The sequence below is a fragment of the Pseudomonas sp. UBA2684 genome (genome assembly GCA_002354655.1).
Classification (GTDB): domain Bacteria; phylum Pseudomonadota; class Gammaproteobacteria; order Pseudomonadales; family Pseudomonadaceae; genus Aquipseudomonas.
Window position 1 is genome coordinate 1 of record DELY01000023.1, and the last position, 53,709, is coordinate 53,709.

48 protein-coding genes are annotated in these 53,709 nt (G+C 61.4%); 14 read left to right on the forward strand and 34 right to left on the reverse strand.

Annotated features, from left to right (window positions below; genetic code table 11):
* Window positions 1–242 precede the first annotated feature (242 nt).
* From rpoS to B3M58_RS08865, 9 genes are all read right to left on the reverse strand, one after another.
* Window positions 243–1,250: an RNA polymerase sigma factor RpoS gene (gene rpoS, locus B3M58_RS08825; protein WP_296218406.1), complete on the reverse strand. Its 1,008-nt coding sequence runs from the start codon at window positions 1,248–1,250 to the stop codon at window positions 243–245.
* Window positions 1,251–1,355: 105 nt separating this feature from the next.
* Entirely contained in the window at window positions 1,356–2,204 is an 849-nt protein-coding gene (locus tag B3M58_RS08830) for a peptidoglycan DD-metalloendopeptidase family protein (RefSeq protein ID WP_296218408.1), read from the reverse strand.
* A 49-nt stretch (window positions 2,205–2,253) separates the two neighbouring features.
* The gene (locus B3M58_RS08835) at window positions 2,254–3,192 is read right to left on the reverse strand and encodes a DUF368 domain-containing protein (protein ID WP_296218409.1); all 939 of its coding nucleotides are present in this window, start codon (window positions 3,190–3,192) and stop codon (window positions 2,254–2,256) included.
* 19 nt (window positions 3,193–3,211) lie between these two features.
* Window positions 3,212–3,847, reverse strand: coding sequence for a protein-L-isoaspartate(D-aspartate) O-methyltransferase (locus tag B3M58_RS08840; protein ID WP_296218488.1), 636 nt, complete (start codon window positions 3,845–3,847; stop codon window positions 3,212–3,214).
* Window positions 3,848–3,888: 41 nt separating this feature from the next.
* Window positions 3,889–4,638, reverse strand: coding sequence for a 5'/3'-nucleotidase SurE (surE, locus tag B3M58_RS08845; protein WP_296218410.1), 750 nt, complete (start codon window positions 4,636–4,638; stop codon window positions 3,889–3,891).
* A complete protein-coding gene (gene truD, locus B3M58_RS08850; RefSeq protein WP_296218412.1) occupies window positions 4,626–5,684 on the reverse strand; it encodes a tRNA pseudouridine(13) synthase TruD in 1,059 nt (352 codons plus the stop codon). The genes surE and truD overlap by 13 nt, the downstream gene beginning before the upstream one ends.
* Window positions 5,681–6,154 (reverse strand): 2-C-methyl-D-erythritol 2,4-cyclodiphosphate synthase, encoded by a 474-nt coding sequence (gene ispF, locus B3M58_RS08855; protein ID WP_296218413.1) that lies wholly within the window; start codon window positions 6,152–6,154, stop codon window positions 5,681–5,683. The genes truD and ispF overlap by 4 nt, the downstream gene beginning before the upstream one ends.
* 99 nt (window positions 6,155–6,253) lie before the next feature.
* On the reverse strand, window positions 6,254–7,099 hold the full coding sequence (fghA, locus tag B3M58_RS08860) for an S-formylglutathione hydrolase (RefSeq protein WP_296218415.1): 846 nt from the start codon (window positions 7,097–7,099) through the stop codon (window positions 6,254–6,256).
* Window positions 7,100–7,107: 8 nt separating this feature from the next.
* Window positions 7,108–8,220, reverse strand: a complete 1,113-nt coding sequence (locus B3M58_RS08865) for an S-(hydroxymethyl)glutathione dehydrogenase/class III alcohol dehydrogenase (protein WP_296218418.1) — start codon at window positions 8,218–8,220, stop codon at window positions 7,108–7,110.
* A gap of 135 nt (window positions 8,221–8,355) precedes the next feature.
* Between B3M58_RS08865 and B3M58_RS08870 the strand changes: the two genes are divergently transcribed.
* Window positions 8,356–9,243, forward strand: coding sequence for a LysR substrate-binding domain-containing protein (locus tag B3M58_RS08870; RefSeq protein WP_296218420.1), 888 nt, complete (start codon window positions 8,356–8,358; stop codon window positions 9,241–9,243).
* Between the two features lie 180 nt (window positions 9,244–9,423).
* A complete protein-coding gene (locus B3M58_RS08875; RefSeq protein ID WP_296218421.1) occupies window positions 9,424–9,738 on the forward strand; it encodes an HPF/RaiA family ribosome-associated protein in 315 nt (104 codons plus the stop codon).
* Between the two features lie 24 nt (window positions 9,739–9,762).
* Here the strand turns inward: B3M58_RS08875 and ispD are convergent, their stop codons facing one another.
* The 24 genes from ispD to rpsB all read right to left on the reverse strand — a co-directional run bounded on the left by ispD (window position 9,763) and on the right by rpsB (window position 37,249).
* Entirely contained in the window at window positions 9,763–10,488 is a 726-nt protein-coding gene (gene ispD / locus B3M58_RS08880) for a 2-C-methyl-D-erythritol 4-phosphate cytidylyltransferase (RefSeq protein WP_296218422.1), read from the reverse strand.
* On the reverse strand, window positions 10,485–10,763 hold the full coding sequence (ftsB, locus tag B3M58_RS08885; protein ID WP_296218423.1) for a cell division protein FtsB: 279 nt from the start codon (window positions 10,761–10,763) through the stop codon (window positions 10,485–10,487). The genes ispD and ftsB overlap by 4 nt, the downstream gene beginning before the upstream one ends.
* Window positions 10,764–10,945: 182 nt before the next feature.
* Window positions 10,946–12,235 carry a phosphopyruvate hydratase gene (eno, locus tag B3M58_RS08890; RefSeq protein WP_296218425.1) on the reverse strand — a complete coding sequence of 430 codons (1,290 nt, stop codon included), beginning with the start codon at window positions 12,233–12,235 and terminating at the stop codon, window positions 10,946–10,948.
* A gap of 145 nt (window positions 12,236–12,380) precedes the next feature.
* On the reverse strand, window positions 12,381–13,226 hold the full coding sequence (gene kdsA, locus B3M58_RS08895) for a 3-deoxy-8-phosphooctulonate synthase (protein WP_296218427.1): 846 nt from the start codon (window positions 13,224–13,226) through the stop codon (window positions 12,381–12,383).
* Window positions 13,227–13,230: 4 nt separating this feature from the next.
* Complete coding sequence (locus tag B3M58_RS08900) at window positions 13,231–14,862, reverse strand: CTP synthase (RefSeq protein WP_296218429.1); 1,632 nt, start codon at window positions 14,860–14,862, stop codon at window positions 13,231–13,233.
* Window positions 14,863–15,031: 169 nt separating this feature from the next.
* Window positions 15,032–16,345 (reverse strand): tRNA lysidine(34) synthetase TilS, encoded by a 1,314-nt coding sequence (tilS, locus tag B3M58_RS08905; RefSeq protein ID WP_296218431.1) that lies wholly within the window; start codon window positions 16,343–16,345, stop codon window positions 15,032–15,034.
* The gene (accA, locus tag B3M58_RS08910) at window positions 16,346–17,296 is read right to left on the reverse strand and encodes an acetyl-CoA carboxylase carboxyl transferase subunit alpha (RefSeq protein ID WP_296218432.1); all 951 of its coding nucleotides are present in this window, start codon (window positions 17,294–17,296) and stop codon (window positions 16,346–16,348) included.
* Window positions 17,297–17,431: 135 nt separating this feature from the next.
* Window positions 17,432–20,953: a DNA polymerase III subunit alpha gene (gene dnaE, locus B3M58_RS08915; protein WP_296218434.1), complete on the reverse strand. Its 3,522-nt coding sequence runs from the start codon at window positions 20,951–20,953 to the stop codon at window positions 17,432–17,434.
* Between the two features lie 149 nt (window positions 20,954–21,102).
* Window positions 21,103–22,512, reverse strand: coding sequence for an alanine/glycine:cation symporter family protein (locus B3M58_RS08920; protein WP_296218436.1), 1,410 nt, complete (start codon window positions 22,510–22,512; stop codon window positions 21,103–21,105).
* A 209-nt stretch (window positions 22,513–22,721) separates the two neighbouring features.
* Window positions 22,722–23,318 carry a ribonuclease HII gene (gene rnhB, locus B3M58_RS08925; RefSeq protein ID WP_296218437.1) on the reverse strand — a complete coding sequence of 199 codons (597 nt, stop codon included), beginning with the start codon at window positions 23,316–23,318 and terminating at the stop codon, window positions 22,722–22,724.
* Window positions 23,318–24,451: a lipid-A-disaccharide synthase gene (gene lpxB, locus B3M58_RS08930; RefSeq protein ID WP_296218438.1), complete on the reverse strand. Its 1,134-nt coding sequence runs from the start codon at window positions 24,449–24,451 to the stop codon at window positions 23,318–23,320. Before lpxB ends, rnhB begins: the two co-directional genes overlap by 1 nt.
* Before the next feature lie 2 nt (window positions 24,452–24,453).
* A complete protein-coding gene (lpxA, locus tag B3M58_RS08935) occupies window positions 24,454–25,230 on the reverse strand; it encodes an acyl-ACP--UDP-N-acetylglucosamine O-acyltransferase (RefSeq protein WP_296218439.1) in 777 nt (258 codons plus the stop codon).
* Entirely contained in the window at window positions 25,227–25,667 is a 441-nt protein-coding gene (fabZ, locus tag B3M58_RS08940) for a 3-hydroxyacyl-ACP dehydratase FabZ (RefSeq protein WP_296218441.1), read from the reverse strand. The genes lpxA and fabZ overlap by 4 nt, the downstream gene beginning before the upstream one ends.
* A gap of 48 nt (window positions 25,668–25,715) precedes the next feature.
* Complete coding sequence (gene lpxD, locus B3M58_RS08945) at window positions 25,716–26,774, reverse strand: UDP-3-O-(3-hydroxymyristoyl)glucosamine N-acyltransferase (RefSeq protein WP_414704067.1); 1,059 nt, start codon at window positions 26,772–26,774, stop codon at window positions 25,716–25,718.
* Between the two features lie 2 nt (window positions 26,775–26,776).
* Window positions 26,777–27,280, reverse strand: a complete 504-nt coding sequence (locus B3M58_RS08950; RefSeq protein ID WP_296218442.1) for an OmpH family outer membrane protein — start codon at window positions 27,278–27,280, stop codon at window positions 26,777–26,779.
* Window positions 27,281–27,327: 47 nt separating this feature from the next.
* Window positions 27,328–29,721, reverse strand: coding sequence for an outer membrane protein assembly factor BamA (gene bamA / locus B3M58_RS08955; protein WP_296218443.1), 2,394 nt, complete (start codon window positions 29,719–29,721; stop codon window positions 27,328–27,330).
* Between the two features lie 90 nt (window positions 29,722–29,811).
* Window positions 29,812–31,164 carry a sigma E protease regulator RseP gene (rseP, locus tag B3M58_RS08960; protein WP_296218444.1) on the reverse strand — a complete coding sequence of 451 codons (1,353 nt, stop codon included), beginning with the start codon at window positions 31,162–31,164 and terminating at the stop codon, window positions 29,812–29,814.
* A gap of 18 nt (window positions 31,165–31,182) precedes the next feature.
* Window positions 31,183–32,370, reverse strand: a complete 1,188-nt coding sequence (ispC, locus tag B3M58_RS08965) for a 1-deoxy-D-xylulose-5-phosphate reductoisomerase (RefSeq protein ID WP_296218445.1) — start codon at window positions 32,368–32,370, stop codon at window positions 31,183–31,185.
* Window positions 32,367–33,182: a phosphatidate cytidylyltransferase gene (locus tag B3M58_RS08970; protein ID WP_296218446.1), complete on the reverse strand. Its 816-nt coding sequence runs from the start codon at window positions 33,180–33,182 to the stop codon at window positions 32,367–32,369. The genes ispC and B3M58_RS08970 overlap by 4 nt, the downstream gene beginning before the upstream one ends.
* Window positions 33,182–33,937 (reverse strand): polyprenyl diphosphate synthase, encoded by a 756-nt coding sequence (gene uppS, locus B3M58_RS08975; protein WP_296218448.1) that lies wholly within the window; start codon window positions 33,935–33,937, stop codon window positions 33,182–33,184. The genes B3M58_RS08970 and uppS overlap by 1 nt, the downstream gene beginning before the upstream one ends.
* Before the next feature lie 16 nt (window positions 33,938–33,953).
* Window positions 33,954–34,511, reverse strand: a complete 558-nt coding sequence (gene frr, locus B3M58_RS08980) for a ribosome recycling factor (RefSeq protein ID WP_296218450.1) — start codon at window positions 34,509–34,511, stop codon at window positions 33,954–33,956.
* Window positions 34,501–35,250 (reverse strand): UMP kinase, encoded by a 750-nt coding sequence (gene pyrH, locus B3M58_RS08985; RefSeq protein WP_296218451.1) that lies wholly within the window; start codon window positions 35,248–35,250, stop codon window positions 34,501–34,503. The genes frr and pyrH overlap by 11 nt, the downstream gene beginning before the upstream one ends.
* 198 nt (window positions 35,251–35,448) lie before the next feature.
* Window positions 35,449–36,318, reverse strand: coding sequence for a translation elongation factor Ts (gene tsf / locus B3M58_RS08990; protein WP_296218452.1), 870 nt, complete (start codon window positions 36,316–36,318; stop codon window positions 35,449–35,451).
* A 187-nt stretch (window positions 36,319–36,505) separates the two neighbouring features.
* Window positions 36,506–37,249, reverse strand: a complete 744-nt coding sequence (gene rpsB / locus B3M58_RS08995) for a 30S ribosomal protein S2 (RefSeq protein ID WP_296218454.1) — start codon at window positions 37,247–37,249, stop codon at window positions 36,506–36,508.
* Between the two features lie 305 nt (window positions 37,250–37,554).
* Between rpsB and map the strand changes: the two genes are divergently transcribed.
* The 7 genes from map to B3M58_RS09030 all read left to right on the forward strand — a co-directional run bounded on the left by map (window position 37,555) and on the right by B3M58_RS09030 (window position 45,686).
* Window positions 37,555–38,337: a type I methionyl aminopeptidase gene (gene map / locus B3M58_RS09000; protein ID WP_296218455.1), complete on the forward strand. Its 783-nt coding sequence runs from the start codon at window positions 37,555–37,557 to the stop codon at window positions 38,335–38,337.
* 32 nt (window positions 38,338–38,369) lie between these two features.
* Window positions 38,370–41,072 (forward strand): [protein-PII] uridylyltransferase, encoded by a 2,703-nt coding sequence (locus B3M58_RS09005; protein ID WP_296218457.1) that lies wholly within the window; start codon window positions 38,370–38,372, stop codon window positions 41,070–41,072.
* Window positions 41,073–41,141: 69 nt separating this feature from the next.
* The gene (dapC, locus tag B3M58_RS09010) at window positions 41,142–42,338 is read left to right on the forward strand and encodes a succinyldiaminopimelate transaminase (RefSeq protein ID WP_296218458.1); all 1,197 of its coding nucleotides are present in this window, start codon (window positions 41,142–41,144) and stop codon (window positions 42,336–42,338) included.
* A 2-nt stretch (window positions 42,339–42,340) separates the two neighbouring features.
* Entirely contained in the window at window positions 42,341–42,688 is a 348-nt protein-coding gene (locus B3M58_RS09015) for an ArsC family reductase (protein ID WP_296218460.1), read from the forward strand.
* A 39-nt stretch (window positions 42,689–42,727) separates the two neighbouring features.
* Entirely contained in the window at window positions 42,728–43,762 is a 1,035-nt protein-coding gene (gene dapD, locus B3M58_RS09020; protein ID WP_296218462.1) for a 2,3,4,5-tetrahydropyridine-2,6-dicarboxylate N-succinyltransferase, read from the forward strand.
* Window positions 43,763–44,073: 311 nt separating this feature from the next.
* Complete coding sequence (locus B3M58_RS09025) at window positions 44,074–45,279, forward strand: aminotransferase class V-fold PLP-dependent enzyme (protein WP_296218464.1); 1,206 nt, start codon at window positions 44,074–44,076, stop codon at window positions 45,277–45,279.
* A complete protein-coding gene (locus B3M58_RS09030; RefSeq protein ID WP_296218466.1) occupies window positions 45,276–45,686 on the forward strand; it encodes a SufE family protein in 411 nt (136 codons plus the stop codon). Before B3M58_RS09025 ends, B3M58_RS09030 begins: the two co-directional genes overlap by 4 nt.
* A gap of 78 nt (window positions 45,687–45,764) precedes the next feature.
* Here B3M58_RS09030 and tcdA read toward each other — a convergent pair whose 3' ends face one another.
* Window positions 45,765–46,568 carry a tRNA cyclic N6-threonylcarbamoyladenosine(37) synthase TcdA gene (gene tcdA, locus B3M58_RS09035; protein WP_296218468.1) on the reverse strand — a complete coding sequence of 268 codons (804 nt, stop codon included), beginning with the start codon at window positions 46,566–46,568 and terminating at the stop codon, window positions 45,765–45,767.
* A gap of 180 nt (window positions 46,569–46,748) precedes the next feature.
* Between tcdA and B3M58_RS09040 the strand changes: the two genes are divergently transcribed.
* From B3M58_RS09040 to B3M58_RS09060, 5 genes are all read left to right on the forward strand, one after another.
* Window positions 46,749–47,900 (forward strand): iron-containing alcohol dehydrogenase, encoded by a 1,152-nt coding sequence (locus tag B3M58_RS09040; RefSeq protein WP_296218470.1) that lies wholly within the window; start codon window positions 46,749–46,751, stop codon window positions 47,898–47,900.
* 231 nt (window positions 47,901–48,131) lie between these two features.
* Entirely contained in the window at window positions 48,132–50,726 is a 2,595-nt protein-coding gene (locus B3M58_RS09045) for a glycosyltransferase (protein WP_296218471.1), read from the forward strand.
* Window positions 50,727–50,825: 99 nt separating this feature from the next.
* The gene (gene dapE, locus B3M58_RS09050) at window positions 50,826–51,980 is read left to right on the forward strand and encodes a succinyl-diaminopimelate desuccinylase (RefSeq protein WP_296218472.1); all 1,155 of its coding nucleotides are present in this window, start codon (window positions 50,826–50,828) and stop codon (window positions 51,978–51,980) included.
* Window positions 51,981–52,116: 136 nt separating this feature from the next.
* A complete protein-coding gene (locus B3M58_RS09055) occupies window positions 52,117–52,920 on the forward strand; it encodes a putative RNA methyltransferase (protein WP_296218474.1) in 804 nt (267 codons plus the stop codon).
* 301 nt (window positions 52,921–53,221) lie between these two features.
* A complete protein-coding gene (locus B3M58_RS09060; RefSeq protein ID WP_296218475.1) occupies window positions 53,222–53,593 on the forward strand; it encodes a hypothetical protein in 372 nt (123 codons plus the stop codon).
* Window positions 53,594–53,709 lie beyond the last annotated feature (116 nt).

Genomic DNA, 53,709 nt, shown 5'->3' on the forward strand with positions numbered 1-53,709 from the left:
GAGTCAGCGTGGAATCCGCAGACTGCTCACAAGCCAGAGGAAAAGCCAGAAAGCCGTTTACTCATCAGGCCAAAAATAAATAAGTTCAATAAAATCAAATATTTGCCAATTTAACACATGGATAAAAAGCAACTTACCCTGCGTTATTTCCCGCAATCACTTACACAGCCTGTAAGCGATGGCTTACACGTACACCAACAAAAAACCCGGCCGAAGCCGGGTTTAGCGTTCGCTCTATCGAGCTACTGAAACAAGGCATCACTCGACAGACCGTTCTTCTCCAGAATTTCCCTAAGCCGCTTGAGCGCTTCGACCTGAATCTGCCGGACGCGCTCACGGGTAAGGCCAATCTCCTGGCCAACTTCCTCCAAGGTGCAGCTTTCATGGCCGCGCAAACCAAAGCGGCGCACCACCACTTCACGTTGCTTGTCGGTCAGCTCGGACAGCCACTGATCGATACTTTGCGAAAGATCATCGTCCTGCAGCAACTCGCATGGGTCGGTAGGGCGATCATCGGTCAGGGTATCGAGCAGTGTTTTATCCGAGTCCGGACCGAGCGATACATCCACCGAAGATACCCGCTCATTCAGGCCAAGCATGCGCTTGACCTCACCCACCGGTTTTTCCAGCAGGTTGGCAATTTCTTCGGCGGAAGGTTCGTGGTCAAGTTTCTGGGTCAATTCGCGAGCGGCACGCAGGTAGACGTTGAGCTCTTTGACCACATGAATCGGTAGGCGAATGGTACGGGTCTGATTCATGATCGCCCGTTCGATGGTCTGGCGAATCCACCAGGTTGCGTAGGTCGAGAACCGAAAACCGCGCTCGGGATCGAATTTTTCGACTGCGCGGATCAACCCGAGGTTACCCTCTTCGATCAGATCCAGCAGTGACAGACCCCGATTGACGTAGCGGCGGGCAATTTTCACCACCAGGCGCAGGTTGCTCTCGATCATGCGCTTACGCCCAGCCGGATCGCCCTTCTGCGCCAGACGCGCGAAGAACACTTCCTCTTCAGGGGTAAGCAGGGGGGAAAAACCAATTTCGTTGAGGTACAGCTGAGTGGCGTCGAGCGCACGAGTGTAATCGATGTACTTGTGTTGCTTGCTGCTGGTGGAGTGTTTGGTTTTAGTGCGAGTGACAGGCGCTTCCGCCTCTTCATCCGACACATCATCCAAGACAATGCCTGGCTCCATCAGGAGCAGCTCATCGTCGACGTCAAACTCCGGCGCTTCTTTTTGATTGAGTGCCATTGTTGTTGTCCCTTGCTGAGTTCGACAGCAAGCTCTGGCGGCGCCTATTTCCGTGGCAACACCCGAGCCCGTCCCTCCCACGTGGTGGAACAGGCTAGCGACAGGTCAACGGCGTGGCAGGTATTGCAACGGATCTACAGGCTTACCCTGACGGCGAATTTCAAAATGAAGCTTCACCCGGTCGGCTCCCGTGGAACCCATCTCGGCAATCGTCTGTCCGACTTTGACCCGCTGCCCCTCCCGCACCAACAGCCTACGGTTGTGTCCGTAAGCGCTTACGTAGGTATCGCTGTGTTTGATGATCACCAACTCGCCGTAGCCCCGTAAACCACTCCCGGCGTACACCACTGATCCATCAGACGCAGCTAAAACAGGCTGGCCCAATTCTCCGGCGATATCAATGCCTTTATTCAAACTCCCGTTTGAGGAAAAACGCCCAATCACGCTACCTGCCGAAGGCCAGGCCCAGCCTGACGCAGAGCGCTGTACCGGCTGCACCGGAGTGGTCGCTGGGGTGACCTTGATCGGCGCAGGCGCTTGGGTTTGCGTCGATGCCGGCGGCGCCTGAACCGGTGCCGTTGGCCGGTTGACAGAAGCCGGTGTGCTGACCACCGGCGCCGTTGCCACCATCGGCGGACGCGTCGATTGCTGGCCGCCGAAGCGAATAACCTGGCCGACCCGAATCAAGTAAGGCGGAGCAATACCGTTATGCGCGGCCAGGGCTTTCCAATCCCACCCAAAACGAAAGGCAATCGAATAGAGGGTATCGCCACGCTGCACGACATGCTGTCCGCTGGTCACGGCTTGACGCTGATTAGCCGCTGCCGCGCGCGTGCGGTCGACCACCTGCACACCACCCGGTGGCGGGCTCGCACAGCCGCTCAGGAGCGCGCCAAGCACCAGACCACTCAACAGGCACCGAGCGCTGCGGCAGAAAACTAATGGTTGACTCACCCATCTCTCCCTTACTGGCGTCTGACTATTGGCGCGTATTGTGCCGGAATTATTCGGCACAGCCAGCGCTCTGCTGACGGCGCCCGGCCAACCATTCCAAACCGAGCACCAGCACTATGCCAGCCACAGCCAGGACTATCGCCAACACCAACTGCGGATCTTGCCCACTGATCTCGGCAAACCGTGCTGGCAGCAAATTCTCCTGCAGCAGCGGCACTTGCTGACCGTGACTGTCGGTTTGCCAGGTCAGGGTTTCCTTCCACGGCCATATCTTGTTCAGCGAGCCGAGCATCAAGCCGGTCAGAAACGCCAGAGTCAGGTCGCGCCAGCGCGCCAACAACCAGCGCAGAAAACCGGCAAAACTGACGATACCGACCAAGCAGCCGCTGGCGAATATCATCAACACCAGCAGATCCAGGTTCTTCACCGCGCCCAGCACAAACGAATACAGGCCCATCAGCACCAGAATGAAGCTGCCGGAAATACCCGGCAGAATCATCGCGCAGATAGCAATCGCGCCCGCGAAGAACAGGCTGAGCGGATCATTGCTCCACTGCATCGGCGACACCACGGTAATCCAATAGGCGAAGGCAGCGCCGAGGACAAAGCTGACCACACGAGTCCAGTTCCAGCGCTGAATTTCGCGCGACACCAAATGGGTGGAAACCAGTATCAGACCAAAAAAGAATGACCATACCGGGATCGGCTGATGCTCCAGCAGGTAAGTAATCAAGCGCGCCAGGCTGACGATGCTGGTCAGAATGCCCGCCAGCAGCACCACGAGAAACGTCGCGTTGGCGGCTTGCCAGGCGGCGGCGACACGGCCGCGCAGCAGTAATCCGAGAGCCCGTGGCACACTGGCAATCGAGCGCAGCAACTCATCGTAGATACCACTGATAAAGGCAACGGTACCCCCGGAAACGCCGGGAACGACATCGGCAGCGCCCATGGCGATGCCTTTGGCATACAACAAGAAATGATTTTTCATAGATCCATCTGGATAAAAATCAGGCTAAGGGTCCATTGAGCAATGGTACGAAACGCACGGCATCCAACACATGCCGGGAAAAGCCCTGCTCTTCGCGCACGATCAACAGCAGCTGCTGCACATCGCCGGCGCCGACCGGAATCACCAAGCGGCCACCTGGCGCCAGTTGCTCAAGCAACGCCTGAGGCACCTCGGCGGCGGCGGCCGTGACGATGATGCCGTTGTATGGCGCCAGCGCCGACCAACCTTGCCAGCCATCGCCCCAACGAAACACCACATTGCGCAGATTCAACTCGGCCAGACGCTCTTTGGCCCGCTCTTGCAGCACCTGAATACGCTCGACGGTAAACACCCGCTCGACCAGCTGCGCCAGAATCGCGGTCTGGTAACCGGAGCCGGTGCCAATTTCCAATACTTTGTCCAACGGCCCGGCCGCCAGCAGCAACTCACTCATCCGCGCGACCATATAGGGCTGCGAAATGGTCTGGTTGTGCCCAATCGGCAAGGCGGTGTCTTCGTAGGCGCGATGGGCCAGCGCCTCGTCGACGAACAGGTGACGCGGCGTACGACGAATGGCCTCCAGCACGCGGGCGTTGGACAGGCCCTCTTCATACAGACGCTGAATCAATCGTTCACGGGTTCGTTGCGACGTCATGCCAATGCCGCGGTGGTGCAACTCGTCTTGCTCACGCTTCATCAGAGCAAACCCTCCAGCCAGGGCTGCAGGCTGTTGAGGCCATCTTGAAAGGTGCGGTCCAGTTGCAGCGGAGTGACGGACACATAGCCCTGCATCACCGCATGGAAATCCGTTCCCGGCCCGCCGTCCTCGGCATCGCCGGCCACCGAAATCCAGTAGCCTTCTTTGCCGCGCGGGTTGACGACCTTGACCGGTGCCGCCGCGCGCGCACGATGGCCCAGACGCGTCAGCTGGATACCGCGAATATGCTCCAGCGGCAGATTGGGGATGTTCACGTTGAGCACGGTACGTGGCGGCAGATCGAGCTGCTCATGGGCCTCGACCAACTTGCGCGCGAAATAGGCGGCTGTCGCCAGGTTGTCCGGCAGACGCGAGAGCAAGGAGAACGCAAATGCCGGACGCGCCAGAAAACGGCCCTCCAACGCAGCCGCCACAGTCCCTGAATAGAGCACGTCATCGCCCAGGTTGGCGCCGAGGTTGATCCCCGACACCACCAGATCGGCTACATGCGGCAGCAAGCCATTGAGGCCCAGGTGCACGCAATCGGTCGGCGTACCGTTGAGGCTGATAAAGCCGTTGGGCAGCGTTTGCGGGTGCAGCGGACGATCGAGGGTCAGCGAACTGCTGGCACCACTTTTGTCCTGATCGGGAGCGATCACCGTGCAGTCGGCATAATCGGCCAACGCAGCATGCAGCGCGGCGAGGCCTGGCGCTGCCACTCCGTCATCGTTAGAAATCAGAATACGCATGGGTTATCCGTCTGCCCTGCCGGCAACAGATCGACGAGCTCGCGCACCATTACAGTGGCAAAGCATCCAGCCGGCAGGACGAATTCCAGTTGCAGAACGTCAGACTCGGGATAATGCCACGTCAAACCGCCAATGGGGAGGCGCAGGATGCGCCGTTCGTGCGCCATGCCCGCTTCGGCCAACCAGTCGGCCAAAGCCGTCTCACCTTGCGCAACGGCTTGCTCCAGCACATGCGCCGCGCCAGCGGCCGGCGATGCGCCCACGCCCCACAGTGGGCCCGTGGGGTGCAGGTCGAGAATCGCCAGGCGCGGATCGCTGCACTCCGCCTCGCCCGCCATGAAAAAGCTGCGGCTGTCGGTAAAGGCCAGCAGGTCACCAAGCAGCACCTGATTCCAGGTGCCAGCGGCTACACGCTCGGCCAGCACCTGATTGAACAGATAACTGCGCGCCGCCGAGAGCACCCGCGAACGCACATTGCGCTTCTCCGGCAGGCTCTTGTTCGCCGCAAAATGCCGGGCATGGGCGACATTGCCGCCCTCGAAGCCAAAGCGCTGCAAGCCGTAATAGTTGGGAATGCCCTGGGCCGCGATCTGCGTCAGGCGCTTGTCTAATGTCTCGCGATCCGCAACCAGCTGGGTCAGGCGCAAGGTGAAACCGTTGGCCGCATGGGCGCCGCGCTGCAGCTTACGGCTATGCCGCACCTGCTTGAGGATGCTCAGACTGGCATCTTCGGCGGCGCTCAGGTCGGGGTCGACCTTGCCCGGCAGGTGCAGGCTGAACCACTGACGGGTCAGGGCCTGACGATCCTTGAGCCCGGCGTAGCTAATCAGCTTCAGCGGCACGCCAGCGGCGCGGGCAATACGCTTGGCCGCTTCTTCGGTATTCAGCTCGCGCTTTTCCACCCACAGCCAGAGGTGTTCACCCTCGCCGGCCAGGGGAATATCCAGCACTTCATCGACTTGAAAATCTTCCGCCACGGCCTTGAGCACCGCCGTACCGCACGGCGCGCCATGGGCGCGTGGGCCCAACAGTTGCAGTTCGTTCATCGGGCGACCAACAACGCGACAGCATGCACCGCGATGCCTTCCTCGCGCCCGGTAAACCCCAGCTTCTCGGTGGTTGTGGCCTTGACGTTGACCTGATCCAGGCTCACCTGCAGGTCTTCGGCAATTCGCGCGCGCATGGTCTCGATGTGCGGCGCCATCTTCGGCGCCTGGGCGACGATGGTGGCGTCGACATTACCGACCTGCCAGCCTTTGCCGTGAATCAACCCAAGCACATGGCGCAGCAGCACACGGCTGTCGGCGCCCTTGAAGGTCGGGTCAGTGTCGGGGAAGTGTTTGCCGATATCGCCCAGCGCCGCCGCGCCGAGCAAGGCATCGCTCAAGGCATGCAGCAGCACGTCGCCATCGGAATGGGCCAACAGGCCGAACGCGTGAGGGATTTGCACGCCACCCAGGGTAATAAAGGAGCCCTCGGTAAAGCGATGCACATCGTAGCCGTGGCCAATACGCATAAGAAACAACGCCCTGAAAAAGTCAGGGCGTGATTCTAACTGAAAGCTGCCTATAGGAGCCGGCTAGCTGGCGAACCGAACGTCGTCGCCAGCGCCGGTTCAGCTCAGCAGCGCCTTGGCGTGATGACGCAGATGGTCATCGATAAAGCTGGCGATAAAGTAGTAGCTATGGTCGTAGCCCGGCTGCAGGCGCAAGGTCAACGGATGCCCGGCGGCCTGCGCCGCAGCCCTGAGGGCATCCGGCTTGAGCTGACTGTCGAGGAAGTCATCACGATCGCCCTGATCGACCAGCATCGGCAGTTTTTCCGTCGCCTCGGCGAGCAACGCGCAGGCATCCCATTCGCGCCAGCGCGAGCGCTCATCACCGAGGTAACGCGCAAACGCCTTCTCGCCCCAGGGACAGTTGCTTGGGTTACTGATCGGCGCAAAGGCCGACAGCGACTGATAACGCCCCGGGTTGCGTAGCGCACAGACCAGCGCGCCATGCCCACCCATGGAGTGACCGCTAATACCGCGTTTGTTGGATACCGGGAAGTTCGCCTCGATCAGCGCCGGCAGCTCCTGCACCACATAGTCGTACATGCGGTAATGCCGCGCCCAGGGTTCCTGAGTGGCATTCAGGTAGAAGCCCGCGCCCAGGCCGAAGTCCCAGGCCTGGTCCGGGTCATCCGGCACCTCGGCGCCGCGCGGGCTGGTGTCCGGCGCGACGATGATCAACCCCAGCTCGGCCGCCAGCTTGTGCGCGCCGGCCTTCTGCATAAAGTTTTCGTCGGTGCAGGTCAGTCCGCTCAGCCAGTACAGCACTGGCAGTTTGCCGCCCTGCTCGGCCTTCGGCGGCAGGTACACGGCAAACACCATGTCGCAGCCCAGCACCGCCGAGCGATGGCGGTAGCGCTTGTGCCAACCGCCAGCACTCTTCTGGCAGGAAATATTTTCCAGGCTCATGGCACACCTCAGAAATGGATAACGGTGCGGATGCTCTTGCCTTCATGCATCAGGTCGAACGCCTGGTTGATGTCTTCCAGCGGCATGTTGTGGGTAATAAAGGTATCCAGTGGGATTTCGCCCTTCTGCGCCTTTTCCACATAGCTCGGCAGCTCGGTGCGGCCTTTGACGCCGCCGAACGCCGAGCCGCGCCAGACGCGCCCAGTGACCAGCTGGAACGGCCGGGTGCTGATTTCCTGGCCGGCACCGGCCACACCGATAATCACCGACTCGCCCCAGCCCTTGTGCGCACACTCCAACGCCGCACGCATCAGTTGCACATTGCCGACACACTCGAAGGAGTAATCCACGCCGCCGTCGGTCATTTCGACGATGACCTCCTGAATCGGCTTGGCGAAATCCTTCGGGTTGACGAAATCGGTCGCGCCCAGCTCACGGGCCACTTCGAACTTGGCCGGATTGATGTCGACAGCGATGATGCGCGAGGCCTTGGCCATCTTCGCGCCGATGATCGCGGCCAGGCCGATGCCGCCCAGACCGAAGATCGCCACGGTGGCGCCCTCTTCCACCTTGGCGGTGTTGAGCACTGCACCGATGCCGGTGGTCACGCCGCAACCGAGCAGGCAGACCTTCTCCAGCGGCGCTTCCTTGGGGATCACCGCCAGAGAGACTTCCGGCAATACGGTGTATTCGGAAAAGGTCGAGCAGCCCATGTAGTGATAGATCGGCTCGCCTTTGTAGGAAAAGCGGCTGGTGCCATCCGGCATCAGGCCCTTGCCCTGGGTCGCGCGCACCGAACTGCACAGGTTGGTTTTGCCGGATTTGCAGAATTTGCAGGCACGGCATTCGGCGGTGTACAGCGGAATCACATGGTCGCCGACCTGCACCGAAGTCACACCCTCGCCGATGGCCTCGACGATACCGCCACCTTCATGGCCGAGAATCGCCGGGAACACGCCTTCGGAATCCTCACCGGACAGGGTGTAGGCATCGGTGTGGCACACGCCGGTGGCGACAATACGCACCAGCACTTCACCGGCCTTGGGCGGCGCGACGTCGACTTCGACGATTTGCAGCGGCTGATTGGGGGCAAAGGCTACGGCAGCACGGGACTTGATCATGGTCGCTCTCCAGCGGGTTAAAACAGTGGAACAGAGTGTAGATCAGTGCCACGAATAGAATAATCAGCTAAAAAACAAAACATTCTTGCCATACAGGGATAATCTGCCGACAAAACCACGCCGAGAAAAACTGCCATGAACCGCTGGGAAGGTTTGGATGAATTCGTTGCGGTGGCCGAATGCGGTCAATTCACCGCAGCCGCCGAGCGGCTGGGGCTGTCCTCCTCGCAGGTCAGCCGGCAGATCGCGCGCCTGGAAGAGCGTTTGCAAACCCGCCTGTTTTATCGCAGCACCCGGCGCGTAGCGCTGACCGAGGCTGGGCAGACCTTTCTGCAACATTGCCAGCGCCTGCAAGACGCGCGCGAAGAAGCGCTGCGCGCCATTGGCGACCTCGGCAGCGAACCTAAGGGCCTGCTGCGCATGACCTGCGCAGTGGCCTACGGTGAGCGCTTTATCGTGCCGTTGGTCACCGACTTCATGAGCCGCCACCCGCAGTTGCGGGTCGACATCGAGTTGAGCAATCGCCCCCTCGATCTGGTGCAGGAAGGTCTGGACATGGCCATCCGCCTGGGCCGGCTCCACGACTCGCGTCTGGTCGCCACGCGCCTGGCGCCCCGGCGCATGTACCTGTGCGCGGCACCCGACTACCTGCAACGCTATGGCCGACCGCACTCGCTGTCCGAGCTGAGCCGACACAATTGCCTGATCGGTAGCTCGGACATCTGGAGTTTTCAGCTCAACGGCCGCGAGTCGTCACCGCGGGTGCAAGGCAACTGGCGTTGCAACAGCGGCCAAGCGGTACTGGAGGCGGCGCTACGCGGCCTCGGCCTGTGCCAACTACCGGACTATTACGTGCTGGAACATTTACGCAGTGGCGCGCTGGTGTCCTTACTCGACAACCAGCAACCACCGAACACCGCCGTCTGGGCGCTTTATTCGCAACAACGGCACTTGTCGCCGAAGGTGCGCCAGTTGGTGGACTTCCTCAAAGCTGGGCTGGCTCAGCGCAGCGAATACCGCTAACGAGTCGCTGAGCTTGGCCCTCAACGCCCAGACGCGCTCGGCGGCGTGCCCGCAACAGAATGTCACAGCCGCTCAAGGAACCTCGCCAGCGAGTTGCTCGTCGTAATCTCCAAGGCCTTTTAACCCATGACCGGCCAACTGTCGCGGTCATGCTTCTAGTGCAACGAGAGGAAAACGGCTATGCAAGTACTGGTCAACAGTGACAACCATATCGAAGCTTCGCTTGCCCTGATGACGGACGTACGCAGTCGCGTAGAACACAAGATGCGGCGTTTCGAAGATCACCTGACGCGAATCGAGGTGCACCTCAACGACGAAAACGGTCACAAGCATGGCGCCCAGGACAAACGCTGTCAGGTCGAAGCACGGCTCAAGGGGCGCGATCCGGTATCCGTCACGCACAATGCCGATACCCTGCACCTGGCCATCGACGGCGCTGTCGACAAGCTCAGCACGGTGCTGGAACGCAACATCAGCAAAGCCCGCATCAGCTAACAGCAGTCCGCAGTCGTCCAGCGCTCAGGTGCTGGACGACGAATGCCGACCTCGCCACAGCCGAGCCAAGCTCTGCAAATCGTCGGGCCGGGTGACTTTCAGGTTATCCGCACGGCCTTCGATCAACCGCGGCGCGTGCCCGGCCCACTCGATGGCCGAGGCCTCGTCGGTGATCGGCACATCGGAGACCAAGGCTTCCGCCAAGGCGCGGTGCAGCAGGCCCAGGCGGAACATCTGGGGGGTAAAAGCTTGCCAGATCGATGAACGATCGACGGTCGCCAACACACGACCATCGGCCCCGGCACGTTTCAGCGTGTCGCGCGCCGGCACCGCAAGCAAACCGCCCACCGGATCATCCGCCAACTCCGCCAGCAAGCGATCCAGATCGCTGCGCGACAGATTGGGTCGCGCCGCATCGTGCACCAACACCCAATCCTGCTCATGCGCACCGAGTTCGCTCAGGCGCAACAAGCCACCCAGCACCGAATCCGCACGCTCGCGACCGCCAGCGGCACGCTCGATCCGCGCGTCGTGCGCGCACGGCAAATTCGGCCAGTAAGGGTCGTCGACCGCCAAACTAACCACCACGCCGCGCAACTGCGGGTGGTCGAGAAAGCACGCCAGGGTGTGTTCGAGAATGCTTTTACCGGCCAGTTGCAGGTACTGCTTGGGCCGATCGGCCTGCATGCGGCTGCCTACCCCGGCCGCCGGAATCAATGCCCAGAAAGCCGGCAACAGGGCGCCACTCATTCGGTCAACTGATAGAGGGTTTCACCCTCTTTAACCATGCCCAGCTCATGACGGGCACGCTCTTCGACGGTTTCCATGCCTTGCTTCAGCTCCATGACTTCCGCCTCGAGGATGCGATTGCGCTCCAGCAAGCGTTCGTTTTCGCCCTGCTGATCAGAGATCTGCTGCTTCAGATCGGTCACCTGAGCCAGGCTGCCATCGCCCACCCACAGACGATACTGCAGGCCAGCCAGCATCAGCATCAGCACAACGAACAACCAATAAGGGTTACGCATAGCAGGAACAGTATCCGGACGAAAAAGGGGCGACTCGCGCCGCCCCTCTTTTACCACGCCTTGATCGCTCACAGAAAACCTCGCGAACGCAGGCCAGGCAAGAAAAGATCAGGCGAAGCGGCAACGTATGACGGCGCATGCCAAGCCTGATCTCAATGCTGCATAGCCGAACGCAGCCGTTTTCAGCCACGGAACTCGGCACGGCCACGATACGGCGCCTTGCCTGCCAGTTGTTCTTCTATGCGCAGCAGCTGGTTGTACTTCGACACGCGGTCGGAGCGGCACAGCGAACCGGTCTTGATCTGACCAGCAGCGGTACCCACAGCCAGGTCGGCAATGGTGCTGTCTTCGGTTTCGCCCGAACGGTGCGAAATGACGGCGGTATAACCGGCGGCTTTGGCCATCTGGATGGCTTCCAGGGTTTCGGTCAGGGTGCCAATCTGGTTGAACTTGATCAGGATCGAGTTGCCGATCGACTCGTCGATGCCGCGCTTGAGGATCTTGGTGTTGGTCACGAACAGATCGTCACCAACCAGCTGAACTTTCTTACCGATCTTGTCGGTGAGGACTTTCCAGCCAGCCCAGTCGGACTCATCCATACCGTCTTCGATGGAGATGATCGGGTAACGCTCGGACAGACCGGCCAGGTAGTCGGCGAAACCTTCGGCGTTGAACACTTTTCCTTCGCCAGCCAGGTCATATTGACCGTCCTTGAAGAACTCACTGGAGGCGCAGTCCAGAGCCAGGGTGACGTCGTCGCCCAGGGTATAGCCGGCGTTGGCCACAGCTTCGGCAATAGCAGCCAAGGCGTCTTCGTTGGAGGCCAGGTTCGGCGCGAAACCGCCTTCGTCACCCACCGAAGTGCTCAGGCCGCGGGCTTTGAGCACGGCTTTGAGGTGATGGAAAATCTCGGTACCCATGCGCAGCGCGTCGGCGAAGGTCTTGGCACCGACCGGCTGGACCATGAATTCCTGGATATCGACGTTGTTATCGGCGTGCTCGCCGCCGTTGATGATGTTCATCATCGGCACCGGCATGGAGTAAACGCCCGGAGTACCGTTGAGGTTGGCGATGTGCGCATAGAGCGGCAGATCGTTGTCCTGGGCAGCGGCTTTGGCGGCGGCCAGGGACACGGCGAGAATCGCGTTGGCGCCCAACGTGCCTTTGTTCTCGGTACCGTCGAGGGCGATCATCGCCTGATCCAGGGCTTTCTGATCGATCGGGTCCTTGCCCAACAGCAGCTCGCGGATCGGCCCATTGATATTGGCGACGGCTTTCAGCACGCCCTTGCCCAGGTAACGGCTCTTGTCGCCATCACGCAGCTCCAACGCTTCGCGGGAACCGGTAGAAGCACCGGACGGCGCGCAGGCGCTGCCGATGATACCGTTATCGAGAATCACATCGGCTTCCACGGTCGGGTTGCCACGGGAGTCGAGAACCTCACGGCCTTTGATGTCGACGATCTTTGCCATTGCGTGTAGCACTCCAAAAAGTTGACGAAAAGGGTCGTACCCAGCTGCACACTCATTGCATGTCGGAGGCTAATCCAACAAGCAACATGTACCGACTATTCAATCAGATTGTATACAAACGGCACTTTACCGGAGAATTGCCGTTTCAGGCAGTCTCAATCGGCGCAAAACTTTTGATCAAGTCATCCAGCTGCTTGAGCTGAGTGAGGAACGGCTCCAGCTTGTCCAGACGCAGGGCGCAAGGGCCGTCGCATTTGGCATTGTCCGGGTCCGGATGCGCTTCCAGGAACAGACCGGCCAGCCCCTGGCTCATGCCTGCCTTGGCCAGATCGGTGACCTGGGCGCGGCGACCACCGGCGGAATCGGCGCGGCCGCCCGGCATTTGCAGGGCATGGGTCACGTCGAAGAACACCGGGTAGTTCATCTGTTTCATGATGCCGAAGCCGAGCATGTCCACTACCAGGTTGTTGTACCCGAAGCTGGAACCACGCTCGCACAGGATCAGTTGGTCATTACCCGCCTCCTCGCACTTGGCCAGGATGTGCTTCATCTCCTGCGGTGCCAGGAACTGGGCTTTCTTGATGTTGATCACCGCGCCGGTCTTGGCCATGGCCACTACCAGATCGGTCTGCCGCGAGAGAAACGCCGGCAGCTGGATAATGTCGCAGACATCGGCCACCGCCTGCGCCTGATGCGGCTCGTGCACGTCGGTGATCACCGGCACGCCAAAGGTCTTCTTCACTTCCTCGAAGAGCTTCATGCCCTCTTCCAGGCCTGGGCCACGGAACGAGGTCACGGACGAGCGGTTGGCCTTGTCGAAGCTGGCCTTGAACACGTAGGGAATGCCGAGCTTCTCGGTGACCCGCACGTACTCTTCGCAGGCACGCATGGCCAGGTCGCGCGACTCGATGACGTTGATCCCGCCGAACAGCACGAACGGCTTGTCATTGGCGATTTCGATGGCGCCAACCTTGATGATTTTCTGCGTCATATTCCTATGCCTTCCTGGCTTTCTGCGCCAAGGCGGCGTTGACGAAACCGCTGAACAGCGGATGGCCATCACGCGGCGTCGAGGTGAACTCGGGGTGGAACTGGCAGGCAACGAACCACGGATGATCCGGCGCTTCGACCACTTCAACCAACGCACCATCGCCGGAGCGACCGGTGATTTTCAGGCCGGCCTCGATCAGATTTGGCAACAAGTTGTTGTTCACTTCATAGCGATGGCGATGGCGCTCAACGATCACATCCTGGCCGTAGCAGTCACGTACATTGGAGCCGGCCATCAGTTGGCAATCCTGTGCGCCCAGACGCATGGTGCCGCCCAAGTCGGAGGCGTCGCTGCGCTGTTCGGTGGCGCCGGTAGCGTCCTGCCATTCGGTGATCAAACCGACCACTGGGTGGCCGCTGGCCGTATCGAACTCGGTGGAGTTGGCATCGCTCCAGCCCAGCACGTTACGGGCGAACTCGATCACTGCCACCTGCATGCCGAGGCAAATGCCCAGGTAGGGAATCTTGTTTTCGCGAGCGTATTTAACGGTGGTGATCTTGCCTTCCACGCCGCGCAGACCGAAGCCACCCGGCACCAGAATGGCATCCACGCCTTCGAGCAGCGCGGTGCCTTTGTTCTCGATGTCTTCGGAGTCGATATAGCGCAGGTTAACCTTGGTGCGGTTCTGGATGCCGGCATGGCTCATCGCTTCGATCAGCGATTTGTAGGCGTCCAGCAACTCCATGTACTTGCCGACCATGGCGATGGTCACTTCGTGCTCCGGGTTGAGCTTGGCATCGACCACACGATCCCACTCGGACAGATCGGCACCGCTGCATTCCAGGCCGAAACGCTCGACGACGAAATCATCCAGGCCCTGGGCATGCAGTACGCCGGGAATCTTGTAGATAGTGTCGACGTCTTCTAGGGAAATCACCGCACGTTCTTCGACGTTGGTGAACAGGGCGATCTTGCGGCGCGACGACACATCCACCGGATGGTCGGAACGGCAGATCAGCACGTCCGGCTGCAGGCCGATGGAGCGCAGCTCTTTCACCGAATGCTGGGTCGGCTTGGTCTTGGTTTCGCCAGCGGTGGCGATATACGGCACCAGGGTCAGGTGCATCAGCATGGCGCGCTTGGCACCTACTTCTACACGCAGTTGGCGGATGGCTTCGAGGAACGGTTGCGATTCGATGTCGCCCACCGTGCCGCCGATCTCGACCATGGCCACGTCGGCATCGCCGGCACCCTTGATGATGCGCCGCTTGATTTCGTCGGTGATGTGCGGGATGACCTGAATGGTCGCGCCCAGGTAATCACCCCGGCGCTCTTTGCGCAGCACATCTTCGTAGACGCGGCCGGTGGTGAAGTTGTTGTTCTGGGTCATGGTGGTGCGGATGAACCGCTCATAGTGGCCCAGATCGAGGTCGGTCTCAGCGCCGTCGTGGGTGACGAACACCTCACCGTGCTGGAACGGGCTCATGGTGCCCGGATCGACGTTGATATAAGGATCCAGCTTGAGCATCGTGACCTTCAGGCCCCGCGCCTCCAGGATGGCCGCCAATGAAGCCGAAGCGATGCCTTTCCCCAAAGAAGAAACAACACCACCCGTGACGAAGATGTAGCGCGTCATGAAAAACCCTAGAAGTCTGCGTTTAAGCGGTCTGCGCCGCCGGGGAAAGCGAAGGAAGGCCGAGGCCCCCAATTACGAAAAACGCCGTAATTGGCAAGCAATTGCTGACTCTGAGGGAGTCTGCAAAAGCTCTGATAAGACGGGAGCGTAGTCTACCGGAAAGGCCTTATCAGCTCAAACCTTGATCATTCGTCGGTGGCTGCCAACTGAACCGCCACTGGCCATCCCCAGGTCCGTCTAAACCGGGCAGGTTGGCCGCCGCCTGCAATTCGCCGCCGCGCAGCAGCAGTGGCAAACGACTGCGCACAAATACCGGCACCTGCCGCTCATTGAGCAGGCGTTTTAAATCGCGATGACCGCGCCCCGGTAGCGCCATCAGCTCCCCACCTTGGCGGTAGGCCAACCGCCACTCCCCCACTGGGAGCTGCCCGTCGATCCGCACGCTGCCATTGCCCGGCAGTTGCAGCACCTGATTGGCGTGCACACGCAGCGCGGGCAACGCCGGCGCCCGCAACCAGTCGCCCGCCAACCACCATAGCCGTTCGTCGGCTCGGCGCAGCTCGCCGCCAGCCAGACGCCAAACCGGTGCCGCCGCGCGAGTCGCATCACGCAGCGCCCGCCAACCCACCCAATGCTCGCTATCCGGCATCGGCGTGAATGCGCGTAGCCAGTAACGCAGGGCATTGCGCTGACGCGACTCGCTCAATTCCCGCAACGGCGCTACATCCAGGCTGGGCAGATTGAGCCAGGCAAATGCGTCCGGTGCTTGCGCCGACGCCAGATCCTGCTGTGCCAGCTCATCGAGCAACTGCGCCGCTTCGCTCAGGTGAGCGGCGGTACGCGCCATATTGACTGCCGCCTGCGGCCAGCGCTCAGCCAGCACCGGCAACACGCGATGCCGTAGATAATTGCGCGCGAACGCATCATCGGCATTTGACGGATCGTCCACCCAATCCAGTTGATGCGCGGCAGCGTAGGCCTGTAACTCGGCGCGCGAACAGGCCAATAAAGGCCGCAGCAAGTGCCCGGTTCCCAGCGCACGGCTCCGCGGCATGCCCGCCAACCCCTGCACACCGGCACCACGCAGCAGGCGAAAGATCAGGGTTTCCGCCTGATCGTCGCGATGTTGCGCCAGCAGCAGCACCTCACCCGGGCCCAACGCCGCGCGAAATGCCGCATAGCGCGCCTCGCGGGCCGCCCCCTCGACACTGGCGCCCGGCCGCACCTGCACAGGCACGACCTGTAGCGGCACATCCCACGCAGCGCACAACCGCTGGCAGTGCACCGGCCAGGCATCGGCAGCGCGTTGCAGACCATGATGGATATGAATAGCGGAAAGTGGCGGTAACGCCTCGCGTTGCGCGAGGCTGGCCAAAACGTGAAGCAGGACCGTGGAGTCGAGGCCACCGGAAAGCGCGATACGCCACGCCGGCGCATCACGCCAAGGAGCCAGACTTTCCAGCACCCTGGCGCTCACGCTCATTTAGGCGATGCCGTAGCTCATCAGGCGCTCATAACGACGCGACAACAGCTCGGCGGTATCGAGTTTACGCAGCATCTTCAGTTGCGCCGCCAGCTCCTGACGAACCGATTCGGCCGCAGCCGCCGGGTCGCGATGGGCGCCACCCAGTGGTTCGCCAATCACCTTGTCGACAATCCCCAAACCCTTCAGGCGTTCGGCCGTGATCCCCATGGCCTCGGCGGCGTCCGGGGCTTTCTCGGCGGTTTTCCATAGAATCGAGGCGCAACCTTCCGGCGAGATCACCGCATAGGTCGAGTACTGCAGCATGTTCAACTGATCGCACACGCCAATCGCCAGCGCCCCACCGGAACCACCCTCGCCGATAACGGTGGCGATAATCGGAGTTTTCAGGCGGGCCATCACGCGCAGATTCCAGGCAATCGCCTCACTCTGCCCACGCTCCTCGGCGTCGATGCCCGGATAGGCGCCGGGGGTGTCGATAAAGGTCAGGATCGGCATCTGGAAACGCTCGGCCATTTCCATCAGGCGACAGGCCTTGCGGTAACCCTCAGGACGCGGCATACCGAAGTTGCGGCGCACTTTCTCACGCACTTCGCGACCTTTCTGATGACCGATGACCATCACCGGCTCACCGTCCAGGCGCGTTACGCCGCCGACAATCGCCGGGTCATCGGAGAAGTGCCGATCACCGTGCAGCTCGTCGAATTCGGTGAAAATATGCTGAAGATAATCGAGGGTATAAGGGCGGCGCGGATGGCGGGCGAGCTGGGCAATTTGCCAACTGGTCAGGTTGCCGAAAATGCTTTCGGTCAGGGTGCTGCTCTTGTCCTGCAGGCGGGCGATCTCGTCGCTGATGTTCAACGAGTTGTCGTTGCCGACCAGGCGAAGTTCTTCGATCTTGGCTTGCAGGTCGGCGATCGGCTGTTCGAAATCGAGAAAGTTCGGGTTCATAGTCATCCGTCTTGCGTCGACGGCCAAGCGGCCGGGGAGCTGTATCCGTTTGGCGCCCTACATTAAGGGATCGGGCGCATTCAGGTCGACACTATAAAGTGTCGCGGCTAACACGCGAGACCGAAGCCTCACAAATCAGCGGTAGTGCAAAAAGACGTTGTCGCGGCCGAACTGGTCACGCAATGCCTGAATCAAGCTGTCTGCCGGGTCGATCCGCCAGCCTTCGCCAAACTGCAATACGGCCTTGGCATCGTCACTGCTGTAATCCAGGGTAATCGGACAAGCGCCACGGTGACGGCCACACAACTCAGCCAGCCAGCGCAGGCGATCACCTTTCAAGGCCGCACTGTCGATCTTCAACCGCAGGCTGTCGGCCAGGCCGGTACGCGCTTCTTCCAGGCTCATCACCCGCTTGGCGCGCAAGCGCAGACCACCGGAAAAGTCGTCGTTGCTCACCTCACCCTCGACCACCACCAGGGCATCGGTCTGCAACAGCGCCTGGGCGCTGTTGAAGGCTTCGGCGAACAGCGAGGCTTCGATCCGCCCGGAGCGGTCATCCAGGGTGATAAAGCCCATCTTGTCGCCCTTCTTGTTCTTCATCACCCGCAGGTTGACCACCAGGCCGGCAATCGTCTGATCGCCACGCGCCGCTTTCAGGTCAACGATGCGTTGGCGAGCAAAACGCCGCACTTCACCTTCGTACTCATCAATCGGGTGGCCGGTCAGGTACAGGCCCAGGGTGTCCTTTTCACCCTTGAGGCGCTCTTTAAGGGTCAGCTCGCGGGCGCGCAGGTGATTGCGGTAAACATCCGCCTCGGTATCGGCAAACACCCCGCCGAACAGGTCCATATGCCCGCTCTCGGCGCTGCGCGCGGTCTGCTCGGCGGCCTGCACCGCCTCCTCCATTGCGCCCAGCAATACCGCGCGATTGCGGTCGATATTGGCCTTGTAGGCTTTCAGTTCTTCATAAAAATGTGGCCCCAGACGATCCAGCGCACCGCTGCGAATCAACGCTTCGAGGGTGCGCTTGTTGATGCGCTTGAGGTCGACCCGCGAGCAGAAGTCGAACAGATCCTTGAACGGTCCTTCCTGGCGCGCCTCGACGATGGCCTCCACCGGCCCCTCGCCGACACCCTTGATCGCGCCCAAGCCGTAGACGATCCAGCCTTCGTTGTTAACCGTGAACTTGAACTCGGAGATGTTCACATCCGGCGCATCGAGGCGCAGCTTCATGCTGCGGCATTCCTCGATCAGGGTGACCACCTTGTCGGTGTTGTGCATATCCGCCGACAACACCGCCGCCATAAAGGCCGCCGAGTGGTGCGCCTTGAGCCAGGCCGTCTGATACGACAGCAAGCCATAGGCAGCAGAGTGCGACTTGTTGAAACCGTAACCGGCGAATTTCTCCACCAGATCGAAGATGTTGCCCGCCAGGTTGGCGTCAATACCGTTGCTGGCGCAGCCTTCGATAAAGCCGCCGCGCTGCTTGGCCATCTCCTCGGGCTTCTTCTTACCCATGGCGCGACGCAGCATATCCGCACCACCGAGGGTGTAGCCGGCCATGACCTGGGCAATCTGCATCACCTGTTCCTGGTACAGGATGATGCCGTAGGTCGGTTTCAGCACCGGCTCCAGGCCCGCGTACTGATAGTCCTGATGCGGGTAGGAAATCGGCTCGCGACCGTGTTTACGGTTGATAAAGTCGTCCACCATGCCCGACTGCAGCGGCCCCGGACGGAACAGGGCCACCAGGGCGATCATGTCTTCCAGGCAGTCTGGCTTGAGCTTTTTGATCAGCTCCTTCATGCCGCGCGATTCAAGCTGGAACACCGCAGTGGTCTCGGCTTTCTGCAGCATGCTGAACGTCGGTTTGTCGTCCAGCGGGATAAAGTCGATGTTCAGGTCCGGCAGGCCCTTCTTGGCCTGCTCGCGGTTGATGGTCTCCATCGCCCACTTGATGATGGTCAGGGTGCGCAGGCCGAGGAAGTCGAACTTCACCAGGCCGGCGGATTCCACGTCGTCCTTGTCGAACTGGGTCACCAGGCCGCCGCCCTCGTCATCACAGGCAATCGGCGAGAAGTCGGTAAGCTTGGTGGGCGCGATCACCACGCCACCGGCGTGCTTGCCGGTACCGCGGCAGATGCCTTCGAGCTTGAGCGACATTTCCCAGATTTCCCGGCCGTCCTCGTCGACCTTGAGGAAGTCGCGCAGCGGCTCTTCCATCTCGTAGGCTTTTTCCAGGGTCATGCCGACTTCGAAGGGAATCATCTTCGACAGGCGGTCGGCCAGACCGTAGGACTTGCCCTGGGCCCGCGCCACATCGCGCACCACCGCTTTGGCCGCCATGGTGCCGAACGTGATGATCTGGCTCACCGCGTTACGCCCGTATTTTTCGGCCACGTAATCGATCACCCGGTCGCGGCCGTCCATGCAGAAGTCGACGTCGAAGTCGGGCATGGAGACCCGTTCCGGGTTGAGGAAACGTTCGAAAAGCAGGTCATAGGCCAGCGGGTCGAGGTCGGTGATCTTCTGTACGTAGGCCACCAGCGAACCGGCACCCGACCCACGGCCTGGGCCCACCGGCACGCCGTTGTTCTTCGCCCACTTGATAAAGTCCATCACGATCAGGAAGTAACCGGGGAAACCCATCTGGATGATGATATCCAGCTCGAAATTCAGCCGGTCGATATAGACCTGGCGCTTCTCTTCGTAATTGGGCGTGGTGTCCTTCGGCCAGAGCACCGCCAGACGCTCTTCCAGGCCTTCGAAGGAAACCTGACGGAAGTATTCATCCATGGTCATGCCGGCCGGCACGGGGAAATCCGGCAGGAAGTATTTGCCCAACTGCACTTCGATATTGCAGCGTTTGGCAATCTCGATGGTGTTTTCCAGCGCTTCCGGCAGGTCACTGAACAGCTCGGCCATTTCCTCCGGGGTTTTCAGGTATTGCTGGTCGGAATAGCTGCGCAGGCGACGTGGGTCATCCAGGCTGCGGCCTTCACCGATGCACACGCGGGTTTCGTGGGCGGCGAAATCGTCCTGCTTGATAAAGCGCACATCGTTGGTCGCCACCAGTGGCGCGCCGACCTTATCGGCCAGGGCGACGGCGGCGTGCAGGTGTTCTTCATCATTGACCCGGTTGGTACGCTGCACTTCCAGGTAGAAGCGTTCGGGGAACACCGCCATCCACTCGCGCAGCAAGGCTTCGGCCGCCGCCGGTTCGCCATCGAGCAAGGCATGGCCGACTTCGCCTTCCTTCGCGCCGGACAAGGCAATCAGGCCTTCGGCCGCCTCCTTGACCCAGTCGCGCTGGATAATCACCAGGTCGTTGCTCTGCCCTTCGCTCCAGCCGCGCGACACCAGTTCGGTGAGGTTGCGATAGCCCTTGGCATTCATCGCCAGCAGGGTCAGACGCGACAGCGGGCCATCTTCCTCGGCGCTGGCCAGCCAGATGTCGGCACCGCAGATCGGCTTGATGCCACCGCCCATGGCGGCCTTATAGAACTTCACCAACGAGCACATATTGCTCATGTCGGTGACCGCCACCGCCGGCATCCCGGCCGCTGCCACTGACTTGATCAGCGGTTTGACCCGCACCAGACCGTCGACCAGGGAAAACTCGGTGTGCAGGCGCAGATGGACGAATGGAGCGGTCATGGCAGTCCTATACAAAACACAAAAACGACAAGGCCCGGATTGTACCGGGCCTTGGGTGAAACATCAGCTTAAGGCTTAACCACTTGCACAATCGGCGGCAAACCCAGCGCAGAGGCTGGGCCGCGACGCATAGCCGAACGCCACGGTACTCAGCGCTTGTCCCACACCCCAGGCTCCAGCTTGGCCTGCACTTCCGGGTACTGGCTGGCATCGAAGGTCGGCAGCTTGCCGGCCTGGCGCTGGCTGTTGTAGTCACGCGCCAACTTGATTGCCAGATTCGACAGCAGCAGGATGGCGATCAAGTTGGTGATCGCCATCAACCCCATCGAGACATCGGCCAGGTTCCATACGAACGGCAAGGAGGCCAGCGCACCGAACATCACCATGCCGAGCACGGCCAAGCGGAACACCAGCAGACCGGCCGTATGGTTATGCTCCAGGAACACCAAGCAGTTTTCGGCATAGAAATAGTTGGCGACTATCGAGGTGAAGGCAAAGAACAGAATGATCACTGCCAGGAAGTACTTGCCCCAGTCACCGACCTGACTGGTCAGGGCGTTCTGCACCAGCATGATGCCCTCACCCGACTGCGGGCCGGCCAGCAGAATAATCGCTGCCGACGCCGTGCAGATCATGATGGTGTCGATAAACACCCCGGCCATCTGCACGTAGCCCTGGGAAACCGGATGCGGCGGATACGGCGTCGCCGATGCCGCAGCATTCGGTGCCGAGCCCATACCGGCCTCGTTGGAAAACAACCCACGCTTGAAACCGTTCATGATCGCCGCGCCAATGCCACCTGCTGCGGCCTCGTGCAAGCCGAAGGCGCTCTTGACGATCAGCGCCAGTACGGCGGGGATCTCACTCAGGTTCAGCAGAATGATGCCGACCGCCACCAACAGGTAAGCGACCGCCATGAAGGGCACCGCCAGCTCGGAGAACCGCGCAATCGAGCGCAGGCCGCCAAAAATGATCAAGGCGGTCAGCACCACGATGGCAATGCCACTGGCCCACAGCGGCACATCGAAAGCACCGAGCATCGCACCACTGATGGTATTGGCCTGTACCGAGTTGAAGACGAAACCGAACGCGATGATCAGGAAAATAGAGAACAGAATGCCCATCCAACGCGCATTCAGACCTTTTTCCATGTAATAGGCCGGACCACCACGGAACTGGCCTTTCTCGTCGCGAATCTTGAACAACTGCGCCAGCGTCGCCTCGACGAACCCCGTCGCCATGCCAACCAGTGCAATCATCCACATCCAGAAAATTGCCCCCGGCCCACCCAAGGTGATGGCCACGGCCACACCCGCGACATTGCCCGTGCCGACCCGCGCCGCCAGCGAGGTGCACAAGGCCTGGAACGAGGAAATGCCCGAATCGTCGCTCTGCCGGCTGCCCTTGAGCACGCTGAAGATATGGCCGAAATGGCGCAATTGGATCAAGCCAAGGCGCGCGCTGAAATACAGGCCGCAACCGACCAGCAGCCAAATCAGCACCTTGCCCCAGATCAAACCATTGAGTACATCGACGACCTGCGTGGCCATTTCCTGCATGAGAGACTCCCGACCGCTTGTGGCGGCGTGTTCGTTGGGCCTTGCGATAAAGACCGGAGAACAGCGGTTCAGCGAAGGTGAACGCGCTGCGCGATCACACTGACCAGTGTAGCCAGCGCGAGGGGGCGGCACTGTCCTTCATTACCGCGGGGATTGGCGTACGAACTGGCGACCAAAGCGTTCAGTCAGGCGACATAACGGCGCCGGGCTCAGCGCTCCAGCAGGTTGCGCACCGGGGCGAACGAGCGCCGATGAATCGGCGTCGGCCCAAGACGGCGCAAGGCCTCAAGATGTACCGGCGTGGGGTAGCCTTTATGCCCGGCGATACCATAGCCGGGGTATTGTGCGTCCAGCAGCTGCATCTCGCGATCACGGCTGACCTTGGCCAAAATCGAGGCCGCCGCAATCGCCGGCACCTGACTATCGCCTTTGATCACGGCGGCGCTGGGCACCTGCAATTTCGGGCAACGGTTGCCATCGATCAGCGCCAGCCTGGGCGTGATACTCAAGCCTTCGACCGCGCGCTGCATGGCCAACATGGTGGCATGCAGGATGTTCAGCCGATCGATCTCTTCCACCTCGGCGCGGGCGATGCACCAGGCCAGGGCCTTTTCGCGAATCTCATCGAAGAGTTTGTCGCGGCGCGCTTCGCTGAGCTTCTTCGAGTCATTCAGACCGAGGATCGGCCGTGCCGGATCGAGAATCACCGCAGCAGTGACCACGGCCCCACAGAGCGGACCGCGGCCGACTTCATCGACCCCGGCCACCAATTCTTGCACCAAGCTGAAATCCAGGCCCAACTGCATCAGCCGCGCCCTGCCAGCGTGAGCACCGCTTGGGCCGCCTGGGCCGAGGCATCGCGGCGCAAGGCCCGGTGAATCACATCGAAACCCTCAGTCTGTACTGCGCCGCCCTCCAGCAGCGGCGCCACGACCTGGGCCAATGCTTCGGCGGTCGCAGCATCCTGAATCAGCTCCGGCACCAGCAGCCGCTCGGCCAACAAGTTGGGTAGGGAGATGTAGCGGCTTGTCACCAGACGTTTGAGAACCCGGTAAGTCAGTGGCGCGACCTTATACGCCACCACCATCGGTCGCTTGTAGAGCAACGCTTCCAGCGTGGCGGTGCCGGAGGCGATCAATACCGCATCGCAGGCAGCCAGGGCGTCATGCGATCGACCATCGAGCAGGGTTAACGGCAAATCACGCCCTACCAGCATCTGCTCCAATTGCTCGCGACGCTCGGGGCTGGCGCACGGCAGGACGAAGCGAATACCAGGGCGCAAGGCGCGTAGACGCGTCGCCGCATCGAGAAACAAGCTGCCCAGCCGCGCCACTTCACCGCCACGGCTACCGGGCAACAAGGCCACCACCGGGCCATCGAGCGGCAATCCTAATCCGTCCCTGGCCGCCACACGGTCGGCCTGCAAAGGAATCATATCGGCCAGCGGATGACCGACAAACCGTACCGGCACCTGATGGGCGTCGTAAAACTGCGCCTCGAACGGGAACAGCGTAAGCATCAGGTCGCAGGCTTCGCGGATTTTCAGCACCCGTTTCTGCCGCCACGCCCACACCGACGGGCTGACGTAATGCACGGTCTTGATCCCGGCGCGGCGTAGCTTGAGCTCAACGCCAAGATTGAAATCCGGGGCATCGATGCCGATAAACACATCTGGCTTGGCGTCGATCAGGCTGCCGATCAACCGTCGCCGACGCGACAACAACTCCGGCAGACGCCCCAGCACCTCCACCAGCCCCATCACCGCCAGGCGTTCCATAGGGAAGTAGGACGTCAGGCCCTCGGCCTGCATGCGCGGACCGCCAACGCCAATAAATTCGATATGAGGATGGTGCGCTTTCAGGGCGTGCATCAGACCCGCGCCGAGGATATCGCCCGAGGCCTCGCCAGCTACCAGCGCGACGCGCAATACACCAGCCATAACTAGCGGGTAATGCCGCGGCTAGACGCCTGAATCGAGTCGCGAAACACCGCAACCTCGGGAAATTGCGCGGAAGACTCGGCCAGCTCCAGCAGCGCCTGTTCGACCGTCAGTCCCTGGCGATACACCGTCTTATAGGCACGCCGCAGCGCCGCGATGGCCTCGGCACTGAAACCACGACGGCGCATGCCCTCGAAGTTCATGCTGCGCGCCTCGGCCGGGTTGCCGAATACCGTGACATACGCCGGCACGTCTTTACCGATCGCCGTGCCCATGCCGGAAAAGCTGTGCGCACCGATGTGGCAGAACTGATGCACCAAGGTATAACCGGACAGAATCGCCCAGTCATCCACATGCACATGACCAGCCAATGCGGTGTTGTTGACCAGGATGCAGTGGTTGGCAATCACGCTGTCATGGCCGATGTGCGCATAGGCCATGATCAGGTTGTGGTCGCCAATGGTGGTCTCGTTACGGTCCTGGACCGTGCCACGGTGAATGGTCACGCCCTCGCGGATCACATTGTGATCGCCGATCACCAGGCGCGTCGGTTCACCCTTGTATTTCAGGTCCGGCGTATCTTCGCCAACCGAAGAAAACTGATAGATATGGTTGTGCCGACCAATCTGGGTCGGGCCCTTGAGAATCACATGAGGGCCAATCACAGTACCCTCGCCTATTTCCACATCGGCCCCGACAATCGACCAAGGGCCGACGACAACGTCGTCGGCCAGCTTGGCGCTGGGATCGATAATGGCGCGAGGGTCAATCAAACTCATAGTTTGCGTTCCGCACAGATGATTTCAGCCGAGCACACTTCCTTACCGTCGACGCTGGCACGGCAGGCGAATTTCCAGATACTGCGTTTGCTGCTGAGGAACTTGGCCTCAAGGGTCAACTGATCGCCCGGCACGACCGGCTGACGGAAGCGCAGCTTGTCCGAGCCGACGAAGTAATACAACGTACCGTCGGAAGGTTTCACACCCATCATTTTGAAACCGAGAATCCCGGCCGCCTGGGCCATGGCTTCGATGATCAACACACCCGGCATGATCGGGTGCTCGGGAAAATGCCCATTGAAAAACGGCTCATTGATGCTGACATTCTTATAGGCACGAATGCACTTGCCTTCAACATCCAGTTCCGCCACCCGATCCACCAGCAGGAACGGATAACGGTGCGGCAGGTATTCGCGAATTTCGTTGATGTCCATCATGTCCAGAGAAGCCTGTAATAAAAAGAGGAGAACGCGGCAATTGCCGGCTCAGGCATCAGATGAGGCGTTCCCACTTGAGGTCACGGCAGCCAGCTGTTTTTCCAGCTGTTGCAGACGCCGCGCCATGTCATCCAGCTGACGAATCCGCGCAGCGCTTTTGCGCCACTCGGCGGCAGGCTGCATGGCGGTACCCGAGGAATAAGAGCCCGGCTCGGTGATCGAGCGGGTGACCATGGTCATCCCCGTAACGAACACTCCATCACAGACTTCGATATGTCCGACCATGCCGACGCCACCGGCGATCATGCAGTTCTTACCGATCTTGGTGCTACCAGAAATCCCGGCGCAACCGGCCATCGCGGTGTTATCGCCGATCTGCACGTTGTGCGCGATCATGATCTGGTTATCCAGCTTGACCCCATTGCCAATCAACGTATCGGACAAGGCGCCGCGGTCGATAGTGGTGTTGGCACCGATTTCGACATCATCGCCAATCCTGACCCCGCCAATTTGGGCGATTTTCTGCCAGACGCCTTTCTCGTTGGCGAAACCAAAGCCTTCGCCGCCGATCACTGCACCCGACTGAATCACCACTCGCTTGCCGATGTGCACGTCGTGATACAAGGTCACGCGCGGCGCCAACCAGCCACCCTCACCAATCACCGAACGCGCACCGACCACGCAGTGCGCCCCGACAGTGACCCCCGCCGCAATCTGCGCGCCACTCTCGATCACGGCATACGCCGCAATGCTGGCGCTCGGATCGACCTGCGCATCGACAGCGATCAACGCCGTCGGGTGCGCGCCGGCAACCGCCTGCGGTTTGCGATCGAACAGATGGGAGAGTTGCGCGTAGGCCAGATAAGGGTTGGCAACGATCAGTGCATCGCCGCTGTAAGCGTCGGCATCGGCTGCGGTCAATAACACCGCACCGGCCTGGCAATCGTTCAGGTACTTACGGTATTGCGGATTGGCCAGAAATGTCAGCTGATCAGGGCGAGCCTCCTGCAAGGTGGCTAAGCCACTGATCGCTTTATTGGCGGCGCCACGCAGGGTAGCGCCCGAGCGCTCGGCCAACTGACCGAGAGTGAAAACCGCTGCTGTCATGATCAGCGCAGCTGATTCATGCGCTCGATGACTTGGCGAGTGATGTCGAACTGAGGTTTGACATCGATCACCGCACCGCGCTCTAGAACCAAATCGAAATTGCCGCTCTTGATCACTTCTTCAACGGCTTTATCCAGGTTCGGCTTGAGCTTTTTCAGCATATCGCGATCGGCGATAGCTTTAGCCTCGTTCAGCTCCTTGGATTGGAACTGGAAGTCGCGGGCTTTTTGCTTGAACTCCAGCTCCAGACGCTCGCGCTCGGCGGTTTGCATCTTCTCGCTATCTTTGACTAGACGGTCCTGGATGCGCTTGGCATCGCTTTCCAGAGTTTTCAGTTTGTTCAGCTGCGGACCGAATTTTTTCTCGGCATCCACGGCATAGCGCTTTGCTGCATCGGATTCGAGCAGCGCCATTTGATAATTGAGCACGGCCACTTTCATCTCGGCGAACGCCGGAGTGGTCAGCAGGACAGCACTTAACAGAACCAGTTGGGTCAACTTACGCACGATGCACTCCTGCAAAAAACCATTGTCGTTGTTCAGTGATCAGACGCTTAGAACGTCTGACCGAGGGAGAACTGGAATACTTGGGTGTCGGCATCGTCCGGCTTCACAACCGGCATTGCCAAGCTAAAACTCAACGGGCCCAGCGCAGTGATCCAGGTCAAGCCAACACCGACGGAACTGGCCAGGCTGCCCATATCGATCTCGCAACTGTCGCTCAGGCGCTTCTGGCTCGAGGTGCAGTTGGTATCGAACACGTTACCGACATCCCAGAACAACGCGGTACGCAGCGAACGCTGATCTTTCACGAACGGCATCGGGAACAGCAGTTCCGCGCCACCCTGGATCAGCACGTTGCCACCGAACGGCAGCGGATCTTGGTCAGGATCGGTAAAGCGCCCGTTGGCATCGGGACCAGAAACAATTGCTCCGGCAGCATTACGCACCACACTCGGCGTACTGCGCGGCCCCAGGCTGCTGTCTTCAAAGCCACGCACCGAGTTGAACCCCCCGGCGTAATAATGCTCGTAGAACGGCAATTCAGAGGTAGAACCGTAGCTATCGCCATAGCCCAACTGGGTATGGAAACGCATGGTGTAGGTGTCGCTCAACGGCTTGAAGACCTGGCCACGGTAATCGACTTTATAGAACGACAGATCACTGCCGGGCACCGTGGTCTCGAGCACTAGGCTTTGCGAGTGACCGCGGTTGGCCAAGACGCCGCGGTTAAGGGTCGACTCGGACCAACCGACGGAAGCCTTGAAGTTCAGGTACTTGTCGCCTTCCTGATCGATAAAGTCGAAAATCTCATCGACGGTGTAAATACCGGTATTGATGGTGTCTTGTTGCGCCGTTAGGCCATAGGTCAAACGCGAGGTTTCACTGATCGGGTAACCGATGCTCACGCCACCGCCCAAGCTGTCCACCGCGTAGCTGGACACGTCGACGTCCAACTCATCGTAGTCAGTGGTGCGATAAAACGCGTTGTAACCCAGGCTGACGCCATCCGGTGTCCAGTAGGGGTCAACAAAACCGAAGTTATAGCGGCTTTGGTATTCGCTGCGGGTCAAGCCCACGCTGACTTTGTTACCAGTGCCGAGGAAGTTGTTCTGGGTGATCGAGCCGCCGAGAATCAGACCGGCGTTCTGCGCAAAACCAACGCTGGCGGTAATCGAACCGGAGGCCTGCTCTTCGACACTGTAATTGACGTCGATCTGGTCGTCGGTGCCTGGCACTTGCGGGGTTTCGACGTTGACTTCTTTGAAGAAGCCCAAACGTTCCAGGCGGGTCTTGGATTGGTCGATCAGGTAAGTCGACGCCCAGCCACCTTCCATCTGGCGCATTTCACGGCGCAGCACTTCGTCTTCCGACTTGGTGTTGCCACGGAAGTTGATGCGGTTGACGTAAGCGCGCTTGCCCGGATCGACGACGAAGGTGATCGACACCGTATCGTCTTCATCATGAGCTTCCGGCACGCCGTTGACGTTGGCGAAGGTATAGCCCTCGTTGCCCAGACGACGGGTGATCAGTTCGGACGTAGTGGTCATCACTTTGCGCGAGAACACCTGCCCTTCTTTCACCAGAAGCAGCGCCTTGATCTCATCTTCAGGGACTTTCAGATCACCGCTGAGCTTGACCTCACGCACGGTATACTTCTGCCCTTCATCGACGTTGACGGTGATGTAGACGTGCTTCTTATCCGGCGTAATGGACACCTGGGTAGACGAGATATCCATATTGATGTAGCCGCGATCCAGGTAATAGGAGCGCAGACGCTCCAAGTCGCCGGACAGTTTCTCACGCGCGTACTTGTCGTCATTCTTGAAGAAAGACAACCAGTTGGTTGTTTTCAACTCGAACAAACCCACCAGGTCTTCGTCAGGGAAAACGCTGTTGCCCACCACGTTGATGTGCTGGATGGCCGCAACAGAGCCTTCATTGATATCGATCTTCAATGCCACGCGGTTACGCGGCTGCGGAATCACTTCGGTTTCGATTTCAGCCGAGTAGCGGCCTTGAGCCACATACTGACGCTGCAATTCGTTGCGCACACCTTCAAGGGTGGCACGCTGGAAAATCTCGCCCTCGGCCAGGCCCGACTGATTGAGGCCCTTGAGCAGATCTTCACTGGTAATCGCTTTGTTGCCGTCGATTTCGATGCTGGAAATCGACGGACGCTCGACCACGGTAATAACCAGCACATCGCCATCGCGACCGAGCTGGATATCTTGAAAGAAGCCGGTTTTGAACAGTTCGCGCGTAGCTTCTACCAACGTATTGTCATCGGCCTGTTCGCCGACATTCAGCGGCAAAGCACCAAATACGCTGCCCGCAGACACCCGCTGGAGGCCATTAACGCGAATATCGGAGATGGTGAAGGACTCGGCGTGAACTTCGGCGATCATCAATGCGGCAAGCACCGCAGGTAGCAGCAGACGTTTCATGAAGTCCTTTCTTATTCCAACTGACGATAAAAAATCTGCCGCTTAAGGCGACACTTTTTTGTAAATACTGAGTGCGTAATTCAGTAGCGGTTACAAACGACTTAGATCGTTAACCAAGGCCAGCAACATCACCCCAATCACCAAGCTAATGCCAATCTGCATCCCCCAACCTTGCACCCGCTCCGACAGCGGGCGACCACGCACCCACTCGACCAGGTAAAAAAGCAGATGCCCCCCATCCAGAACTGGGATTGGCAACAGATTGAGAACCCCCAAACTTATGCTCAAGTAGGCGAGGAAATTCAGAAAATCCCCTAAACCCGACTCAGCCGAAGCGCCCGCCACTTTAGCAATGGTTATCGGCCCGCTCAAGTTTTTTACCGAGAGCTCGCCGAAGAGCATTTTCTTCAGCGAATCAAGGGTCAGCAGGCTCATTGTCCAGGTTCGACTGAGGCCTTCGCCGACCGCAGCGAGCGGCCCGAAACTGACCTCACGGAGCATCTCCGCCGGCCACTCCACGCCCTGTACACCCGCCCCCAGGTAGCCCGCACGCGCATCGCCATCCCCACGTTCGGCCAGTACCAGCGCTACATCCAGGCGTTGTCCGGCGCGATCGACCAGCAAGGACACCGGCTTGCCCGGCAACTCCCGCACGCGATCAACCAGTTGCTGCCAATCGTCGAGCACCTGGCCATTCAACGCCAACAGACGGTCGCCAACCTGCAAGCCTGCTGCCTGTGCAGGGCCTTTCGGGTCAAGTTCGGCCAAGACCGGCGCCAGCAGCGGACGCCATGGGCGAATCCCCAGCGACGCAATCGGGTCCGGATCATCGGCGCCCTTCAGCCAATCATTCAGGACTATCTGTCGCGGACTGTCAGCCGTAGAGCCTTCATCGCGTACATTTACCGCCAACGTGCCGCTTTCGCCCAGGCGCCGCACCAGTTGCAGATTGACTTCCGCCCAGCCGCTGGTCGACTCACCATTCACGGCAACGATTTCCTGGCCAACCTGCAGCCCCGCTTCCGCCGCCAGGCTGCCGGGCGCAACTGCACCGATCACCGGGCGCACCTGCTGACTACCAAGCATGGCGACTAGCCAGAAAAACAGCAGCGCCAGCAGGAAGTTGGCAATCGGCCCCGCCGCGACAATGGCGATACGCTGATGAACCGATTTGCGATTGAAGGATTGCCCAAGCTGCTCAGGCTGCACGTCGCCCTCGCGCTCATCGAGCATCTTCACGTAGCCACCCAACGGAATCGCCGCGATAACGAACTCGGTCCCCTGGCGATCATGCCAGCGCACCAGCGGCGTGCCGAAACCTACGGAAAAACGCAGCACCTTGACGCCGCAACGGCGCGCGACCCAGAAATGCCCGAACTCATGAAACGTAACCAGCACCCCCAGTGCAATCAGGGTGCCGACCACCATATACAACGCACTCATTGACCTTCTCCGCGCCGGTTATCCACGGCGATTCAGCCAGTGCCCGGCACGCTCACGCGCCTGGCGATCCGCGACCAGCACCGTATCCAGGTCTTCGACCGCAATCGCGGGCTCTGCGTTCAAGACGCTATCGATGATACTCGCGATCTCGGGAAAGCGAATGCGCCGTTCGAGAAAGGCTGCCACCGCCACCTCATTGGCCGCATTGAGCATGGCCGGCGCAGTGCCGCCCTGCTCCGCCGCTTGGCGCGCCAGACGTAAGCACGGAAACCGCTGCTCGTCAGGCGCCTGGAAATCCAATCGTGCGATGGCGAATAAATCCAGCGGCGCCACACCCGAGTCGATCCGCTGTGGCCACGCCAGCGCATGGCTGATGGGCGTGCGCATATCCGGGTTACCCAACTGCGCCAACACTGAACCGTCGACATAATCGACCAGCGAATGAATCACGCTTTGCGGATGAATCACCACCTCGACCTGAGCCGGCCGGGCATCGAACAGCCAGCAGGCCTCGATCAATTCGAGGCCTTTATTCATCATGCTCGCCGAATCCACGGAAATCTTGCGCCCCATCGACCAATTGGGGTGAGCACAGGCCTGCTCGGGCGTAACCCCAGCCAACTGCTCCAGTGGCGTTTCACGGAACGGGCCGCCGGAAGCGGTGAGCATAATCCGCCGCACCCCGACCTGCTGCAAGCCACGCGCATAGTCACCTGGCAAACACTGAAAAATTGCATTGTGCTCGCTGTCGATCGGTAACAGCACGGCACCACTTTGTCGGACGGCCTGCATAAACAGCGCGCCGGACATCACCAGCGCTTCCTTGTTGGCCAACAACACTTTCTTGCCCGCCTCGACCGCCGCCAGGGTCGGTTTTAGCCCGGCTGCACCGACAATCGCCGCCATGACTGCATCCACATCGGGATGCGCGGCCACCTCACAGAGACCTTCGTCACCGCACAATACACGGGTCGCCAGACCTGCCGCGTGCAAGCTGTCCTGTAAAGCGCGCGCCGCCGCTGCATCGGCAACCACCGCGTAACGCGGCCGGTAAAGCATGCACAACGACTCAAGTTCGACCAGCCGCGAGAAGCCAGACAGCGCGAACACCTGATAACGCTCAGGGTGACGCGCAATCACATCCAGGGTGCTGAGGCCGATGGAACCGGTCGCCCCCAACACGGTAATCTGCTGCGGCGCACTCACAGCGCACCCCAACCCGCTAGCCACAACAAGGCGGCAAACACCGGAATCGCTGCCGTCAGGCTGTCGATGCGATCCAGCACACCGCCATGCCCTGGCAGCAGATTGCTGCTGTCTTTCACCCCGGACTGGCGCTTGAACATGCTTTCAGTCAGGTCGCCGACCACCGAGATCAGCACCACCAATGCAGCGCCCGCCAACGCCAGCATGCATTCATCGAGCGCCCAACCGCGGTAGAGACCAACGCCCAGGGCAATCAACAGACTGGTGAGCAAGCCACCCACCAGCCCCTCCCAACTCTTACCCGGACTGACGTGAGGCGCCAACTTACGCTTGCCGAATGCCTTACCGGAAAAATAGGCACCGATATCGGCCGCCCAAACCAGCACCATCACCGCCAAGATCAAGCCGTTGGCCAGCGGCCACTGCTTGAACAGCACCAAGCCCTGCCACGCCGGCAACAGAATCAACAAACCGATCAGCAGCTTGACTGGCGTACTCGCCCAGTGCCGACTGCTGGCGGGATAACCAATCACCAGCAGCGTAGCCAGACACCACCAGAGCACCGCGACCAACAGCACCAACGGCGCCAGCACCGGCAACTGGTACAAGGCGAACAACAAGCCCGCCACCAGCGCCGCATAGCCGACGCGCTGCGACTGCGCCGTGAAGCCGGCCAACCGCGCCCACTCCCAGCCGCCCAGGCTGACCACCGCACCGATAAACACGGCAAACGTCGCACCGTCGAGCAGAAAAAAACCACCCAGCGCGATGGGCAGCAGCACCAACGCGGTAATCACTCGCTGTTTAAGCATTAAGCACGCGCCTCGGCTGCGACCTGTTCACTGGTTTTGCCAAAACGTCGCTGGCGCTTGGCAAAATCCGCCAAGGCCTTGCGCATGGCGTCGTGCTTGAAGTCCGGCCAGAGCACATCGGAGAAATACAGCTCGCTGTATGCCAACTGCCACAACAGGAAATTACTGATGCGGTGCTCGCCGCCCGTGCGAATACACAGATCGGGCAAGGGCAGATCGCCAGTTGCCAAACAACCTTGCAGCAATCCAGGGGTAATGTCTTCAGGCTGCAAATGCCCGCCCTGCACTTCCCGCGCGAGACGCTGCGCCGCCTGGGCAATGTCCCACTGGCCGCCATAATTGGCGGCGATCTGCAGAACAAAGCGTTTGTCGCCGGCAGTCTGCGCTTCAGCCTCACGCATGGCCGCCTGCAACTCGGGGTGAAAGCGCGAACGGTCGCCGATGATGCGCAGGCTGATGCCGTTGTCGTTGAGCTTCTTCGCCTCACGACGCAGCGCGCCGAGGAACAGCTCCATCAGCGCACCGACTTCATCCGCCGGGCGCTGCCAGTTCTCACTGGAGAAGGCGAATAGGGTGAGTACCTCGACGCCCGCCTCGGCACACACCTCAATAACCGCACGCACCGCATCGACACCTGCTTTATGCCCGGCAACACCTGGCAGCAGGCGTTTTTTCGCCCAGCGGTTGTTGCCATCCATGATGATCGCCACGTGCCGTGGCACGGCCATCAGGGTACCGTCGTTGGTCTTCTCCATGACGATATCCTGGCCGTTAAACGGCCATCAGATCCGCTTCTTTCTGCTTCACCGCCACTTCGATCTCCGCCACGAACTTATCCGTCAGCTTTTGGATATCATCCGCCGCGCGGCGCTCTTCGTCTTCGCTAATTTCCTTGTCTTTGACCAAGTCTTTCAACTGACTCAAGGCATCACGGCGAATATTGCGCACCGCCACCCGGCCATCTTCGGCCGCATCGCGCGCCTGCTTGGTAAAGCCCTTGCGGGTTTCCTCGGTGAGCGCCGGCATCGAGATCAGCAGCAGCTCGCCAAGGTTGGTCGGATTGAAGCCCAGGCCGGAGCTTTGGATCGCCTTGTCGACGGCGGCCAGCATGTTGCGCTCGAAGGCTACAACCTGCAGGGTACGCGAATCCTTGACGGTGACGTTGGCCACCTGATTCAGCGGAGTGTCCGAACCGTAGTAAGGCACCATCACGCCACCCAAAATGCTCGGGTGAGCCTGGCCGGTGCGGATACGGCTGAACGCGTGGATCAGCGATTCCAGGCTTTTCTGCATGCGCTCTTGGGTGTCTTTCTTGATCTCATTGATCATGCTTATCTTCCTCGATCAGAGTGCCTTCAGCGCCACCCACCACAACATTCAGCAGGGCGCCAGGCTTGTTCATATTGAAAACCCGCAGCGGCATATTATGGTCGCGACACAGGCAGATAGCCGTCAGGTCCATTACGCCCAGCTTGCGGTCGAGTACCTCATCGTAAGTCAGACGCTCGAACTTCTCAGCATGCGGATCCTTGAACGGATCTGCGGTGTACACACCGTCCACCTTGGTCGCCTTCAGCACCACATCGGCATCGATCTCGATCGCCCGCAGGCACGCGGCTGAGTCCGTGGTGAAGAAGGGATTGCCAGTGCCAGCGGCAAAAATCACCACCTCACCGGTTTTTAGATGACGCAGCGCCTTGCGCCGGTCGTAGTGGTCGGTGACGCCGACCATGGAAATCGCCGACATGACAATTGCCGGGATATTCGAACGCTCCAGCGCGTCGCGCATGGCCAAGGCGTTCATCACGGTCGCCAGCATGCCCATATGGTCACCGGTCACCCGATCCATGCCCGCTGCACTCAGTGCCGCACCGCGGAACAGGTTGCCGCCGCCAATCACCAGGCCGACCTGCACACCGATGCCCACCAACTGGCCGACTTCCAGGGCCATGCGATCAAGCACCTTGGGATCGATACCGAAGTCTTCGGCCCCCATCAGAGCTTCGCCGCTCAGTTTGAGCAGAATGCGTTTGTAGCGCGGTTGACGACCACTCACCTGCTGAGCCATTACCAGTCTCTCCTGCGGCGTTTGAATTCTGAACGAGCCTAGCCGGCTCGCGATTATCCAGCGCTTCGACAGCGCTCAAAGCGGTTTGTGCCAGCTCACGCATTTGGCCCGCTAAACAGCCCGCCCGCCACCCTAATTTGACAAAGAGGCCGCGCGCGTTAGCGGGCAGCCTCTTCGGGGCGACAGCGGTTAGCCGTCTTACTGCTTGCTGGCAGCCAGCTGGGCAGCCACTTCTTCAGCGAAGTTGTCGACCGGCTTCTCGATGCCTTCGCCTACCTGGAAGCGGGTGAAGGAGACGATTTCAGCACCGGCTTTCTTGGCCAGAGCACCGACCTTGATTTCCGGGTCTTTAACGAAGGCTTGCTCAACCAGACTGGCTTCAGCGAGGAACTTCTGAATGCGACCACCGACCATCTTCTCGACGATGTCAGCCGGCTTACCCTTGATCTTGTCTTCGTTGAGGCTCATGAACACGGCTTTTTCGCGCTCAACAGCTTCAGCGGACACTTCCGAAGGCAGCAGGAACTCAGGGTTGCTGGCAGCAACGTGCATGGCGATGTCTTTGGCCAGCTCGGCGTCACCGCCTTTCAGGACAACCACAACACCGATCTTGTTGCCGTGCAGGTAAGCATTGACCACGTCGCCTTCAACGCGGGCCAGACGACGAATGTTGACGTTTTCGCCAACCTTGGCCACCAGCGCTTCACGCGCAGCTTCTTGAGCGGCGATCAACGGCGCTGCGTCGGTCAGTTTGTCGGCAAAGGCTTTTTCAATGCTGCTGGTGACGAAGTTCTTGAAATCGTCCTGCAGAGCCAGGAAGTCGGTTTGCGAGTTGACTTCGAGAATCACGGCAGACTTGCCGTCGTCGGCAACCTTGACCGCGATAGCGCCTTCGGCAGCCACGTTGCCAGCCTTCTTGGCCGCCTTGATCGCGCCGGAAGCACGCATGTCGTCAATGGCTTTTTCGATGTCGCCGCCAGCCTTGGTCAAGGCTTTTTTGCAATCCATCATGCCTTCGCCAGTGCGCTCGCGCAGCTCCTTGACTAATGCTGCAGTAATTTCTGCCATTTCAAATTCCTCTTGGATAGGTTGTTAACCATTCCACCCGCCAAAACGGGCGTTCAATTCTTTAAACACACTGCCAGCGATTGCGTGAACGTAACGGCAATAACCCTGCTGACAACGGTTTTCAAGGTGGCAAAAAGGGGGCCGAGCCCCCTTTTTGCGAACTGAGTAAACGCTAAGCGCTAGTTACTCAGCCTTCAGCGGCTTCAGCGGCCGGGGCTTCTTCGACGAACTCGTCGGTGCCGCCGCCAGCGTTGCTGCGACCACGCACTACAGCGTCAGCCATGGCACCCATGTACAACTGGATGGCGCGGATGGCGTCGTCGTTGCCTGGGATGATGTAGTCAACGCCTTCCGGGCTGCTGTTGGTATCGACAATGCCGATAACCGGGATGCCCAGCTTGTTGGCTTCGGTGATGGCAATGCGCTCGTGATCAACGTCGATCACGAACAGTGCGTCCGGCAGGCCGCCCATGTCCTTGATACCACCCAGGCTGCGATCCAGTTTTTCCAGATCACGGGTGCGCATCAGGGCTTCTTTCTTGGTCAGCTTGGTGAACGTACCGTCCTGGGACTGGGTTTCCAGATCACGCAGACGCTTAATCGAAGCACGGATGGTTTTGTAGTTAGTCAGCATGCCGCCCAACCAGCGATGATCGACGAACGGGGAGTTGCAGCGAGCTGCTTCTTCACGAACGATCTTGCCAGCGGAACGCTTGGTGCCAACGAACAGGATCTTGTTTTTGCCCGAAGCCAGTTTCTCAACGAAGGACAGTGCCTCGTTGAACATCGGCAGGGTTTTTTCAAGGTTGATGATGTGGATCTTGTTACGCGCGCCGAAAATGTATTTGCCCATTTTCGGGTTCCAGTAACGGGTCTGGTGACCGAAGTGCACACCGGCCTTCAGCATATCGCGCATGTTGACTTGGGACATGATAGTTCCTTGATAAGTCGGGTTAGGCCTCCACGCATCCCAATTTCCAACCCTTGCGGGCACCCAGGAAACTGTGTCGATACGTGTGTGGGTTTAAGCTTCCGGGCAGACTGCCCCGTAAAGCGGCGCGTTTTATACCATAAAGGCGAACCAGAAGCTACACGCGGCATGCGTTCGCTCTTGCCTGGCCACCGCCGCGAGGCACTTCGCCTGAGTCGTTGCGCGTGCCGCCTGTAACCGCCTTCTCTGTTAGAATCTCGACTTTCCTTTTTTGCCCTGCGCCAATGAGCGCCGAGAGAGCCCGCATGACCGTCACCATCAAGACGCCCGAGGAAATCGAAAAAATGCGCGTAGCCGGCCGTCTGGCCGCCGACGTGCTGGAAATGATCGGTGAGCACGTCAAGCCTGGCGTGACCACCGAAGAGCTGGATCGCATCTGCCACGACTATATCGTCAACGTGCAGCAGGCCATCCCCGCGCCGCTCAACTATAAAGGCTTCCCCAAGTCGATCTGTACCTCGATCAATCACGTGGTCTGCCACGGCATTCCCAACGAGAAGCCGCTGAAAGAAGGCGATGTGCTGAACATCGACATCACCGTGATCAAGGACGGCTACCACGGCGACACCAGCAAGATGTTCATGGTCGGCAAGGTGCCGGAATGGGCCGAGCGCCTGGCCGCGATCACCCAAGAATGCATGTACAAGGGCATTCAGCTGGTCAAGCCGGGCACGCGCCTGGGCGATATCGGCGAAGTGATCCAGAAACACGCCGAAAAGAACGGTTTCTCGGTGGTGCGCGAATACTGCGGTCACGGTATCGGCGCGGTGTTCCACGAAGAGCCGCAGGTGCTGCATTACGGCCGTGCCGGCACCGGCATGGAACTGAAAGAAGGCATGACCTTCACCATCGAGCCGATGATCAACCAGGGCCGCGCGGAAACCCGCCTGCTCGGTGACGGCTGGACCGCCATCACCAAGGATCGCAAGCTCTCGGCACAGTGGGAACACACCATCCTGGTGACCGCCGATGGTTATGAAATATTCACCTTGCGCAGCGACGACACCATCCCGCGCACGTCGGCCTAATCATCGCCGCTCTCTATAAGGAAGGCTGCCGCATGCCGCAGGTAGATCCCGAATTGTTCGACCGTGGGCAGTTCCAGGCGGAGCTGGCACTCAAGGCGAGCCCTATCGCCGCCTTCAAGAAAGCCATCCGGCGCGCCCATGACGTGCTCGATGCGCGTTTCAAGGAAGGCCGCGACATACGCCGACTGGTCGAAGATCGTGCCTGGTTCAGCGACCAGATCCTGCGCGAAGCCTGGGATCGCCTGGCCTGGAGCGAAGATGCCGACATCGCCCTGCTGGCCGTCGGCGGTTATGGCCGGGGCGAATTGCACCCTTATTCGGACATCGACCTGCTGATCCTGCTGGACAACGCCGACCACGAAACCTTCCGCGAACCGATCGAGCGCTTCCTCACCCTGCTGTGGGACATCGGCCTGGAAGTCGGCCAGAGCGTGCGTTCGGTCGACGAATGCGCCGAAGAAGCACGTGCCGACCTCACCGTGATCACCAACCTGATGGAAAGCCGCACCATCGCCGGCCCCGAGCGCCTGCGCCAGCGCATGCAGGACATCACCAGCACCGAGCGGATGTGGCCGAGCAAGCACTTCTTCCTGGCCAAGCGCGAAGAACAGCGCACCCGCCACGCCAAGTACAACGACACCGAATACAACCTCGAGCCCAACGTCAAAGGCTCGCCCGGCGGCCTGCGCGACGTCCAGACCATCCTCTGGGTCGCGCGCCGGCATTTCGCCACGCTGAACCTGCACGCCATGGTCGGCCAGGGCTTCCTGCTGGAAAGCGAATACGCTCTGCTCGCCTCCAGCCAGGAATTTCTCTGGAAAGTGCGCTACGCCCTGCACATGCTCGCTGGGCGCGCCGAAGACCGCCTGCTGTTCGATCACCAGAGCAAAGTCGCCGCCCTGCTCGGCTTCGAGGAAGCCGACACCAAACGCACCATCGAACGCTTCATGCAGAAGTATTACCGCGTGGTGATGGGCATCGCCGAACTGAGCGACCTGATTACCCAACACTTCGAGGAAGAAATCCTCCGTGCCGGTGAAAACGGCCCGGCCAGCCCGCTGAACAGCCGTTTCCAGCTGCGCGACGGCTACATCGAGGTGACCCACCCGAACGTATTCAAGCGCACCCCGTTCGCCATTCTGGAAATCTTCGTGCTGATGGCCCAGCACCAGGAGATCAAAGGCGTGTGCGCCGACAGCATTCGCCTGTTACGCGACCATCGCCACCTGATCGACGACGATTTTCGCAGCGATATCCGCAACACCAGCCTGTTCATCGAGCTGTTCAAAAGCCCGCAAGGTATTCACCGCAACCTGCGCCGGATGAACCGCTACGGCATCCTCGGCCGCTACCTGCCGGAGTTCGGCCACATCGTCGGGCAGATGCAGCACGACCTGTTCCACATCTACACGGTCGATGCGCACACCCTCAACCTGATCAAGCACCTGCGCAAATTCAAGTGGCCGGAGCTGGCGGAGAAATTTCCGCTGGCCAGCAAGCTGATCGACAAGCTGCCCAAGCCCGAGCTGATCTACCTGGCCGGCCTCTACCACGACATCGGCAAGGGTCGCGGCGGCGATCACTCGGAACTCGGCGCGGTGGATGCCGAAGCCTTCTGCGTACGCCACCAACTGCCGGCCTGGGATTCGCGGCTGATCGTCTGGCTGGTGCAGCACCACCTGGTGATGTCCACCACCGCCCAGCGCAAGGACCTCTCCGACCCGCAGGTGATCCACGACTTCGCCCAGTTCGTCGGCGATCAGACGCACCTCGATTACCTCTATGTGCTCACCGTGGCCGACATCAACGCCACCAACCCGAGCCTGTGGAACTCCTGGCGCGCCAGCCTGCTGCGCCAGCTCTACACCGAAACCAAGCGCGCCCTGCGCCGCGGCCTGGAAAACCGCCTGGAGCGCGAAGAGCAGATTCGCCTGACCCAGGGCGCGGCCCTGGACATTCTAGTACGCGGCGGCACCGACCCGGATGACGCCGAACAGCTCTGGGCACAGCTGGGCGACGACTACTTCCTGCGCCATACCGCCAACGACGTGGCCTGGCACAGCGAGGCGATCCTCCAGCACCCGAATGACGGCAACCCGCTGGTGTTGATCAAGGAAACCACCCAGCGCGAGTTCGAGGGCGGCACGCAGATTTTCATCTACGCCCAGGACCAGCACGACTTCTTCGCCGTGACCGTGGCCGCCATGGCCCAGCTCAACCTGAACATTCATGACGCGCGGATTCTCACCTCGACCAGCCAGTTCACCCTCGACACCTACATCGTGCTGGAAGCCGAAGGTGGCTCGATCGGCGACAACCCGGCACGGATCAAACAGATCCGTCAGGGCCTGATCGACGCGCTGAAAAACCCCGATGAGTACCCAAGCATCATCCAGCGCCGCGTGCCGCGCCAGCTCAAGCACTTCGCCTTTGCCCCGCAGGTGACCATCCATAACGACGCGCAACGGCCGGTAACCATCCTCGAGCTGACTGCGCCAGACCGCCCCGGCTTATTGGCGCGGATCGGGCGGATTTTTGTCGACTTCGACCTGTCCCTGCAGAACGCCAAGATCGCCACCCTCGGCGAGCGCGTGGAGGACGTGTTCTTCGTCACCGACGCACACAACCAGCCGTTGTCGGACCCAGAGCTGTGCGCACGCCTGCAGGAAACCATCGTCGCGCAGCTGTCGGACGCCAACGGCGCAACGATCGAACCGAACCGGATCAGTATTTGATGAAAGCGGCGCGCCATCGGCAAGCAGCCATGCGCCGCCCGCAGTCGCTTGCAGGACCAGGAAATTGCCATGAATAACGCATTGAACCAGTTGCAGCCCTACCCGTTTGAAAAGCTCCGCGCCTTGCTTGCCGATGCCCGGCCGAACGCCGAGAAGCAGGCCATCGCCCTGTCGATCGGCGAGCCGAAACACCGCTCGCCGGCCTTTGTCGCCGAAGCGTTGAGCGCCAATCTGCAGCAATTGGCGGTGTACCCCACCACCCTGGGCATCCCGGCGCTGCGCGAAGCCATCGCCAACTGGTGCGGCCAACGCTTCAACCTGCCCAGCGGCTGGCTCGACCCGGCGCGCCATGTGCTGCCGGTCAACGGCACCCGCGAGGCGCTGTTCGCCTTCACCCAGGCCGTGGTGCAGCGCGATCAAGGTGGGTTGGTGGTCAGCCCCAACCCGTTCTACCAGATCTACGAAGGTGCGGCCCTGCTCGCCGGCGCGCAGCCGCACTACCTGCCATGCCTGGAAGAACACGGCTTCAACCCGGACTTCGACGCGGTCAGCGATGACGTCTGGCAGCGCTGCCAGATTCTCTTCCTCTGCTCGCCCGGCAACCCGACCGGTGCGCTGATCCCGCTGCCGAGGCTGAAGAAGCTGATCGCCCTGGCCGATAAATTCGACTTCGTCATCGCCGCCGACGAGTGCTACAGCGAGCTGTATTTCGACGAACAGAACCCGCCGGCCGGCCTGTTGACCGCCTGCGCAGAACTGGGCCGCAGCGATTTTGCACGTTGCGCGGTATTCCACAGCCTGTCCAAGCGCTCCAACCTGCCGGGCCTGCGGTCCGGCTTCGTCGCCGGCGACGCCGCCATTCTGCAATCTTTTCTGCTGTACCGTACCTACCACGGCTGCGCCATGCCGGTACAAACCCAGCAAGCCAGCATTGCCGCCTGGAACGACGAAGTGCACGTACGCGCCAACCGCGCGCTGTACCGCGAGAAGTTCGACGCGGTGCTGGCGATTCTCGGTGACGTACTCGATGTGCAGCGCCCGGACGGCGGCTTCTACCTCTGGGCGAAAACCCCGATGAACGACGAAACCTTTACCCGCGAGCTGTTCGCCCGCGAGCACGTCACCGTGGTGCCCGGCTCGTACCTGTCGCGCGACGTCGACGGCAACAACCCCGGCGCCGGCCGCGTGCGCATGGCCCTGGTCGCCCCGCTGGCCGAATGCGTCGAAGCCGCCGAGCGTATCCGCGCCTTTGTGAAGGGTCTGTAACCATGAGCAAAACCCTGTTTGGCATCAAAGCCTGCGACACCATGAAAAAAGCCCGCACCTGGCTCGACGAGCACGGCGTAAGCTACGCCTTTCATGATTACAAAGCCGTCGGCATCGACCGTGGCAACCTGGAAAAGTGGTGCAACGAACACGGCTGGGACACCGTCCTCAACCGCGCCGGCACCACCTTCCGCAAGCTGGACGAGGCGCAGAAAAGCAACCTCGACCAGCACAAGGCGATCGAACTGATGCTCGCCCAACCGTCGATGATCAAGCGCCCAGTGCTGGATCTCGGCGACAAGACCCTGATTGGCTTCAAGCCCGAGCGCTATGCCGCTGAACTGGCCTGAACAATCCACCTTTATTGAATTCGCGTTAAGGAAAGCAAGATGACCACTACCCTCTTCAGCCTGGCCTTCGGCGTTGGCACCCAGAACCGCCAGAACACCTGGCTGGAAGTGTTCTACGCCCAGCCGCTGCTCAACCCGGCCAGCGAACTGGTCGCCAAAGTGACAGAAAAGCTCGGTTATCAAGGCGGTAACCAGGCCATAACCATCAGCAACAGCCAGGCCGGCGACCTCGCCGAAGCCTTGAAGGGTATCGACGCCGCCCAGGCCGCGCTGCTCACCCGCCTGGCAGAAAGCCACAAGCCACTGGTCGCCACCTTCCTCGCCGAAGACAGCGCTCTGACCAGCACGCCCGAGGCCTACCTCAAGCTGCACCTGCTGTCGCACCGTCTGGTCAAGCCGCATGGCCTGAACCTGACCGGCATCTTCCCGCTGCTGCCAAACGTGGCCTGGACCAGCCAGGGCGCGGTCGATCTCGCCGAGCTGGCCGAACGCCAGCTGGAAGCGCGCCTGAAAGGCGAGTTGCTGGAAGTCTTCTCGGTGGACAAGTTCCCGAAAATGACCGACTACGTAGTGCCCGCCGGCGTGCGTATCGCCGACAGCGCGCGCATCCGCCTGGGCGCCTACGTGGGTGAAGGCACCACGGTGATGCACGAAGGCTTCGTCAACTTCAACGCCGGCACTGCCGGCCCGGGCATGATCGAAGGCCGCGTGTCCGCCGGGGTATTCGTCGGCAAGGGCTCGGACCTGGGCGGCGGCTGCTCGACCATGGGCACCCTCTCCGGCGGCGGCAATATCGTGATTTCCGTGGGCGAAGGCTGCCTGATCGGCGCCAATGCCGGCATCGGCATCCCGCTGGGCGACCGCAACACCGTGGAGTCCGGCCTGTACATCACCGCCGGCACCAAAGTGGCGCTGCTGGATGCCGACAACCAACTGGTCAAGGTGCTCAAGGCTCGCGAACTGGCCGGCCAGCCGGACCTGCTGTTCCGCCGCAACTCGCAGACCGGCGCCGTGGAATGCAAGACCCACAAGTCGGCCATCGAGCTCAACGAAGCCCTGCACGCGCATAATTGAAAAGTTGGTTTAAAGCTGCTGCGCTCGGCTATGCGGCGTTGAACTCAAGCTCGGTCGCGAGTCCGATAAAAATGCTCATGTACATTCGTACACTCCGCTTTTGACTCGCTTCGCTCGCCCTGCGGGCCAGCCTGCGGCTGTTACTGCGCTGCGTTGCGCTTGAGTTCGCCTTGCCTAGCCTTCGCTTGCGATGCTTTAAAAACAACTTTTGGGCAGCAGTTTTGTAGGATGGGTTGAGCACCGCGATACCCATCGAGCCCATTATGGGTATCGCAGCGCTCAACCCATTCCACGGTCTCGACAGCTCTCCCATGCCTATCCATTCCCCCTGGCGCGCCGACTTCCCTGGCATCCTGGCCCTCGAAGCCGAAGGTCAGACCTACCTGGACAGCGCCGCCACCGCGCAAAAACCGCAAGCGATGCTCGATGCGCTGCTCGGCTACTACGCCGGCGGTGCGGCCAATGTGCATCGCGCCCAGCATGTCCCGGGCGAACGCGCCACCCGCGCCTTCGAACAGACCCGCGATCAGCTCGCACAATGGCTGAATGCCGCCGACTCGGCGCACATCCTGTTCACCCGCGGCGCCACCGAGGCTTTCAACCTGCTGGCCTACGCACTGGAATCGGAGTTTCAGGCCGGTGACGAGATCGTCATCAGCGCCCTGGAGCACCACGCCAACCTGCTGCCTTGGCAGCAACTGGCGCAACGCCGCCAGCTCAACCTGGTGGTCTTGCCCCTCGACGGCGCGGGCCTTATCGACCTGGCTCAAGCCGCTCAACTGATCGGCCCACGCACCCGCCTGCTCGCCGTCAGCCAGCTGTCCAATGTGCTCGGTTGCTGGCAGCCGCTCGGCGAATTGCTGGCCCTGGGCAAAGCCCACGGCGCCCTGAGCGTGGTCGACGGCGCCCAGGGCGTGGTGCATGACCGCCACGACGTGCAGGCACTGGGCTGCGACTTCTACGTGTTTTCCAGCCACAAACTCTATGGACCGGATGGAGTGGGTGTGCTGTACGGCCGCAAAGCCGCGCTGCAACGCCTCAAGCACTGGCAGTTTGGCGGCGAAATGGTGCAGCAGGCCGACTACCACAGCGCAACCTTTCGCGGCGCACCCCTGGGATTCGAAGCGGGCACTCCGCCAGTTGCCGGGGTCATTGCCCTCGGCGCCGCCTTGGCATATCTGAGCGGGCTGGACCACGCCGCCGTCGCCCGCCACGAAGCGGCCTTGCACGCCGAGCTGCTGGCCGGCCTCAACGCACGCCCCGGCATTCGCCTGCTGGGCCTGCCGCAGGTGGCGCTGGTCAGCTTTATCGTCGACGACGTGCACAACGCCGACCTCGCGCACCTGCTCACCGAACAGGGTATCGCCGTGCGCGCCGGCCATCATTGCGCCATGCCGCTGCTGAACAGCCTCGGCCTGTCTGGGGCGATTCGCGTGTCACTGGGGCTGTACAACGATGGCGAAGACCTGCAGCGTTTTTTCACGGCCCTGGACAAGGCCCTGGAGTTGTTGCGATGAGCCTGCCCGCCCCGGCTCAGGAGGCGCTGCACGCCTTCACCGACTGTGCCAGCTGGGAACAACGCGCCCGCCTGCTGATGCAGTGGGGCGAACGCCTGGCCCCGCTGAGCGAGGACGAGCGCGGCGAAGCCCAGCGCGTGCATGGCTGCGAGAGTCAGGTATGGCTGGTTGCCGACGTGCAAGATGACCGCTGGCAATTTCGCGCGGCCAGCGATGCCCGGCTGCTACGCGGTTTGCTGGCGCTGCTACTGGCGCGGGTCGACGGCCTGACGGCGGCTGAACTGCTGGAGGTCGACCTGCACGACTGGTTCAGCCAACTCGGCCTGACCCGACAACTCTCTCCCTCACGCAGCAATGGCTTGAATGCGGTGTTGCAGCGCATGCGCGAGCTGGCGGATAACGCGTAGGGCGGACATGCCGCAGCGCGGCTTGTCCGCCGCAAAGCTCGGTGGACAAGGCTTCGCCATCTCCACCCTATGGGCTGCCTATTTCGATCGCTCAGCCGGGCGGCGCGCGCCGGCGACCAGTTTGTCGACGATGCGCGCCGCCGCGACCATGCCAAACGTCGCGGTGACCATCATCACCGCGCCAAAACCACCGGCGCAATCGAGCTTGACCCCTTCGCCGACAAAGCCCTTGTACTGACACACCGTGCCATCGGGCTTCGGGTAGCGCAGCTGCTCGGTGGAGTAGACGCAGGGCACACTGTAGTTGCGCCCCGGGGTGCGCGAGAAGTTGTAGTCGCGGCGCAAGGTAGAACGCACCTTGGACGCCAGCGGATCGTTCCAGGCCTTGTTGAGGTCGCCGACCTGGATCTGCGTTGGGTCGATCTGCCCGCCCGCGCCGCCGGTGGTGATCACCTGGATCTTGCGCCGCTTGCACCAGGAAATCAGCGCGGCCTTGGCGTTAACGCTGTCGATGCAGTCGATCACCGCATCGAGTTGCTCGGTGATGTACTCGGCCATGGTCTCGCGGGTGACGAAATCCGTTACGGCGTGCACCACGCAGGCCGGGTTGATGCCGCGAATGCGCGCCGCCATCACCTCGACCTTGGCCTGCCCGACCGTGCTGTCCAGCGCATGCAGCTGGCGGTTGCTGTTGCTGACGCAGACATCATCCAGATCGAACAACGAAATCTCGCCAACCCCCGAGCGCGCCAGCGCCTCGGCCGCCCAGGAACCGACGCCGCCGATGCCGACCACCGCCACGTGCGCCGCGCTCAGGCGCTCGGCACCCTCGCGGCCATACAGCCGGGCAATTCCAGCAAAGCGTTGTTCGTCGATCGGCATTTCATCACCTCAAGCACCCCGCGCACGGGCAGGCGCGCATTATAGGAAGGCCGGAGCCGTCGCCCAAGCACTGCATGCGCGCCTCGCGCCAAAGCGGATGAATGACCCTGCCTGGGGTTTACCCGGTCCAGCGGCGGTATAGTCGGCGCAGAACAACAAATGAGCCTGCCGGAGCCTGCGATGCGTAACTTCAGTTTTCACAACCCGACCAAGATTCATTTTGGCGAAGGCCAGATCGCCAAACTCGGCAAGGAAATTCCCCCGGGCAGTCGCGTACTGGTCACCCACGGCGGCGGCAGCATCTTCCAGAACGGCGTATGGGCGCAGGTCGAAGCAGCCCTGGCCGGTTTCGCCGTGAGCCGCTTTGCCGGCATCGAGGCCAACCCGCAGTTCGATACCCTGGTGCGCGCCGTGGAGCAGGCCAAGCGCGAGCAGTGCGACTTTATCCTGGCAATCGGTGGCGGCTCGGTGATCGATGGCAGCAAATTTATCGCCGCGGCACTCTGCTATGCCGGCGATCCCCTCGACCTGCTCACCGGCACCCGGATCAAGGCGGCTGTGCCGCTGGCCTGCGTACTGACCCTGGCGGCCACCGGTTCGGAGAGCAACCCGCATGGCGTGGTTACCCACGTCGCGCGCCAGGAGAAACTGCCGTTCAGCAGCGCGCTGCTCTACCCGCGCTTCGCCATCCTCGACCCGCGCACCACCTTCAGCCTGCCGGCGCGGCAAATCGGCAACGGCGTGGTCGATGCCTTCGTCCACACCATCGAACAGTACCTCACCTACCCGGCCGACGCGCCGCTGCAGGATCGCTACGCCGAAGGCCTGTTGCAGACCCTGATCGAGGAAGGCCCCAAGGCCCTGGCCGACCCCGAAGACTATGCCGTGCGCGCCAACCTGATGTGGTGCGCCACCCAGGCGCTCAACGGCCTGCTCGGCTGCGGTGTGCCGCAGGATTGGGCAACGCACATGATCGGCCATGAACTGACCGCGCTGTACCACCTCGACCACGCGCAAACCCTGGCCGTGGTGCTGCCGGCGCTGCTGGCCGAACGCCGCGCGGCGAAACGCGCCAAGCTGCTGCAATACGCCGAACGCGTGTGGCACCTGCGCGACGGCGACGAAGACGCGCGCATCGATGCGGCCATCGCCGCCACGCAAGGCTTCTTCAGCCGCATGGGCGTGCCGACCACTTTGTCCGAGCACGGCCTGGATGCCGAGGTGATTCCTCAGGTGCTGGCGCAACTGCAACGCCACCAGATGACCAGCCTCGGCGAAGGCCGCGACATCGACCTGGAGGTCAGCGAGCGGATTCTCCTGCGCGCGCTGTAGGGTCGGGCGCCGAGTGACGGCGCCGCGACCGTCTTGGTGCGAATATCCCTCGCGAAAGCTCGGTTGTGCGAACTTCCGGGGCCTTCGCTTGATCCAACCGACATTAGCCCGCGACACCCGGTAAACCGCGGTGGTGCGGCGCTATACAGTCAATCGGCGGGGGAGTAGCATGCGCGCCATCCGGCGTTCGTCGGCTCCTCTCTGTTCCCCCCATCGGAACCTGATACAGCTATGCCTTCGCGTAAATTTGGACTCAACCTGGTCGTGGTCTTGGCGATTGCCGCCCTGTTTGCCGGTATCTGGGCGCTGTATAACCGCCCGGTGAGCGCACCGGACTGGCCCGAGCAAATCTCCGGCTATTCGTTTTCGCCGTTCCGCCAGGGGCAAAACCCGCAGACCGCCACCTACCCGAGTGACGCAGAAATGCGCGCCGACCTCGAGCTGCTGGCCAAGCAGACCGACAACATCCGCACCTACTCGGTGGACGGCCCACTCGCCGAGATCCCGCGCCTGGCCGAAGAGTTCGGCCTGCGCGTGACCCTGGGTATCTGGATCAGCCCGGACCAAGAACGCAACGAACGCGAAATCGCCAAGGCCATCGAGATTGCCAACGACTCGCGCAGCGTGGTGCGCGTGGTGGTCGGTAACGAAGCGCTGTTCCGCCGCGAAATCACCACCCAGAAGCTCATCGAATACCTCGACCGGGTGCGTGCCGCGGTGAAAGTGCCGGTGACCACCTCGGAGCAGTGGCACATCTGGGAGGAATACCCGGAGCTGGCCAAGCACACCGACCTGATCGCCGCCCACGTGCTGCCGTACTGGGAGTTCGTGCCGATGCAGGACTCCACCCAGTTCGTCCTCGACCGCGCCCGCGACCTGAAAAAGCTGTTCCCGAAAAAACCGCTGCTGCTCTCCGAAGTCGGCTGGCCAAGCAACGGCCGCATGCGCGGTGGCGCCGACGCCTCGCAGGCCGACCAGGCCATCTACCTGCGCACCCTGGTCAACACGCTGAACGCCCAGGGCTACAACTACTTCGTCATCGAAGCCTTCGACCAACCCTGGAAAATCAGCGACGAAGGGGCGGTGGGCGCCTATTGGGGCGTGTACAACCTCGACCGCCAGGCGAAATTCAACTTTGAAGGCCCGGTGGTGGCCATTCCGCAATGGCGCCTGCTGGCCATCGCGTCGGTGGTCATGGCCCTGCTCGCCCTGGCCCTGCTGCTAATCGACGGCAGCGCACTGCGGCAACGCGGGCGCACCTTCCTGACCTTCGTCGCCTTCGCCGGCGGCTCGGTACTGGTGTGGATCGGCTACGACTACAGCCAGCAGTACAGCACCTGGTTCAGCGTCACCGTCGGCCTGCTACTCGGCATCGGCGCCGTTGGTGTGTTCATCGTGTTGCTGACCGAGGCCCACGAACTGGCGGAAACCGTGTGGACCCGCACCCGGCGCCGGCCGTTCCAGCCGGTATCGGCCGACAGCGCCTACCGACCGAAAGTGTCGATTCACGTGCCCTGCTACAACGAGCCGCCGGAGATGGTCAAACAGACCCTCGACGCCTTGGCCAACCTCGATTATCCGGACTTCGAAGTGCTGATCATCGACAACAACACCAAGGACCCCGCCGTGTGGGAACCGGTGCAGGCCTATTGCGAACAGCTCGGCCCGCGCTTCAAGTTCTTCCACGTGGCCCCGCTGGCCGGCTTCAAGGGCGGCGCGCTGAACTACATCCTGCCGCACACCGCGCCGGACGCCGAAGTGGTGGCGGTGATCGACTCCGACTACTGCGTCGACCGCAACTGGCTCAAGCACATGGTGCCGCACTTCGCCGACCCGAAAATCGCCGTGGTGCAGTCGCCACAGGATTACCGCGACAGCAAGGAAAGCACCTTCAAGAAGCTCTGCTATGCCGAATACAAGGGGTTCTTCCACATCGGCATGGTCACCCGCAACGACCGCAACGCGATCATCCAGCACGGCACCATGACCATGATCCGCCGCACCGTGATGGACGAATTGCAATGGGCCGACTGGACCATCTGCGAAGACGCCGAACTCGGCCTGCGCGTGTTCAAGAAGGGCTATACCGCCGCCTACGCCTACGACAGTTTCGGCAAAGGCTTGATGCCGGACACCTTTATCGACTTCAAGAAGCAGCGCTTCCGCTGGGCCTACGGCGCGATTCAGATCATGAAGGGCCATGCGCGCAGCCTGTTCCTCGGCAAGGATTCCGAACTCAAGCGCGGCCAGCGCTACCACTTCATCGCCGGCTGGCTGCCGTGGGTGGCCGATGGCCTGAATATCTTCTTCACCGCCGGGGCGTTGCTCTGGTCGGCGGCGATGATCATCGTGCCGCAACGGGTCGACCCGCCGCTGCTGATCTTCGCCATCCCGCCGCTGGCGCTGTTCGTGTTCAAAGTGGCGAAGATCGTCTTCCTCTATCAGCGCGCCGTCGGCGTCAACCTGAAGGATGCCTTCTCTGCCGCGCTGGCCGGGCTGGCGTTGTCGCACACCATCGCCAAGGCGGTGCTGTATGGCTTCTTCACCACCAGCATCCCGTTCTTCCGCACGCCGAAAATGCGCAGCAGCCACGGCATGCTAGTGGCCCTGGCGGAAGCCCGCGAAGAAGTGTTCATCATGCTCCTGCTGTGGGGCGCGGCGCTCGGCATCACCATCGTCCAGGGCCTACCCAGCGCCGACGTGAAGTTCTGGGTGGCCATGCTCCTGGTGCAGTCGTTGCCTTACCTGGCCGCACTGGTCATGGCGCTGCTCTCGTCGCTGCCCAAGCCGCAGGAACAGGCAGCGGATGAAGTAGTAGCCGTCTAGCCCACCCTACAGCCACCTGAAACAGCCTGACGGCGGCCAATGGCCGCCGTTTTGCTTTAAGATGGCGGCCTTTCCGCTTGATGCCGCTCTGGAGCCGCAATGACTGCCCTCTCCCCGACCCTGTCCCCCACCCTTGAGCTGGCCTGCGACCTGATTCGCCGCCCCTCCGTGACCCCGGTCGACGAAGGCTGCCAAGAGCTGATGATGCGCCGCCTGGCTGCCCTCGGCTTCGCGATCGAGCCGATGCGCATCGAGGAGGTGGAGAACTTCTGGGCAACCCACGGCAGCCAGGCCGGCCCCGTGCTGTGCTTCGCCGGGCACACCGACGTGGTGCCGACCGGCCCATTGCAAGCCTGGCAGCACCAGCCGTTCGACGCGCTGATCGACGAGCAAGGCATGCTCTGCGGGCGTGGCGCGGCCGACATGAAAGGCAGCCTGGCGTCGATGATCATCGCCGTCGAACGTTTCGTCGCCGCTTACCCGGCGCACAACGGGCGCATTGCCTTCCTCATCACCAGCGACGAAGAAGGCCCGGCCCACCACGGCACCAAAGCCGTAGTCGAACGCCTGGCCGCACGCGGCGAGCGCCTGGACTGGTGCATCGTCGGCGAGCCGTCGAGCACCTCGCTGGTCGGTGACGTGGTCAAGAACGGCCGCCGCGGCTCCCTCGGCGCCACCTTGACCGTGCGCGGCGTACAGGGCCACGTGGCTTACCCACACCTGGCGAAGAACCCGATCCACCTGGCCACCCCGGCCCTCGCAGAACTGGCCGCCGAGCATTGGGACAACGGCAACGCCTTCTTCCCGCCGACCAGCTTCCAGGTGTCCAACCTCAATTCCGGCACTGGCGCGACCAACGTCATCCCGGGCGAGCTGAAGGCGGTGTTCAACTTCCGCTTCTCCACCGAATCCACGGTCGAAGGCCTGCAACAGCGGGTCAACGCGATTCTCGACAAGCACGGCCTCGACTACCACGTGGAATGGGCGCTGTCCGGCCTGCCGTTCCTCACCGAGCCGGGCGCGCTACTCGACGCGGTAGCGGCCAGCATCAAGACGGTCACCGGCCGCGAGACCAAGCCCTCGACCTCCGGCGGCACTTCGGACGGACGTTTCATCGCCACCATGGGCACCCAGGTGGTGGAACTCGGCCCGGTCAACGCCACCATCCACCAGATCAATGAGCGCGTGCTGGCCAGCGACCTCGATGTACTGACCGAGATTTACTACCAGACCCTGGTCAAGCTGCTGGCATGAACATGCCTGCTGCGCACCCCGATAGCGGCGTAGGGCGCTACTCGCTCCTCGTCTGGCTATTCGCCATGTCTCGTCGCTGTGTTGCGTCCGCCGTGTTCTCGGGGCGCTCGCAACGGCCTGTGCTTGGATTTTCCGCATGCTGACCTGCCCCATCTGCCAAGGCGCCCTGAGCGCCGTCGACAACGGCGTAACCTGCCCGGCCAACCACCGCTTCGACCGCGCGCGCCAAGGCTACTTGAACCTGCTGCCGGTGCAGCACAAGAACAGCCGCGACCCCGGCGACAACGCCGCGATGGTCGACGCGCGGCGGCGCTTTCTCGACGGCGGCCACTACGCGCCGCTGGCCAAGCGCCTGGCCGAACTGGCCGCTGGCTACGCCCCGGCACACTGGCTGGATATCGGCTGCGGCGAGGGCTATTACACCGCGCAGATCGCCGACGCCCTGCCGGATGCCTGCGGCTACGCCCTGGATATTTCCCGCGAAGCGATCAAGCGCGGTTGCAAGCGCGCGCCCCAGCTCAGTTGGCTGGTGGCGAGCATGGCCCGCGTACCGCTGGCCGACGCCAGCTGCCAATTGCTCGCCAGCGTGTTCAGCCCGCTCGACTGGCAGGAAGCCATGCGCCTGCTCAGCCCCGGCGGCGGTCTGCTGCGCATGGGGCCGACCCGCGAGCACCTGATGGAGCTGCGCGAGAAGCTGTATGACGAAGTGCGCGACTACGACGACCAGAAACACCTCGAACTGATCCCCGCCGGCATGCGCCTGGCGCACAGCGAAACCCTGACCTTCCGCCTCCAACTGAGCAGCAGCGAGGCCCGCGCCGACCTGCTGGCGATGACCCCGCACGGCTGGCGCGCCAGCGCCGAACGCCGCGCCGCGGTGATCGCCGAGCCCTGCGAAGTGACGGTCGCGATACGCTACGATTGGATCGAAAAACGCTAGGGTCTGTTGCCGTTTCAGCGCAAGCCGCGTTGCTGCGCAAAATCTCGCCATGGCCGGGCGGCGCTCCGCTAGGCGTAGGACGCCGGCAATGGCCTGGGCCGGCCGCGTCTACAACAACGCGTGGCGAGATTTTCCGCGCAACCCGCAGGGCCGGGCCTGCTTTTGCGCGATACTGCGTTTCTCGACGCTCATTTGGAACAACCAAACTTCGCGTCTCGTGCCTTGCCTCGCGCCAAAGCAGGCTCCGGCACGGTCGTGATGAAACGACAACAGACCCTAGGTTCCTCAGGAAAACACCAGCATGCGCCAACCGGATATCGAGATTTACCTGAAAGATGCCGACCACCTGGCCATCGCCCAGTGGCTGAGCGAAGCGCTCGGCCCCTGCACGCCCTGGCAGCAGAAAGGCCAGACCTTCAAATGCCTCGCCGGCGACATCCCGGTGACCTGGCTGCCCAAGGCCGTCGGCAAATGGCACAGCCTGTTTCTGGAAAGCGCCGCCACGCCCTGGGCCGACGACCTGACCTGCGCTCAGGCGGCGTTTGCCGCGCTCAACGTCGAAGTACGCTGCGCCCCAGGCGGTTGGCAGGAAGAGGAAAGCGACGAACAAGCCGACCGCTGGATGCGCATCAGCGCCGATGGCGTCGAGGAAATCACCTGGCGCACCGGCTGAGCCTGCCGCCAGCTAGACGCGCCCGCGACCCCGTCATTCGCGGCCATGGGCTGAGCGCCCCTCCGCGCCGACCGAAACCGAATACACCTGCGACCCCGTAGGGTGGACATGCGCCA

What these genes read in the sequence shown, in the direction of transcription:
- dapE (WP_296218472.1), top strand. Translation starts at nt 50,826, where the DNA reads ATGACTGCCCTCTCCCCGACCCTGTCCCCCACCCTTGAGCTGGCCTGC.
- map (WP_296218455.1), top strand. Translation starts at nt 37,555, where the DNA reads ATGACCGTCACCATCAAGACGCCCGAGGAAATCGAAAAAATGCGCGTA.
- B3M58_RS09025 (WP_296218464.1), top strand. Translation starts at nt 44,074, where the DNA reads ATGCCTATCCATTCCCCCTGGCGCGCCGACTTCCCTGGCATCCTGGCC.
- tcdA (WP_296218468.1), bottom strand. Translation starts at nt 46,568, where the DNA reads ATGCCGATCGACGAACAACGCTTTGCTGGAATTGCCCGGCTGTATGGC.
- ispF (WP_296218413.1), bottom strand. Translation starts at nt 6,154, where the DNA reads ATGCGTATTGGCCACGGCTACGATGTGCATCGCTTTACCGAGGGCTCC.
- fabZ (WP_296218441.1), bottom strand. Translation starts at nt 25,667, where the DNA reads ATGATGGACATCAACGAAATTCGCGAATACCTGCCGCACCGTTATCCG.
- uppS (WP_296218448.1), bottom strand. Translation starts at nt 33,937, where the DNA reads ATGGAGAAGACCAACGACGGTACCCTGATGGCCGTGCCACGGCACGTG.
- B3M58_RS09045 (WP_296218471.1), top strand. Translation starts at nt 48,132, where the DNA reads ATGCCTTCGCGTAAATTTGGACTCAACCTGGTCGTGGTCTTGGCGATT.
- B3M58_RS08835 (WP_296218409.1), bottom strand. Translation starts at nt 3,192, where the DNA reads ATGAAAAATCATTTCTTGTTGTATGCCAAAGGCATCGCCATGGGCGCT.
- B3M58_RS08840 (WP_296218488.1), bottom strand. Translation starts at nt 3,847, where the DNA reads ATGACGTCGCAACGAACCCGTGAACGATTGATTCAGCGTCTGTATGAA.
- lpxD (WP_414704067.1), bottom strand. Translation starts at nt 26,774, where the DNA reads ATGACAGCAGCGGTTTTCACTCTCGGTCAGTTGGCCGAGCGCTCGGGC.
- B3M58_RS08870 (WP_296218420.1), top strand. Translation starts at nt 8,356, where the DNA reads ATGAACCGCTGGGAAGGTTTGGATGAATTCGTTGCGGTGGCCGAATGC.
- frr (WP_296218450.1), bottom strand. Translation starts at nt 34,511, where the DNA reads ATGATCAATGAGATCAAGAAAGACACCCAAGAGCGCATGCAGAAAAGC.
- B3M58_RS09030 (WP_296218466.1), top strand. Translation starts at nt 45,276, where the DNA reads ATGAGCCTGCCCGCCCCGGCTCAGGAGGCGCTGCACGCCTTCACCGAC.
- rpsB (WP_296218454.1), bottom strand. Translation starts at nt 37,249, where the DNA reads ATGTCCCAAGTCAACATGCGCGATATGCTGAAGGCCGGTGTGCACTTC.
- surE (WP_296218410.1), bottom strand. Translation starts at nt 4,638, where the DNA reads ATGCGTATTCTGATTTCTAACGATGACGGAGTGGCAGCGCCAGGCCTC.
- dapD (WP_296218462.1), top strand. Translation starts at nt 42,728, where the DNA reads ATGACCACTACCCTCTTCAGCCTGGCCTTCGGCGTTGGCACCCAGAAC.
- dapC (WP_296218458.1), top strand. Translation starts at nt 41,142, where the DNA reads ATGAATAACGCATTGAACCAGTTGCAGCCCTACCCGTTTGAAAAGCTC.
- accA (WP_296218432.1), bottom strand. Translation starts at nt 17,296, where the DNA reads ATGAACCCGAACTTTCTCGATTTCGAACAGCCGATCGCCGACCTGCAA.
- B3M58_RS08875 (WP_296218421.1), top strand. Translation starts at nt 9,424, where the DNA reads ATGCAAGTACTGGTCAACAGTGACAACCATATCGAAGCTTCGCTTGCC.
- B3M58_RS09015 (WP_296218460.1), top strand. Translation starts at nt 42,341, where the DNA reads ATGAGCAAAACCCTGTTTGGCATCAAAGCCTGCGACACCATGAAAAAA.
- truD (WP_296218412.1), bottom strand. Translation starts at nt 5,684, where the DNA reads ATGAACGAACTGCAACTGTTGGGCCCACGCGCCCATGGCGCGCCGTGC.
- B3M58_RS09060 (WP_296218475.1), top strand. Translation starts at nt 53,222, where the DNA reads ATGCGCCAACCGGATATCGAGATTTACCTGAAAGATGCCGACCACCTG.
- bamA (WP_296218443.1), bottom strand. Translation starts at nt 29,721, where the DNA reads ATGAAACGTCTGCTGCTACCTGCGGTGCTTGCCGCATTGATGATCGCC.
- B3M58_RS08865 (WP_296218418.1), bottom strand. Translation starts at nt 8,220, where the DNA reads ATGATCAAGTCCCGTGCTGCCGTAGCCTTTGCCCCCAATCAGCCGCTG.
- rseP (WP_296218444.1), bottom strand. Translation starts at nt 31,164, where the DNA reads ATGAGTGCGTTGTATATGGTGGTCGGCACCCTGATTGCACTGGGGGTG.
- kdsA (WP_296218427.1), bottom strand. Translation starts at nt 13,226, where the DNA reads ATGACGCAGAAAATCATCAAGGTTGGCGCCATCGAAATCGCCAATGAC.
- B3M58_RS09005 (WP_296218457.1), top strand. Translation starts at nt 38,370, where the DNA reads ATGCCGCAGGTAGATCCCGAATTGTTCGACCGTGGGCAGTTCCAGGCG.
- lpxB (WP_296218438.1), bottom strand. Translation starts at nt 24,451, where the DNA reads ATGGCTGGTGTATTGCGCGTCGCGCTGGTAGCTGGCGAGGCCTCGGGC.
- B3M58_RS09040 (WP_296218470.1), top strand. Translation starts at nt 46,749, where the DNA reads ATGCGTAACTTCAGTTTTCACAACCCGACCAAGATTCATTTTGGCGAA.
- rnhB (WP_296218437.1), bottom strand. Translation starts at nt 23,318, where the DNA reads ATGCAGTTGGGCCTGGATTTCAGCTTGGTGCAAGAATTGGTGGCCGGG.
- fghA (WP_296218415.1), bottom strand. Translation starts at nt 7,099, where the DNA reads ATGAGCCTGGAAAATATTTCCTGCCAGAAGAGTGCTGGCGGTTGGCAC.
- ispD (WP_296218422.1), bottom strand. Translation starts at nt 10,488, where the DNA reads ATGAGTGGCGCCCTGTTGCCGGCTTTCTGGGCATTGATTCCGGCGGCC.
- lpxA (WP_296218439.1), bottom strand. Translation starts at nt 25,230, where the DNA reads ATGAGTTTGATTGACCCTCGCGCCATTATCGATCCCAGCGCCAAGCTG.
- pyrH (WP_296218451.1), bottom strand. Translation starts at nt 35,250, where the DNA reads ATGGCTCAGCAGGTGAGTGGTCGTCAACCGCGCTACAAACGCATTCTG.
- rpoS (WP_296218406.1), bottom strand. Translation starts at nt 1,250, where the DNA reads ATGGCACTCAATCAAAAAGAAGCGCCGGAGTTTGACGTCGACGATGAG.
- B3M58_RS08920 (WP_296218436.1), bottom strand. Translation starts at nt 22,512, where the DNA reads ATGCAGGAAATGGCCACGCAGGTCGTCGATGTACTCAATGGTTTGATC.
- eno (WP_296218425.1), bottom strand. Translation starts at nt 12,235, where the DNA reads ATGGCAAAGATCGTCGACATCAAAGGCCGTGAGGTTCTCGACTCCCGT.
- tilS (WP_296218431.1), bottom strand. Translation starts at nt 16,345, where the DNA reads ATGAGCGTGAGCGCCAGGGTGCTGGAAAGTCTGGCTCCTTGGCGTGAT.
- B3M58_RS09055 (WP_296218474.1), top strand. Translation starts at nt 52,117, where the DNA reads ATGCTGACCTGCCCCATCTGCCAAGGCGCCCTGAGCGCCGTCGACAAC.
- B3M58_RS08900 (WP_296218429.1), bottom strand. Translation starts at nt 14,862, where the DNA reads ATGACGCGCTACATCTTCGTCACGGGTGGTGTTGTTTCTTCTTTGGGG.
- dnaE (WP_296218434.1), bottom strand. Translation starts at nt 20,953, where the DNA reads ATGACCGCTCCATTCGTCCATCTGCGCCTGCACACCGAGTTTTCCCTG.
- ftsB (WP_296218423.1), bottom strand. Translation starts at nt 10,763, where the DNA reads ATGCGTAACCCTTATTGGTTGTTCGTTGTGCTGATGCTGATGCTGGCT.
- B3M58_RS08970 (WP_296218446.1), bottom strand. Translation starts at nt 33,182, where the DNA reads ATGCTTAAACAGCGAGTGATTACCGCGTTGGTGCTGCTGCCCATCGCG.
- tsf (WP_296218452.1), bottom strand. Translation starts at nt 36,318, where the DNA reads ATGGCAGAAATTACTGCAGCATTAGTCAAGGAGCTGCGCGAGCGCACT.